The organism is Alkalihalobacterium sp. TH-98, assembly GCF_057473385.1.
This window is the reverse complement of the sequence record NZ_JBYCKM010000007.1, coordinates 1-57,671: the sequence shown is the minus strand read 5'-3', so window position 1 is coordinate 57,671 and position 57,671 is coordinate 1. Positions and strand designations below refer to the sequence as shown.

The 57,671-nt window shown below is 37.3% G+C and carries 57 protein-coding genes (1 of these 57 running past the window's edge); 6 read left to right on the top strand and 51 right to left on the bottom strand.

The window, feature by feature from the left end:
- Positions 1–522 carry the 5' end (the start) of a threonine ammonia-lyase IlvA gene (gene ilvA / locus AC2VNP_RS02815; RefSeq protein ID WP_486915894.1) on the bottom strand. 726 nt of this gene lie to the left of the window's left edge, so 522 of the gene's 1,248 nt are visible here — the first part of the coding sequence; its start codon is at positions 520–522; its stop codon lies off the left edge, out of view.
- Between the two features lie 303 nt (positions 523–825).
- Here ilvA and AC2VNP_RS02810 point away from each other — a divergent pair, with 303 nt between their 5' ends.
- On the top strand, positions 826–1,026 hold the full coding sequence (locus AC2VNP_RS02810) for a hypothetical protein (RefSeq protein WP_486915893.1): 201 nt from the start codon (positions 826–828) through the stop codon (positions 1,024–1,026).
- Positions 1,027–1,119: 93 nt separating this feature from the next.
- Complete coding sequence (locus AC2VNP_RS02805; protein ID WP_486915892.1) at positions 1,120–1,722, top strand: trimeric intracellular cation channel family protein; 603 nt, start codon at positions 1,120–1,122, stop codon at positions 1,720–1,722.
- A gap of 73 nt (positions 1,723–1,795) precedes the next feature.
- Here the strand turns inward: AC2VNP_RS02805 and AC2VNP_RS02800 are convergent, their stop codons facing one another.
- Genes AC2VNP_RS02800 through racA form a run of 3 tightly spaced genes read right to left on the bottom strand, consistent with a single transcriptional unit; the run spans position 1,796 to position 3,625 of the window.
- Positions 1,796–2,635 (bottom strand): sulfurtransferase, encoded by an 840-nt coding sequence (locus AC2VNP_RS02800; RefSeq protein WP_486915891.1) that lies wholly within the window; start codon positions 2,633–2,635, stop codon positions 1,796–1,798.
- 57 nt (positions 2,636–2,692) lie between these two features.
- Positions 2,693–3,073, bottom strand: coding sequence for a YppE family protein (locus AC2VNP_RS02795; protein WP_486915890.1), 381 nt, complete (start codon positions 3,071–3,073; stop codon positions 2,693–2,695).
- A gap of 36 nt (positions 3,074–3,109) precedes the next feature.
- Positions 3,110–3,625: a chromosome-anchoring protein RacA gene (gene racA / locus AC2VNP_RS02790; protein WP_486915889.1), complete on the bottom strand. Its 516-nt coding sequence runs from the start codon at positions 3,623–3,625 to the stop codon at positions 3,110–3,112.
- Between the two features lie 197 nt (positions 3,626–3,822).
- On the opposite strand from racA, the gene AC2VNP_RS02785 reads away from it, so the two are divergent.
- The gene (locus AC2VNP_RS02785) at positions 3,823–3,948 is read left to right on the top strand and encodes a hypothetical protein (RefSeq protein ID WP_486915888.1); all 126 of its coding nucleotides are present in this window, start codon (positions 3,823–3,825) and stop codon (positions 3,946–3,948) included.
- Positions 3,949–3,993: 45 nt separating this feature from the next.
- On the opposite strand, the gene AC2VNP_RS02780 is transcribed toward AC2VNP_RS02785, so the two are convergent.
- The gene (locus AC2VNP_RS02780) at positions 3,994–4,962 is read right to left on the bottom strand and encodes a DUF2515 family protein (protein ID WP_486915887.1); all 969 of its coding nucleotides are present in this window, start codon (positions 4,960–4,962) and stop codon (positions 3,994–3,996) included.
- Positions 4,963–5,101: 139 nt separating this feature from the next.
- On the opposite strand from AC2VNP_RS02780, the gene recU reads away from it, so the two are divergent.
- Positions 5,102–5,737 carry a Holliday junction resolvase RecU gene (gene recU, locus AC2VNP_RS02775; protein ID WP_486915886.1) on the top strand — a complete coding sequence of 212 codons (636 nt, stop codon included), beginning with the start codon at positions 5,102–5,104 and terminating at the stop codon, positions 5,735–5,737.
- A gap of 65 nt (positions 5,738–5,802) precedes the next feature.
- Positions 5,803–8,358 carry a PBP1A family penicillin-binding protein gene (locus AC2VNP_RS02770; protein WP_486915885.1) on the top strand — a complete coding sequence of 852 codons (2,556 nt, stop codon included), beginning with the start codon at positions 5,803–5,805 and terminating at the stop codon, positions 8,356–8,358.
- Between the two features lie 128 nt (positions 8,359–8,486).
- Here the strand turns inward: AC2VNP_RS02770 and AC2VNP_RS02765 are convergent, their stop codons facing one another.
- From AC2VNP_RS02765 to AC2VNP_RS02660, 22 genes are all read right to left on the bottom strand, one after another.
- Positions 8,487–9,473: a phosphotriesterase family protein gene (locus AC2VNP_RS02765; RefSeq protein ID WP_486915884.1), complete on the bottom strand. Its 987-nt coding sequence runs from the start codon at positions 9,471–9,473 to the stop codon at positions 8,487–8,489.
- Positions 9,474–9,998: 525 nt separating this feature from the next.
- Positions 9,999–13,580, bottom strand: coding sequence for a dynamin family protein (locus AC2VNP_RS02760; protein ID WP_486915883.1), 3,582 nt, complete (start codon positions 13,578–13,580; stop codon positions 9,999–10,001).
- Between the two features lie 161 nt (positions 13,581–13,741).
- Positions 13,742–14,245: a YpoC family protein gene (locus AC2VNP_RS02755; RefSeq protein ID WP_486915882.1), complete on the bottom strand. Its 504-nt coding sequence runs from the start codon at positions 14,243–14,245 to the stop codon at positions 13,742–13,744.
- A complete protein-coding gene (nth, locus tag AC2VNP_RS02750; RefSeq protein ID WP_486915881.1) occupies positions 14,245–14,904 on the bottom strand; it encodes an endonuclease III in 660 nt (219 codons plus the stop codon). Before nth ends, AC2VNP_RS02755 begins: the two co-directional genes overlap by 1 nt.
- Positions 14,905–14,923: 19 nt before the next feature.
- Positions 14,924–15,622, bottom strand: coding sequence for a DnaD domain-containing protein (locus tag AC2VNP_RS02745; RefSeq protein WP_486915880.1), 699 nt, complete (start codon positions 15,620–15,622; stop codon positions 14,924–14,926).
- A gap of 170 nt (positions 15,623–15,792) precedes the next feature.
- Positions 15,793–17,088, bottom strand: a complete 1,296-nt coding sequence (asnS, locus tag AC2VNP_RS02740; protein WP_486915879.1) for an asparagine--tRNA ligase — start codon at positions 17,086–17,088, stop codon at positions 15,793–15,795.
- A 159-nt stretch (positions 17,089–17,247) separates the two neighbouring features.
- The gene (locus tag AC2VNP_RS02735) at positions 17,248–18,432 is read right to left on the bottom strand and encodes a pyridoxal phosphate-dependent aminotransferase (protein WP_486915878.1); all 1,185 of its coding nucleotides are present in this window, start codon (positions 18,430–18,432) and stop codon (positions 17,248–17,250) included.
- A gap of 103 nt (positions 18,433–18,535) precedes the next feature.
- On the bottom strand, positions 18,536–19,024 hold the full coding sequence (locus AC2VNP_RS02730) for a cell wall elongation regulator TseB-like domain-containing protein (protein ID WP_486915877.1): 489 nt from the start codon (positions 19,022–19,024) through the stop codon (positions 18,536–18,538).
- A 7-nt stretch (positions 19,025–19,031) separates the two neighbouring features.
- The gene (locus AC2VNP_RS02725; RefSeq protein WP_486915876.1) at positions 19,032–19,214 is read right to left on the bottom strand and encodes a YpmA family protein; all 183 of its coding nucleotides are present in this window, start codon (positions 19,212–19,214) and stop codon (positions 19,032–19,034) included.
- Positions 19,215–19,567: 353 nt separating this feature from the next.
- Positions 19,568–20,872 (bottom strand): amidohydrolase, encoded by a 1,305-nt coding sequence (locus tag AC2VNP_RS02720; protein WP_486915875.1) that lies wholly within the window; start codon positions 20,870–20,872, stop codon positions 19,568–19,570.
- A gap of 50 nt (positions 20,873–20,922) precedes the next feature.
- Positions 20,923–21,807, bottom strand: a complete 885-nt coding sequence (locus AC2VNP_RS02715) for a ComEC/Rec2 family competence protein (RefSeq protein WP_486915874.1) — start codon at positions 21,805–21,807, stop codon at positions 20,923–20,925.
- A gap of 108 nt (positions 21,808–21,915) precedes the next feature.
- Positions 21,916–24,729 carry an ATP-dependent DNA helicase DinG gene (gene dinG / locus AC2VNP_RS02710; RefSeq protein ID WP_486915873.1) on the bottom strand — a complete coding sequence of 938 codons (2,814 nt, stop codon included), beginning with the start codon at positions 24,727–24,729 and terminating at the stop codon, positions 21,916–21,918.
- Positions 24,730–24,766: 37 nt separating this feature from the next.
- Positions 24,767–25,804 carry a tetratricopeptide repeat protein gene (locus AC2VNP_RS02705; RefSeq protein WP_486915872.1) on the bottom strand — a complete coding sequence of 346 codons (1,038 nt, stop codon included), beginning with the start codon at positions 25,802–25,804 and terminating at the stop codon, positions 24,767–24,769.
- A 77-nt stretch (positions 25,805–25,881) separates the two neighbouring features.
- The gene (gene panD, locus AC2VNP_RS02700) at positions 25,882–26,265 is read right to left on the bottom strand and encodes an aspartate 1-decarboxylase (protein WP_486915871.1); all 384 of its coding nucleotides are present in this window, start codon (positions 26,263–26,265) and stop codon (positions 25,882–25,884) included.
- Between the two features lie 46 nt (positions 26,266–26,311).
- Positions 26,312–27,160, bottom strand: a complete 849-nt coding sequence (gene panC / locus AC2VNP_RS02695; RefSeq protein ID WP_486915870.1) for a pantoate--beta-alanine ligase — start codon at positions 27,158–27,160, stop codon at positions 26,312–26,314.
- 3 nt (positions 27,161–27,163) lie between these two features.
- Positions 27,164–28,000: a 3-methyl-2-oxobutanoate hydroxymethyltransferase gene (gene panB, locus AC2VNP_RS02690; RefSeq protein ID WP_486915869.1), complete on the bottom strand. Its 837-nt coding sequence runs from the start codon at positions 27,998–28,000 to the stop codon at positions 27,164–27,166.
- A gap of 290 nt (positions 28,001–28,290) precedes the next feature.
- Entirely contained in the window at positions 28,291–29,259 is a 969-nt protein-coding gene (locus AC2VNP_RS02685) for a biotin--[acetyl-CoA-carboxylase] ligase (protein WP_486915959.1), read from the bottom strand.
- The gene (locus AC2VNP_RS02680; RefSeq protein ID WP_486915868.1) at positions 29,222–30,430 is read right to left on the bottom strand and encodes a CCA tRNA nucleotidyltransferase; all 1,209 of its coding nucleotides are present in this window, start codon (positions 30,428–30,430) and stop codon (positions 29,222–29,224) included. Before AC2VNP_RS02680 ends, AC2VNP_RS02685 begins: the two co-directional genes overlap by 38 nt.
- Positions 30,431–30,443: 13 nt before the next feature.
- Positions 30,444–31,571, bottom strand: coding sequence for an N-acetyl-alpha-D-glucosaminyl L-malate synthase BshA (gene bshA / locus AC2VNP_RS02675; RefSeq protein ID WP_486915867.1), 1,128 nt, complete (start codon positions 31,569–31,571; stop codon positions 30,444–30,446).
- 30 nt (positions 31,572–31,601) lie between these two features.
- Entirely contained in the window at positions 31,602–31,994 is a 393-nt protein-coding gene (gene mgsA / locus AC2VNP_RS02670) for a methylglyoxal synthase (RefSeq protein WP_486915866.1), read from the bottom strand.
- Between the two features lie 11 nt (positions 31,995–32,005).
- Complete coding sequence (dapB, locus tag AC2VNP_RS02665) at positions 32,006–32,812, bottom strand: 4-hydroxy-tetrahydrodipicolinate reductase (protein ID WP_486915865.1); 807 nt, start codon at positions 32,810–32,812, stop codon at positions 32,006–32,008.
- A gap of 3 nt (positions 32,813–32,815) precedes the next feature.
- Positions 32,816–33,148 carry a nucleotide pyrophosphohydrolase gene (locus AC2VNP_RS02660; protein ID WP_486915864.1) on the bottom strand — a complete coding sequence of 111 codons (333 nt, stop codon included), beginning with the start codon at positions 33,146–33,148 and terminating at the stop codon, positions 32,816–32,818.
- Positions 33,149–33,377: 229 nt separating this feature from the next.
- On the opposite strand from AC2VNP_RS02660, the gene AC2VNP_RS02655 reads away from it, so the two are divergent.
- Positions 33,378–34,250, top strand: coding sequence for a YitT family protein (locus AC2VNP_RS02655; RefSeq protein WP_275116535.1), 873 nt, complete (start codon positions 33,378–33,380; stop codon positions 34,248–34,250).
- Between the two features lie 84 nt (positions 34,251–34,334).
- Here the strand turns inward: AC2VNP_RS02655 and AC2VNP_RS02650 are convergent, their stop codons facing one another.
- From AC2VNP_RS02650 to ndk, 24 genes are all read right to left on the bottom strand, one after another.
- The gene (locus AC2VNP_RS02650; protein ID WP_486915863.1) at positions 34,335–35,021 is read right to left on the bottom strand and encodes a zinc metallopeptidase; all 687 of its coding nucleotides are present in this window, start codon (positions 35,019–35,021) and stop codon (positions 34,335–34,337) included.
- A gap of 126 nt (positions 35,022–35,147) precedes the next feature.
- The gene (ypjB, locus tag AC2VNP_RS02645) at positions 35,148–35,930 is read right to left on the bottom strand and encodes a sporulation protein YpjB (protein WP_486915862.1); all 783 of its coding nucleotides are present in this window, start codon (positions 35,928–35,930) and stop codon (positions 35,148–35,150) included.
- Positions 35,931–36,017: 87 nt separating this feature from the next.
- Positions 36,018–36,587 (bottom strand): lipoprotein heptaprenylglyceryl N-acetyltransferase LhaT, encoded by a 570-nt coding sequence (gene lhaT, locus AC2VNP_RS02640; protein WP_486915958.1) that lies wholly within the window; start codon positions 36,585–36,587, stop codon positions 36,018–36,020.
- A gap of 134 nt (positions 36,588–36,721) precedes the next feature.
- Positions 36,722–37,498: a c-type cytochrome gene (locus tag AC2VNP_RS02635; RefSeq protein ID WP_486915861.1), complete on the bottom strand. Its 777-nt coding sequence runs from the start codon at positions 37,496–37,498 to the stop codon at positions 36,722–36,724.
- A gap of 34 nt (positions 37,499–37,532) precedes the next feature.
- Positions 37,533–38,204 (bottom strand): menaquinol-cytochrome c reductase cytochrome b subunit, encoded by a 672-nt coding sequence (qcrB, locus tag AC2VNP_RS02630; protein ID WP_075384751.1) that lies wholly within the window; start codon positions 38,202–38,204, stop codon positions 37,533–37,535.
- Positions 38,205–38,218: 14 nt separating this feature from the next.
- Positions 38,219–38,722, bottom strand: coding sequence for a QcrA and Rieske domain-containing protein (locus AC2VNP_RS02625; protein ID WP_275116539.1), 504 nt, complete (start codon positions 38,720–38,722; stop codon positions 38,219–38,221).
- 140 nt (positions 38,723–38,862) lie between these two features.
- Complete coding sequence (locus AC2VNP_RS02620) at positions 38,863–39,318, bottom strand: YpiF family protein (protein ID WP_486915860.1); 456 nt, start codon at positions 39,316–39,318, stop codon at positions 38,863–38,865.
- Positions 39,319–39,443: 125 nt separating this feature from the next.
- Positions 39,444–39,971 (bottom strand): ReoY family proteolytic degradation factor, encoded by a 528-nt coding sequence (locus AC2VNP_RS02615; RefSeq protein ID WP_486915859.1) that lies wholly within the window; start codon positions 39,969–39,971, stop codon positions 39,444–39,446.
- Positions 39,972–40,114: 143 nt separating this feature from the next.
- Positions 40,115–41,380, bottom strand: coding sequence for a tetratricopeptide repeat protein (locus AC2VNP_RS02610; RefSeq protein WP_486915858.1), 1,266 nt, complete (start codon positions 41,378–41,380; stop codon positions 40,115–40,117).
- Between the two features lie 112 nt (positions 41,381–41,492).
- Positions 41,493–42,416 (bottom strand): hypothetical protein, encoded by a 924-nt coding sequence (locus AC2VNP_RS02605; RefSeq protein WP_486915857.1) that lies wholly within the window; start codon positions 42,414–42,416, stop codon positions 41,493–41,495.
- Positions 42,417–42,857: 441 nt separating this feature from the next.
- A complete protein-coding gene (gene aroA, locus AC2VNP_RS02600; RefSeq protein ID WP_486915856.1) occupies positions 42,858–44,138 on the bottom strand; it encodes a 3-phosphoshikimate 1-carboxyvinyltransferase in 1,281 nt (426 codons plus the stop codon).
- Positions 44,139–44,143: 5 nt separating this feature from the next.
- Positions 44,144–45,247 carry a prephenate dehydrogenase gene (locus AC2VNP_RS02595; RefSeq protein ID WP_486915855.1) on the bottom strand — a complete coding sequence of 368 codons (1,104 nt, stop codon included), beginning with the start codon at positions 45,245–45,247 and terminating at the stop codon, positions 44,144–44,146.
- 14 nt (positions 45,248–45,261) lie between these two features.
- Complete coding sequence (gene hisC, locus AC2VNP_RS02590; RefSeq protein WP_486915854.1) at positions 45,262–46,368, bottom strand: histidinol-phosphate transaminase; 1,107 nt, start codon at positions 46,366–46,368, stop codon at positions 45,262–45,264.
- A gap of 309 nt (positions 46,369–46,677) precedes the next feature.
- On the bottom strand, positions 46,678–47,478 hold the full coding sequence (gene trpA, locus AC2VNP_RS02585; protein ID WP_486915957.1) for a tryptophan synthase subunit alpha: 801 nt from the start codon (positions 47,476–47,478) through the stop codon (positions 46,678–46,680).
- On the bottom strand, positions 47,478–48,674 hold the full coding sequence (gene trpB, locus AC2VNP_RS02580) for a tryptophan synthase subunit beta (RefSeq protein WP_486915853.1): 1,197 nt from the start codon (positions 48,672–48,674) through the stop codon (positions 47,478–47,480). Before trpB ends, trpA begins: the two co-directional genes overlap by 1 nt.
- Complete coding sequence (locus tag AC2VNP_RS02575) at positions 48,652–49,311, bottom strand: phosphoribosylanthranilate isomerase (RefSeq protein WP_486915852.1); 660 nt, start codon at positions 49,309–49,311, stop codon at positions 48,652–48,654. The genes trpB and AC2VNP_RS02575 overlap by 23 nt, the downstream gene beginning before the upstream one ends.
- Positions 49,295–50,068: an indole-3-glycerol phosphate synthase TrpC gene (gene trpC / locus AC2VNP_RS02570; protein ID WP_486915851.1), complete on the bottom strand. Its 774-nt coding sequence runs from the start codon at positions 50,066–50,068 to the stop codon at positions 49,295–49,297. Before trpC ends, AC2VNP_RS02575 begins: the two co-directional genes overlap by 17 nt.
- The gene (gene trpD, locus AC2VNP_RS02565; RefSeq protein ID WP_486915850.1) at positions 50,061–51,086 is read right to left on the bottom strand and encodes an anthranilate phosphoribosyltransferase; all 1,026 of its coding nucleotides are present in this window, start codon (positions 51,084–51,086) and stop codon (positions 50,061–50,063) included. Before trpD ends, trpC begins: the two co-directional genes overlap by 8 nt.
- Positions 51,079–52,593: an anthranilate synthase component I gene (gene trpE, locus AC2VNP_RS02560; protein ID WP_486915849.1), complete on the bottom strand. Its 1,515-nt coding sequence runs from the start codon at positions 52,591–52,593 to the stop codon at positions 51,079–51,081. Before trpE ends, trpD begins: the two co-directional genes overlap by 8 nt.
- A 441-nt stretch (positions 52,594–53,034) precedes the next feature.
- Positions 53,035–53,418 carry a chorismate mutase gene (aroH, locus tag AC2VNP_RS02555; RefSeq protein ID WP_486915848.1) on the bottom strand — a complete coding sequence of 128 codons (384 nt, stop codon included), beginning with the start codon at positions 53,416–53,418 and terminating at the stop codon, positions 53,035–53,037.
- A gap of 2 nt (positions 53,419–53,420) precedes the next feature.
- A complete protein-coding gene (gene aroB, locus AC2VNP_RS02550) occupies positions 53,421–54,509 on the bottom strand; it encodes a 3-dehydroquinate synthase (RefSeq protein WP_486915847.1) in 1,089 nt (362 codons plus the stop codon).
- A complete protein-coding gene (gene aroC, locus AC2VNP_RS02545; protein ID WP_486915846.1) occupies positions 54,509–55,681 on the bottom strand; it encodes a chorismate synthase in 1,173 nt (390 codons plus the stop codon). Before aroC ends, aroB begins: the two co-directional genes overlap by 1 nt.
- 180 nt (positions 55,682–55,861) lie before the next feature.
- A complete protein-coding gene (locus AC2VNP_RS02540) occupies positions 55,862–56,641 on the bottom strand; it encodes a CheR family methyltransferase (RefSeq protein WP_486915844.1) in 780 nt (259 codons plus the stop codon).
- Between the two features lie 411 nt (positions 56,642–57,052).
- Positions 57,053–57,496 carry a nucleoside-diphosphate kinase gene (gene ndk / locus AC2VNP_RS02535; RefSeq protein WP_486915842.1) on the bottom strand — a complete coding sequence of 148 codons (444 nt, stop codon included), beginning with the start codon at positions 57,494–57,496 and terminating at the stop codon, positions 57,053–57,055.
- Positions 57,497–57,671: the final 175 nt, after the last annotated feature.

Genomic DNA, 57,671 nt, shown 5'->3' with positions numbered 1-57,671 from the left:
TTTTTCGTCGATATCATTCATGATCTCCATACCTACGGTTCCTTGACCCGCGATGATCTTTTCCTGATCAAAAGGATGGATAAATGCCATTTTGTGTTCCGTACTGTATTTCATTGCTTCATTAAAGGAGTCATCAAACGTATCCCCTGTTAACATTACTTCTACATATTCTTTTCCAAAAAACTTTACTTGATCTACTTTTTGACGTGGGGTCGTAGATGGCATAAAGATTTTCCCTTTAATTTTTAATGTACGACATGAATAGGCTACTCCTTGGGCATGATTTCCTGCACTTGCACAAACTACACCCTGCTCAAGCTCTTCTGTCGGATGACTTTGGATTTGATAATAAGCACCTCGTATTTTAAAAGAACGAACGACTTGTAAGTCTTCTCTTTTTAAGTACACGTTACATTGATATCTTTCTGATAAAACTTGATCCTTCTGTAAAGGTGTATGAAAGACTACATCCTTTAGCGTTTGATTTGCAATAATAATATCTTCTATATTAATTTTCCCCATCGTGTGTAATCCCTTTCTGAAGTAGAAATTAATTAGATTGTCTCTATAAATACCTAGATCGTCCTTCATGAAATCAATGAATAAAAACCATTTAAACATAAGGAACAAATACTTATAAGACAGCCTTTTGGCCGAACAAAATATCCTTTAACATCTTATCATAAGTTCACTGCTTTGAAAAATCTTTTCAAAGCAATTTATATTGCGATTCCGTTTGTAGAAAACTATAATGTAAATGTTGGTATCATTTGTAATGACAGAGTTGATCTGTCATAATTATGCGTAAAAAGGGGTGGATCGAAAATGATCAAAAAATTATCGATGCTTACAGCGTTTTTATTTACTTTACTTCTTCTTCCAGTTACTACTGTCTTAGCTGCTGGAGGCGGAGAAGCTGCTGAAGGTGCTGTTGAACCATCAGGTCTAATCATGACCTCATTAGCTGTTCTTTCTTTTGTTACTTTAGCTTATATGATTTTTCTAAGCCTAACAGATAACAACTAACTGCTTCCTTACATAAAAGGATATAAGACGAGCGCGATTTATCGCGTTCGTTTTTTATCGGAGTCATATACAACATACGAAGGAGGCAATCAGATGGCTTGGGATATTTTAAACATAATAGGAACGATTGCTTTTGCTTTAAGTGGAGTAATTGTTGCAATGGAAGAAGACTATGACTTGATGGGAGTTTATATTCTAGGCTTAGTTACTGCTTTTGGCGGCGGTGCTATAAGAAACTTACTAATAGGAGTACCTGTTTCTGCGTTATGGGAACAAGGCAATCTTTTTACAATTGCAATAATCGTTATGACAATCGCCTTCTTTATACCTTCTCTTTGGGTTAACCATTGGATAAAATGGGGGATTTTCTTTGATGCATTAGGGCTTGCTGCCTTCGCTATTCAAGGAGCTATGTACGCTGCAGCCATGGGACATCCTTTAAGTGCAGTCATCGTGGCAGCCGCATTAACTGGAACAGGCGGTGGAATGATCCGAGATGTTTTAGCTGGAAGAAAACCACTCTTTCTTCAAAAGGAAATATACATAGCATGGACAATGTTAGCAGGACTTGGCATAGGTCTTAATTTAGTAAGTGGTACTGCAGGTCTAATTATACTTTTTATACTGATTGTCACTTTGAGAATGTTATCTGTATCATTTCAATGGAAACTACCACACCGTAAGTTAAACGCCTAAAGAATAAGGTGACTTAAAAAGGTTAGAGCAGGAAAGCGCACCCTATTTAGTCACCTTTTTATATTTTGTTTATTTATCTTCCTGCTTCTATTAAATAATCCTCATATGTAATCCAATCACTCCAACTCCCTACGTAAAGACGGACATTAGTGAAGTCACCTTCTTTCAACGTCAATACATTAGGACAAGCTGTTACACCAGATCCGCAGTATACGATTATTTCCTTTTCTTTATCCAGCCCCCCTAAACGCATGCTTTGTTCTTCAACCGGTTTCCAATTATGACTTTTAGTCAGCGAATCCTTCCAGAAGAAGTGACGTGCAGTTGGAATATGTCCTGCAATTTTATCTACTGGTTCTTCTATTCCTAAATAACGCTTTTCTTCTCTAGAATCGAGTAATATATAGCCTTCGTTTGCAGTCTTAACTTTCTCCATTAATTCACTTCGCTCGATAAGTAATGCAGATTGGATGTTTAACTTAAAATTCCGGATAGATATTTGAGGAATTTCATCTGTTATATGATAACCTTTTTCTTTCCACTGACTATATGTCCCATTTAATACAAAAGCCTTTGAGTGGCCTAAGTAATTTAACAACCACCACATTCTGGACGCAAAAGGTCCCCCTTGATCATCATAAGCAACAACAGTGACATGTTCATCAATTCCAGCAGCAGATAATTTACCTGCCAACTCTTCTACGTCTGGAAGAGGGTGTCTTCCTCCATGCTCTTTTACCTCACTTGATAGATCTTTTTCTAAATCAAAGTAAAAAGCTCCTTGAATATGGTCTTTTAGATAAGCATTAAACCCTTCCTCTGGTGCTCCTAAATGAAATCTACAATCGACAATTCTTACATTTGGATCCTCTAAATGACGAGAAAGCCATTCCATCTCTACAACATGCTTCATCCAATCACTCCAGTTCAAAAAGATTTATTAGAATTTTCTTACATATTAACATAATATCTATTCGTCATGTTGTTTAATTTGGATGAGAACTGTGTCAAGGAGGTAATCAATCGATTTAATTGTATCTATAAAACGCTTTGATTTTGTATCTTTTTGAAAAGCTGCAACCGACGTTTCTAACAATTGGTCATATGCATTTGAAAGTTGCATCGGATAAACATATTTTGGTCTGTGCTCCTTCACCCACTGCTCGGCTAATTCTTTCCACTGGTTTGCAGTCATAAAAACACGATCAGCAAAAGGCTTTACGTCTGTATAAAAATCAGCAGTAAAGCCTTCCTTGATCGTATAGGTTGTATATTGGTTGCGTGAAACCTCATTATAATCGCGTAATTGTTTTGTCAGTTCGATTAGTTTGTTTAATTCTCCATGTGTCATGGTAATCACCTCACAACACATCATAACAAAAATAAGTTAGAATGAAAAAAGTTGCATTAACGAACGCCTTTTTGGTGGTAGTTCTTCTAACGGCACCGTCATATTTTGCTTTATCACCTCATCCATTTCTTCTAGCCTTTGTTCAATCGAAAGAAGGCTTTTACTCATCGCTTCAATTTCCTTACGATGATTAAGCAGTTGGTACGTAACGACATCATCTGCTTTTGCAGCAAGTTTTTGTTCTAAGTCTTCAATACGTTGCATCATTTGCTCTAATTTTTGCTCGTATTTAAATGTTGGCATGACTTCTTCAGGCTGTTCACTTTCACTAATGATGCTTTTATTTGAGACCGTAACATCCTTCATTTTTTTTCCTTCACTTAGTTGTCCTTGAATTTCCCTTAACGTTTCGACTTGTGGTGATTGAAATAAATAATGACCGTGTTCGTTCAATTGACAATGAATATTAAAATATTTTACCCATCTTTGGACCGTCGTTGGATTTACCCCCAATAGATCAGAAACTTCTTTCGTTTTCAAAACATTTTCCATTAGAAATCCCTCCATCACTTTTGTTAATGTAACTATTCTAAGTGAATTATTATTTTCCCTTCGTACTTGACAAAACTAGTTTTTATTCGTCAAAGAAAGTGATGATCTTCCAAAATCAGTCGTTCTAAAGAAATCTTATGTATGGTTTTGTTACTTCAACGAATACTATAAAAGACAAAATAAGTGGAGGGTTAAGAATGGCTAAAAACAATAAACGTTCAATGCGAAAACAACAAGAAGCACAGCCTGATAGTCAACAAAATCAAAATGCTCCAGGTTATGGTGATAAAAAATTAACAGGGCCTAATCGCCCAGCTGAATAAGGCTGACACGATGTCAGCCTTTTCTTTATTCCTAAGACTTATTTTTTATCGAAATGCTTTAATTAATGTAGTCTCAATCTTCATGGCTATAAATAACTCTGCCATTTTCTGTTGATACCAGCTAGTTAAAATATATTCCCTTCTTGGTTCTGTCCAGTCCTTAAAAAAACGTTTCACATTACGAGTCGACTCTGACCAATCTTCATAATCATGTCTTTGGTGAAGAACTGGTGAATAAGCGGTTCGAAGGATAGGTGTATGTTTTAAAATTTTCCACTTTACATATTTTTCATAATCTCTTCTGGAGCCTGTTGGTTCTACTTGAAGTGCAAATCGATGAATGGTCGAACTTTGCTCAGAATAAAAAAGTAACCATGCTAACTTCTTTCCTAATTCAATTCTTCTCTCCACTTTCTGGAACTTATCAACACTAAACCCATAGAGTTTGCCTTCAAAGGTTGGAAATAGAACCGTATTAAAATGCAAATGCTCCACTAAAAAATATGGCAACGACTTAAATACGTGGCTCGAGTAGAAAGGATGCTCAATCACAGGTCTTTGGATCAAGTGCTGTTCATTAACAATAAGGGCAGTACAAAGCCGCTCTAAATTTCCACTATTCCAGAATATGTTCCATTCCCTTACCATGAACTCACTTACATCAAAATGGGGTAGTAAATGAAAAAGTGCTTGTTTTTCTTTTTTGGAAGCTTCATATAACAGCAGTTGTGGATAAGCATCTGAAAAAATAAGCCAATTGGCGCGTTCAAAAGTTAAAAATAATGTGTAACTATATTGAGGAGTTATTAAGGTTTCATACCAGTTACTTTTTAAGTCCGTCATATTCCAACCTGCATTACGAGAAACCATACTAGCTAACAAGGCCCACCAAATCTCGTGATTATTTTTATAGTAATTCAAGTATGCTTTTGTACGACTTATATTATCTAGGTTTTCATTAATGGTTTTCTTTTTTATAGTACTGACGATTTCATTTTCCTTTTGCAACATCATCGTATCACCCTTTTTTAACTTCTCTCATTATCCATTTTATGATATGATTATTTGATGAGAATTTTTGTTCTCATTACTTTTCTTAGACTATTCTAATAAAAAGAGACATACTCTTTGAACGAAAGGTTGCTGATTTACATTGGCTATCCGTTATCCAAATGGTAAAAAGTACTCCGCACCCGTTAACCGTTCAAACCCTAACAAAAAAGAAACATTCGGTAATCGCGGGATGACACTAGAAGAGGATTTAAATGATACAAACGAATATTATTTGAGTCGTGGAATTGCTGTCATTCATAAAAAACCGACGCCTTTGCAAATTGTCCAAGTCGATTATCCAAAGCGAAGTGCAGCTGTTATTAAAGAGGCCTATTTCAAACAAGCTTCAACTACAGATTACAACGGTGTATATCGTGGGCGGCACATTGACTTTGAAGCGAAGGAAACTAGAAATAAAACATCATTTCCGTTGCAAAACTTTCATCTTCATCAAATTGAACACATGAAACAAGTTCTAGACCAACAAGGTATTTGTTTTATCATTATAAGATTTACTTTACTAGACGAAATATACTATTTAAATGCACATCACTTAATTGAGTATTACGAAAATCAAAAAAACGGACGAAAATCCATTCCAAAAGCAGAAATTGCTCAGCTTGGTTATATAATAGAACAAGAATATCATCCGAGAATTGATTATTTAAAAGTAGTCGATCAACTTTTTTTCAGAAATAAATGTAACGAAACGGACACAAAAAACGTTAATAGATAAAGATACAATAAAAATAGATCAAGATTATTTTTATTCTTTCGCTTAGATAGAAAGGAAGAACAAACATGAGTGAAAATATGAATACACGAACTGGGCGTCGCCGTGCTAAAGGGCAATCCAAGGCGAAACCTAAAAAGAAAAAAACTGGGATTTTCAAGAAGCTCTTAATAGCAATGGTGGTATTCTTTACCGTCCTTGCTGTTGCAGGTGGTATCACAGTCTTTTCAATGATTGCCACTGCGCCACCATTAGATGAGGATAGGTTAATGTTAGCTCAGTCAACTGAAATCCTTGACCAACATGATGCTTCAATTACACTACTTGAAGCAGTTGAAAATCGAATTTATGTAAATATTAATGATATTCCGGAACTGGTGGAAGATGCATTTATTGCAGTTGAAGATGTTCGTTTCCGGGAGCACTTTGGAGTAGATGTGCGACGTATGTTTGGCGCAGTTGCAGCCAATCTTACAGGTGGATTTGGTGCTGAAGGTGCGAGTACTATTACACAACAAGTCGTTAAAAACTTGTTCTTATCACCAGAAAAAACCATTTCTCGTAAAGTTCAAGAACAATATTTAGCGATTAAATTAGAGCAGCAGTATTCTAAAAACCAAATACTGGAAATGTATTTAAATGCAATTTACTTTGGGGGCGGTGCCTACGGCGTTCAACAAGCTGCCATTACGTATTTTAGTAAAGATAACTTAGAGGATTTAACGATAGAAGATGCGGCTCTACTTGCGGGGCTTCCGCAGCGTCCAAACCATTTTAATCCGCTAAGAAACCCTGAAGCTGCTGAAAAACGAAGAAATACAGTAATCGCACTAATGGAGCGACACGGTAAGATTACGAGTGAGGAAGCTCAAAAAGCGAGAGCCGTTTCAGTTCAGGATCAACTAAATCCAGCAAAGCGTGAAGCTAGCGCTTATCAAGCTTTTATTGATCAAGTCATCACTGAAGTAGAATCGCTTGAGGGAATTACAACAAGTGACATTTTTACAGCTGGATTAAAGATTTATACTACACTAGATCCAGATGCTCAAACTCACGTTGAGAAAGTATTACAAACCGATGAGTTCATCACAACGTATCCGAATAATGAGGATTTTCAAGCTGGTGTGACTCTTATTGACACAGCAACAGGGCAAATTAAAGCGATTGGTAACGGGCGTCACCAAACCGGGGTCCAACGAGGATTTAGCTTTGCCACAGCTAAGAAACAACCCGGTTCAACCATTAAACCTGTTTTAGATTACGGACCAGCTATTGAGCATTTAAAATGGTCAACAGGTAAGGTTATTGTGGACGAACCTCATACGTACTCAGATGGTACAGAGATCCGTAACCATAACCGTAATTATGCAGGACCAGTAACAATGAGAAAAGCATTAGCTGACTCTTTAAACATTCCAGCAATTAAAGCACTTCAAGAAGTCGGCCTAGAGAATGCGCGTGATTTTGCGTCCACTCTAGGAATTCCTTTTGAAGACAACCGGATTTACGAACCATATGGTATTGGTGGGTTTACAACAGGAATTTCGACTTTCGACTTAGCAGGTTCGTATGCAGCCTTTGGAAATGAAGGAGTGTACATTGAGCCTCATACTGTCCGAAAAATTGAATTTCCAGATGGAAAAGTAATTAATATGGCACCCGAACCAGTTGTTGCGATGAGTGACTATACTGCATTTATGATTAGTGACATGCTTAAATCGGTTGTTACCAATGGTACTGGTACACATGCGAATATTCCTAATCTCCCACTTGCAGGAAAAACAGGAACAACTAACTTTGATAGAGAAGATAGAGAAAAATACAAAGTTCCTGATGGAGGAGTTCCCGATGTTTGGTTTGCTGGGTACACAACACGCTATACCGCAGCAGTTTGGACTGGATATGACCGTAAAGGAGAAGGAAATTATCTCATAAATAATGATCGAAGACTTGCTCAACAAATTTTTAAAGTGATTATGGAGGAAGTTTCTCGAAATATAGAAACACCGGACTTCAATCAACCTGATTCGGTCGTTAAAGTTGGAATTGAACGAAGAACCGGTTTACTGCCTAGTCCATTCACACCACAAAGTGAAATTGTCTATGAATACTTTGTAAAAGGAACTGAGCCAACGAGAGTTTCAGAAGCATACCAAAGTATACCGAAGCCTTCTGATTTTAAAGTCGGTTACAACGAAGGCTCCGACCAAGTCATCCTCACTTGGGGTTATCCGAGTAACCAAAAAGATGCGGTTACATTTAATATCATGCAAAGTATCGACGATGGCGGCTTTGAACCAATTTACACAACAAAAGATATGCAGCATATTATAACGAGTCCAACACCAGGTGCGACATATCGTTTCCAAGTGATTGCGGTTGCTGATGAAGATCCTAGTATAAAAAGTGATCCTGCTCAAGGCGAAGTTAAAATTCCTGTCATTGAAATCGAGGAACCAGTAGAAGAGGAACCACAACCTATTGAAACTCCAATCGATGAAGATGAGGAATTGCCAATTGATCTTATTCCAGAACCTGAGCCAGATCCAGAAGACGATGAAGAAGAGACAGCAACAAGTGCATCTACAACCGTAAGAGAAGAAGATGAAGAGGAAGAAAACTAGAAACGTTAACAATAAACAATTATTTGGAGAGAAGAATACTTCTCTCCTTTTCTTATTAGAAAAACCGAGCAAAATTAATGCTCGGTTTATTATAATTTAACATCATTCTTCATGATGAAAACTAACCTTTATGCCTTATTTCCACCAAAAATATGCTTTGGATTTTTAACAAGGATTGTATTAATTTGATCTTCAGAAACTCCTCTGTCTTTAAGGACTGGAATGATATTCTCAAAAATATGCGTCATATGCCAATTAGCAACTAGACTCCCTAAATCCGCTGGAAATTCAGGAGGTTTACCTAACCAAACATTCACTTTATCATGGGACATCATTAGTTGTTCAGCATATCCTGCCCCTAATAAACCTAATAGTAAACCAATTCGGTCACTATCCATCGGTGCCCCACCAAATCCTTGTATACCAAAACGGTCAAACCCTACATAAACCCCTTGTTCAAGTGTACGTATATGATATCTTAAGTCCGTATTCCCATCCATATGACCAATTTGGATACGCTTAGGATCCGCACCTTCTGAAACGAGTAGTTCAGCTTGTTCAGGTCCCATTGTTCCTTCCTGTGTATGTGTAATAATCGTAACCCCTGTTTCCTTTTGGACTTTAGCTGCTACCTTGAAAAACATTCTCTCATAATCTGTTATTCTATCTCTTCCTGAGCCTAGTTTAATAACTCCAGCTTTTATACCGGTATCACCTATTCCTTCTGTAAGCTCTCTCATATACATCTCATAGATTTCTTCTTCTGCAGTCCCTAACGCTTGTTTAAATTTAAAATAAGCCGGAGCCCCTTCTCCTTCATAATAGTATCCCGTTGAACAAATAATATTAAGCCCTGTTTTTTCAGCAATGAGCTCTAATAATTCTGGGTCTCTTCCAGTATCATTAGGTGTAGCATCTACAACCGTTTTTACCCCATGTGCCTTTAGTTTTGAAGCCGTCTCAATACTAGCTCTTAAAATTTCATCTTTATCTACTGGATATAAAGAATTCCCGTAAAAGCCAGGATAACCAAAGAAGAAATGCTCATGCATCAACGTTTTACCAAGATCCTCCACTGGAACTGGCCCAAGCACTGTGTTTACTGTCTTACTCATTTTTACTTCCCCCTTTTTTGTAAACTTACGGAATGTATCTTAATTCTTGATCCCTTTCCCATTTAGGTTTCTTGGCAATGTTAGACCTGTAATATAAAACACAGGAACAGCAATGACTGTGTGATCATCAGATGATAGATTATGTCATAATAACTTCAACTGCTGGTCTGCCCATCTTCTCATGAATACCAAAAGGATATATTTGAATTGATAAGCTGCATTATTTACTTGCTCTTGTAATTGCCGATAAGTCAGTCGTTCATTTTGAGAACGACTACATTTATGTAAGCGCTTTCTAAAATCTGCTCCTTCTAGCAATTTTCCTTATATACCTATTCCTTCTTCCTAAAATTATTCATAATTTAAACAAGTTTAAGCGGACATTGAGGCGTATTTAGATTTCGTTCAACGTTTATATACAGTACCTCAATAAAAAGACGACTATAAATTCACGAAGTGGACTTATAGTCGTCTTTTTAACTTATAAAGAATTAATAGTATTTAGGTTGCATGCCTACATCCCTTTTAGTAGACAAACCTCTTCAAATCTTCATATTCGTTTATTAACGCTGATTTAACTTCTGCATCAAACAAAGCCTCGAAGCGGTTAAGCTCGTTTTCTATAGCCTCTTTTAAACGTTGTTTTAAGTCTTGTTCAATCGTTTGAAGCTTCTGTTCAAATTCATTAGACATCTTCTTCGAGCTTAAATTGATCATTTCTCTAGAACTTTCTACCCCGTCAGCGACAATTAATTCTTTAAATTGTTTTACTGCACCGTTTTCAAAGAAATCCTTTTTAGATTTCAACAATGGCAGGTACTTTTTCGTATCTATTGATAGCGCCATATCATTTAGTTCCACTGAAATGGCAGCTATATCGATTTCCGCTTCACAATAGAGGTACGGTAGCTCTTTTTGGAGCAAGGTAATTTGATCACTGAGCCAGCTTTTCGCACGCGCTTTCATTTTTTCTTCCATTCGAATAACGGTTGCTTCTAGTTCTTGTTTTAAGAAGTATTCCCCTAAGCCGCGCCATTCTTTAATCGCTCCAGTCAACTGTTCATGAAGTTCCTTTTTACTATTGCCCGTTAATACAGCTACGTTAATCGCACTCGCAAAGTAATCATTTAAGACGAAGCGCATTCGATCACGCAAATATAAAACCAATTGATCAAATTCCATTAATATATCTCTTAATGCAAAGGAGAACGAAGCCTTTTGAACATTATTTATTTCAACCTCAACTGTTTGCTTAAGTTTTTCATGCTTAAGTTTTTGCTCATTAGCCTCTTCGTTCATAAATGAGATACTATCTTTTATCTTATTCGTAAACTGCCTCAGCTCTTCAGTAATCATTTTGACACTTAGTTGTTTTAGTTCTAAGATCGTATATTCATAAAACGAACGTTCAAACGCAGCAAATGTAGTTTCATTTTGAAGTTGTTCTTTTTTAGCTTGCAGCCCTTCTTTACTAGAAAGATGATACAACCTTGGTTTTTCAATTCCGTTACGTCTCAATTGATCATACACGTGTTTTCGAACTCCATTTAACTCTCCTTCACTACTTGCTAAATCCGCAGCGTTGATAACGAAATAAAGCTTATCATGACCAAAGCTTTCATTAACTTTCCCCATCTGTTGAAGGAAATATTGGTCAGCTTTTGAGAAGGCATGGTTATAATACGTTAAATAGAAAATAGCATCAGATTGGCGCATTTGTTGGAAAGCCACATTTGTATGGCGCCCATGGATTGAGTTAACACCTGGTGTATCGACAAGAATAATTCCTTTTTTCGTAATTGCACTATCAAAGTATATATTCACTTTTTCAATTAAACACGCTTTACTTTCTTCAGCAACTAATAATTGCATTTCTTCGTGAGACACACTAAATTCACTGCCTAACTTCCATTCAGTAGAAGCCACACTTTGCTGAATGGTTAACAAATACTCGGCATATGTTTTTTGCCAACTGGAAACATAGTCTTTCATTATCGGCTTCCATTGTGAAAGTCGTTCAAGATCTAACGATACATCTAGTTGCTCACTGACAGATTTAATCTCATGATTTAATGCATCTACCGATTTTACCGTAACCTTCGCTGTTCCATGAGGGTGATTTGCAGTGGATTGTTCAACCGTATTCACCGTTGCCGTTGTTGGGTTCGGAGAAACTGGCAGAATATTTTCTCCTAATAAAGCATTCGCAAAGCTTGATTTACCTGCACTAAATGCACCAAACAAAGAAATTATGAACGTTTGATTTTCATAACGATTAATTCGTTCGATTAAGTGATTTCGTTCATGTGATACGATCACTTGATCTTTGTGGTCATGTAGAACATTCTTAATCGAGTTTAACCATGTCAACGTCTCTTCTTCGGAAAAATCAATTGCTGACTCTTCTTCTGTCACTTCCCAACTCGTATCAATAACCCCTTCTTCTGGTAAGATCACATTAGCAAAACCATTTTCTAGTTTTTCAGGGTACGATTGAATCGAAGCATTTTTAATCGCTTCATTGTATTCTCGTTCTGGTGGATACGTGGCTATTTGCTCTTTAACCATCTCGATATTTTTGTCAAAGTCAGCTTTAACTTGATTTACTTGATCCACATATTTCTCAATGTCTTTAAATTTAGCTAATTGGGCTTCTATCGCTTTTTCCTCTTCACGATAAGCTTCCTTTAAGCCTTCAATTTGTAAATCAACAATTTCTCTCGCCTTATTACGAATGTCTCTTACAATTATTGAAGTAATTTCCTTTGAAAACGCAAACACATAATCACGACTGGCATGATCAGATTTAACATTCTTTTTCAACAATTCATCTGTTACTTCGAATGCTAACTGATTAATCGCTGTTTCTAATTTTTCTACGTTTGTTAATTTCATGCGATCAATCTTTTGAAAATAAGCTTGAACATGGAACAACAATTGTGATTTTACTTTATCTTGCAAGTCTTGAACTAGTAATCTTAATCGTTCGTCTTGTTCTTCTTGTGTCTTTTTCTTTGTAAATAAAAGACCTACTTTAAAGCCAGGTTGAATACTTTCAATCCAATTTCTCGCAAGGTCTGTCGTTGTATAAGGGAATAAGATAACGTCTTTAAAGAGACCGCCTAATTCGTCATCGAACGATTTATAAATGGCCTTATCATATTGGCGAACTTCTACTAGTTTTGTTTTTAGATGTTGTTGCTCATCTAATTGGGATGCCTCATAACCTTTTTCTTTCATCTCATCTAGCAGTTGATCAACTGCATCCAGTTTGTCTTCTTGCAGGCGATTTTCAACTGCTTGGTAAAAACCTTGTTCTAGTCGTAACCTTGATCCATTTAACAACTTATCACTATGAAATAGTAATGATTTAATCGTCTTTTCAAACGCCTTAAATTGATTTAATGGATGGTCTGGTTTTTTCATCGTTGTAAAAAATAATCCTAAATGACGGATTTCCCAACGACTAAATACATCTTGGACCGATTGTCTAAATACGGACAACGGGATTTCTTGTTCATTATGCTTATCCACTTGGTTTATGATGATATAAATCGGCTTCTTTTCAAGTGAAAGCTGTTTTAAAAAATATAAATTCGTTTCTGATTGAACATGGTTGTAATCCATAACATAAACAATAGCATCCGTTGTATACAATTGATCAACTGTTACTGCTTCATGCGATTCATCTGTAGAATCGACACCTGGTGTGTCAAGAATACAGCTATGTTCCCCTAAAAAAGGTAACGGTGCCGTAATCACCATATTCGAAATTTCATTACCATTCATTCCCCATTCACGCACTTGTGTCCAAGGAATTTCACCTTTCCACTGCTTTTGCTCGCCGTCTTTCGTATGTAGTGTTAAGCCTAACTCTCCATTCTTAATGCCGATAATGTTAGCACTTGTAGGAATTGGGCTTGTCGGTAACACTTCTGCACCAAGTAATGTATTCAATATCGTTGATTTACCTGCAGAGAAATGTCCGCAAAAAGCCACCTCAAATGTTTTCTTTTCTTGTTTTTCTGCTAATTTCTCAAGGCGATATCGTTCTTCTTGAGAGTACGGAATTAATTCTGTTTTTAATTTCTCTTTTACAACTGTCATATGTCTCCACACCATCCTTATCCCTTTACTATAACGAATTTTCTAAAAAATGAGAAGAACGTAATTAAATTAAATTGACAGATGTTAAGCAACTTAGTTCTTTAAGAGCATGAACTATTTATATGGATATGTAAGGTGCAGTACGAAAGTGATTTATTTGCTCAATCCATTTTAGTTATAGAGCGATAATACATTTTCTCAGCTTCCTCAAATAAGGCCTTTAATTGGTTATAAGAATGAAAATGCCCCGGGTCTCTGAGTATAAAAGAAAGTCGTTCACTTATATTGATCGGTTTGTAATCGAGTTGATTGATGTGATGTTCCAATTGCTCAAGAGTTGTAACATGAATATGGTTCGTCCAGTAAATCGCTTGAACTAATTGCGCAACCATTTGGACCATTAATGGTTTGGTCGCTTTTCGATCACGTTTCGAATACAGTTCACTAAGTTTATCCCTTGTTTCCTTCCATTTTACAAACAGCTCGGGTACATAGGTGTTTGACTTAAACCACGGTTTTCTATTCGGTTCACCAAGTGCCTCGAGCATATCATCATAAAATAAAACAGTTGACTCCTCATGGGAACTAATCAAATTAAATTTAGTTTCTTCTACATAGAACGGGGATACACGAAAGGATAAAGGAACAGGGTAATTTTTTTGCATTACCCCTTTGCTCCTTTGGCTTTCATACGTTTTTTTCCTTCTCGACAAATATCTAATAAAGGACAAATCTCACATTGTGGAGATTGAGCTTTACAATGATAACGTCCAAAAAAAATGAGTCGATGATGAGTAACCGACCATTGTTCTTTCGGAATTTTTTTCATTAATGTTTCTTCCACTTCACGTACATTGTCTTTCCAACGGCAAATGCCTAATCTCTTGGATACCCGTTCAACATGCGTATCAACTGCAATTGCAGGTGTATTGAATGCGACGGATACGACAACATTTGCTGTCTTTCTACCAACTCCAGCTAATTTCATAAGCTCATCACGTTCAGTAGGTATTTCACCGTTATACTGTTCAATTAATGATTGTGCCAGTTTTTTAATATTTTTTGCTTTACTTCGAAATAAACCAATGCGACGTATATCATTTTCCAATTCTTCCAAAGGTACAGCTACATAGTCTTCAGGCGTTTTATACTTTGCAAACAAACCTGGAGTCACTTTGTTAACGAGCGCATCGGTTGCCTGAGCTGATAGAAGAACAGCAATTGTAAGTTCAAAAGGATTAGAATGAGTTAATTCACATTCTGCTTCGGGAAACATATCCCCCATCGTTTCTAGTACATACTGAATATCTTTTTTCGTAAGCATAATTCATTGACCTCCATAACTACTTCTCTAACCAGTTATAAGTAGGAAAAGGTTCTACTTTTCGTTTTTCTTGTGTCGGTTGCTTCGATTGTTGATATTTGCGGAATTTCTCACCGTAAGCGCGGGCTTGTTGTAATGTTTGAACACCGTTTTTCTTCCACTCAAATAATATTCGATCGATGTATCGAAAGTTCAATTTTCCTGAAACGACAGACTCACGTAGTGCAGCACGTATAATTTCTGGTGAATGATGGTCTTGGTCTAGCCACATCGCTAGAGTTTCACATTCAATCGGTGAAAGTGGACGACTGAATTCCTGTTCAAAAACGGAGTAAATATTAAACTCTTCTTGTTTTTTCACTTCATTTTCTTGCTCTATTTTTTCATTAGTCATTACGTGTATTAACTTTTCCCATAACGGATCAATACTATATGATTCAAAGAGTATTCCATCTTCATCTACATGTTCTTCAATCGATAGATAGCCTTTTTTCAATAATTGACCGAGGATCCTTGCACATTCTAATGAAGACGGACCTCTCTCTGATAAATCTTCTGGAGTTGGAAATGGATGTTGTTCTGATAAAAAATCATATACTTGAAGAAGCAGAACAAATTCTTCATCGTTTAATCCTATTTTCCGATAATTTTTTAGTAAAAGCTTTGGGACTGATAGTTGACCTTCAGTTATCCATTGCATTAAAAAACGTTTATTCATAAAAACACCTCATGATTATTATAACACGGAACTCCATCAACATCATTTGGCATAACTCGACAGTTTTCCCTTTTATGAACTGTATTGCTAGCAACAAAAAAGAGTCAGACCTTTTAGCTCGTCCATAGCTATGAAGGTCTGACCCTTTATTCTTTTTAGGAACTTATTGCTTACGGATATAGACGGTTGAGCAGGCGAGGGAACGGGATTGTCTCACGTACGTGTTCTGCTCCGCAAATCCATGCTACTGTTCGTTCAAGTCCTAATCCAAATCCAGAATGAGGTACAGAACCGTACTTACGCAGCTCGGCGTACCATTGATAAGCAGCTGGGTCTAGATCGTGTTCTTTCATTCGTTCAGCAAGTAGATCATAATCATGAATCCGTTCCGAGCCGCCAATGATTTCACCGTAGCCTTCTGGTGCAATCATATCAGCACAAAGAACGACTTTGTCATTGGTAGGATCTGGTTGCATATAGAATGGCTTTAGGCTAGTTGGGTAATGTGTAATGAAAACGGGCTTATCATACGTTTCAGCAATGGCTGTTTCGTGTGGTGCACCGAAGTCATCACCCCATTCAATATCATCAAAACCTTTCTCATGTAAAAGCTTAATTGCATCATCATACGTAATCCGCGGAAATGGTGCAGCAATATTTTCAAGCTTACTCGTATCTCTTCCTAATGCATTTAATTCGATCTTACAATTCTTTAATACAGATTGAACAACATACGCTACATATTCTTCTTGTACTTTTAGGCTATCTTCAAACTCATAGAACGCCATCTCTGGTTCAATCATCCAAAATTCAATGAGATGTCGACGAGTCTTTGATTTTTCAGCTCGGAAAGTTGGACCAAATGAGAATACTTTACCGAACGCCATCGCAGCTGCTTCCATATAAAGTTGTCCACTTTGAGAAAGGTATGCATCTTCATCAAAGTATTTTGTTGCAAATAATTCAGTTGTTCCTTCAGGAGCACTTCCTGTTAGGATTGGTGGATCCACTTTTACAAACCCTTCTTTATTAAAAAAGTCGTACGTTGCACGAATAATTTCATTTCGTACTTTCATATTGGCATGTTGCTTTTTAGAACGTAACCATAAATGACGGTGGTCCATTAAGAATTCTGTTCCGTGCTCTTTTGGTGTGATTGGGTAATCTACCGCTTCATGAATAACCTCAACATTTGTTACTGTTAATTCAAAACCAGATGGAGCTCTTTCATCTTCACGAACAATACCTGTTACATACAATGAAGACTCTTGAGTCATATTTTTAGCTTTTAAAAATATATCTTCTCCAACTTCCGCCTTTACAACGACACCTTGTATGAATCCAGTTCCGTCCCTTAATTGTAAGAATGCAATTTTTCCGCTTGATCGTTTGTTAGCTAACCAAGCACCTATTTTGACCTCTTGTCCGACATATTGCCCGACCGTTGAAATCGTCGTCTTATTCACTATTTTCCCTCCAGAAATATATGTATATTTTCTATGTATAGATGTATATATACCAACAACCATTATACAAGCTTTTACTAACCTTGGGCAAGTTTTCATATTGAGAAAAGGTTGACAGCACTGCTAGCGCGTCAACCTTCCAAAAGAATTTATAATTTATTACCTACTCTTTTTTTCGATGAAACGTTCAATTCTTGTCAATGCTTCTTGAATCGCTTCAAGTGATGTAGCATATGACAGACGAACATTTTCTGGTGCTCCAAAACCTGATCCAGGTACGAGTGCTACCTTTTCTTCGTCTAATAAAGCTGTTACCCAGTCATCAACATTGTCGTATCCGCAGTTTATGGCGGCTTCCTTAGCATTTGGGAACAAATAGAATGCTCCTTTTGGCTTCACGCATGAAAGTCCAGGAATTGCGACTAACTGATCATAGACCTTATGAAGGCGCTCTTCGAAAGCTTGACGCATATTTTCAACTGATCCATCGTCTTCTGTGTACGCTGCAATTGTACCAAATTGTGCATTCGCTGTTGGGTTGGACGTGCTATGACTTGCAAGGTTTGTCATCGCTTTAATGATTTCTACATTGCCAGCCGCATAACCGATTCTCCAACCTGTCATTGAATGAGATTTTGAAACCCCATTGATAATGATCGTTTGCTCTTTTAACTCCTTAGAAAGTTGAGCAATCGATGTGTGAACAGCTCCATCGTATACGAGCTTTTCATAGATCTCGTCTGAAACGATAAGTATGTCATGCTTTAAACAAACTTCTCCAAGTGCTCTCATTTCTTCTTCGCTGTACATCGATCCCGTTGGATTACTTGGTGAATTTAAAATAAATGCTTTCGTACGATCGGTTATTGCAGCTTCTAATTGTTCTTTCGTTACTTTAAACTCATTGCTTTCTTTTCCTTCAATGTAGACTGGATTACCGTCTGCAAGTTTAACTTGTTCAGGGTAACTAACCCAATAAGGAGTAGGAATAATGACCTCGTCCCCTTCATCTAATATCGCTTGGAAAAGTGTATAAAGAGCATGTTTTGCTCCAGAGCAAACGATAATTTCGTTTGCTGAATATGTAATGTTTTGATCCTCTTTAAATTTACCGATAACAGCATCTTTTAATTTTGGTAAACCGCCAGAAGGTGTATATTTGGTTTGACCTTCTTCCATTGATTTTACTGCTGCATCAATAATATACTGTGGAGTGTTAAAGTCAGGTTCACCCGCACCTAATCCGATCACATCATGGCCCTGTTCACGAAGTGCTTTTGCTTTTGCTGTAATCGCCAACGTCGATGATGGCGTTAATGTTGAAACTCTTTTCGCTAACTTCATTTTCTCTCCTCTTTTCTCTTCTGCATTTAGATACATACTACTACTATAATCATTGTAAAAACATGAATCAACCGTTATATCTGAAAAATTCAATCATTTCGAATTAATCATCTGCCTTTAGGCTATACCTTTTTACAAATGTACCATCTTCAAACGTAATATAATAAAACGAGTACCGGTCATTTTCGTCTATATATGTAATTTCGTATATAGGTAAACGATTTTCTAGTCCAAGACGGACACCCAGAAGCTTTTTAGGGGCTAATTCATTTATCGCAAATTGTCTAACTTGTTCTTTACTTAATCCAGCGTTTGCTGATTTGACAACAACACTCTCTTCCTCTTGTCCAACCCAAACGATAAATTCCTCTCCGCCCTCTTCTTGTTGACCTTTAATGACTACATATGGTTCAGTACCATGGTAAAATGAAACATTTTGAATAATACTTACTTCTGTTTCGTCCAATACCCTCTTTATTGCCAATTGTTCTTGCTCTGTAATCGGGGAACGCATGCTTTGGTAAAAGTATATTGAAATCCCGATAACTGCGAGTAAAAACACGCCTACAATTGTTATAACCCACTTTTTCATTAGCTAATCACCATTTCTTTATGTTCGAATAAATGGTAAATACCATCTTATTTGCTTCTTCATCATCTAAAGCCAATCCAAACATGAGATCTTCTTCTTTTAACGTACGATTTAGAGCATCAACTACTTTATATACATCCGGTGACTTTTCAATCTTTACCGTAGATAATACAACCATTTTTTGTTCCATAATTACTCCTCCAAAAATAATAACTTCTTCCTATTTGAGTAACCATTTCTAACATACACATTGGACAAAAGGCTATACTATAAGTAAGCTCCCATAAAGGAGGAGTTGCAATTGAAAAACAATCAAATACAATGGCCTTACGCTCAGCTCTCAACAGCTGAACAGTTCCAACTCGAAAAAGAATGGTTCTCTCTTTCATCTCCAGTACGTTCCAACCAAGCAAAAAAGATAAGATGTAGTATAAGACAGACTCAATTTCCATCGCTTCTAAATCGCGGGTAAAACAGTTACAAAAAAATAACTCCTACTCACACCTCATTAATCCTGTATCTAAATGATACAGGATTTATTACTTATTTGAGCATATTACCATAATGATCATTGCATTCAGTTATAATCTTTTCTTCATCAAGGTATAAACACTCTCTGTTTTTAACTAGTTGCTTACCTTTGACATACACATCTACTACATCTGCACCACTCGCTGAGTAAACGACATGAGACAAGGCATTCATTGCCGGTTGAAGATGTGGTTGCTGTTCCTGCATTATGATAAAGTCTGCGTCTAATCCTTTCTCAATTGCACCTATTGTATTTCGTAATCCTAACGCTTTTGCTCCATTATCGGTAATTAACTTAATTCCTTCCGCTGACTTTACCGCAGTCGGATCTTGGTTTATTCCTTTTTGCAGTAAAACAGCTGTTCTCATTTCCTGAATTAAGTCAAGGTTATTATTGGATGCAACACTATCTGTACCTATGGAAACCGTAATTCCTTTGGAAAGCATCTTTTGAATAGGTGCAATTCCTGAACCAAGCTTTAAATTACTCATTGGATTGTGAGAAACTGCAACTTTATGTCCAGCAAGGATCTCCATTTCTTCATCATTTACATGAACCGCGTGTGCCACTAATGATTTCCCATCAAAAAAACCCGCTTTTTGTAAAAGTTCAACTGGTCGTTTCCCATACTTTTTTACATTTTCTTCAACTTCTTGAGCCGTCTCTGACATGTGGGTATGAACAGCTACATCCAGTGTCCTTGCTTCACTTGCTATTTCTGCAATATAGTCAGGCGGGCATAAATAAGGTGAATGTGGAGACAGCATTGTTGTAATTCGTCCATTCCCTTTTCCCTGCCAATTTTTAGCTATTGTAATCGCTTCGTTGAGCTTATATTTTTGCTCTTCTCTACTACATAAGCCAATAATTCCACGAGTAATGACAGCTCTCATACCTACTTCATCAACGACATTAGCAATATCATCAAGAAACAAATGATACATATCAAGAAATGTTGTTGTCCCAGACTTTAGCATCTCAACCATAGCTAATTTTGAGCTTGCAATTACAGCTTCTCGAGTTAGCTTTTGCTCCATTGGCCACATTTTTTCTTGCAGCCACTGCTTAAGCGGTAAATCATCAGAATGACCTCGCAACAGCGTCATTGGTGTATGCCCGTGTGTATTTATTAATCCTGGAAGGAGCCACCTTCCATTCAAATTATAAAAGTTGGCTTCTTCTGTTCCTATATGATCAGGATAGCCTGAACCTACCTCAATAAATTTTCCAGCTTTCACATGTACATATCCTGATGAATAAACTTCGTCTTTTTGATTAGCTGTAATAATGACGCCGTTATAAAAAACTTTGTCCATACTTATGTGAATCCCTTCTATTCTAATTCATTCTCTTAGCGCTAACGTTTTCAATTCGATACGGCAATATGAAACTCCTGCCCACTTGCCCGTACTGTCCAGATTTCATAGTTTTCTAACGTACACTTAATTGATACTGCACCTATTTTTTTCGTTTGATACACATCAATCCATGTTTCCTGTAATCGCTCCAAAACATATTCGCTAGGCCGTTTTCCCTCAAGCGAAAAAAGAATGGCAACTTGTGGGTCAACTTCTTGAAGGAATCCTTGTGACGTGCCATTAGAACTTCCGAAATGACCAACTTTTAGGATGGTTGATTTCAGATCATACTGAGAAGCTAGCAGCTCCTCTATTTCAGCATCTGCAAGTCCCATATACAACGTCCGGTGTTCTCCATATGTAAAAGAAAGGACTAAACATGGATCAAGTGCTTGATTCTCTCCCGTAAATAACACTTCGGTTTTTAAATTAGGAAGAACTTCATGCTTGTCTCCTTCTTTCCAACCGACTATTTTACCTATGTTTTCCTTTAATTGAGGTTCTATCATTTCTTTACCAGCATTAGGAACTATAATTGAAGAGATTTGATAATGATCGACAAGCCAGTTAATATTCCCGCTATATTCCTCACCCATATTCGTTACAATTAGTGAATCAATTGTTTCAACATGATACATATGTAACTTTCTCGCCAATTCTATTTGTGAAGAGGAGTCACCGGTATTAATTAAAACTGTTCCTCCTTGTCCGGATTGAATTAATGTCGCTTCACCACTTGGAAGATCAAAGTAGGTAAAAGCCAGTTCGTCATCATTTAAAGAAAATTCAACCTCCAGTTCATTTGTTACATTCACTACTGATACTACCTGACAACCAGCTAAAAAAAGCATGCAAAAAAAGAAGCATGCCAGCCGTTTAATAAGCATCTGCATACGCGAAACCTCCGAGTTTTCCATTAACCGTATTAGTTTGTAACAAATATTCAAAACTTATGTTACTAAAACTAATGTATGCTTGTTGTTCGCGTATAATGAATTTACTTACGACTGATACCACTCTTTTAAATCAGTTAGTAAATCGTTTGTGTTCATCTTTAAGACAGGAACATCTGCTATCGATTGTAAAAACATTTTTCCATAGCGTGTTGAAGTTACTCTTTGATCCATTACTACGATCACACCTCGATCACTCTCCGAACGAATGAGTCTTCCTACTCCTTGTTTAAACCTTATAATCGCTTGAGGCAAAGCTAAATTCATAAACGGGTTTTTGCCTTCTAATTTCATATGTTCCGATCGTGCCTGTAAAACCGGATCATCAGGTGGTGAAAAAGGCAAGCGAACGATGACTAAACAACTTAAGTCCTCGCCTGGAATATCAATTCCTTCCCAAAAACTACTTGTACCAAAAAGAATGGCTTGATCACTCTGCTTAAACGTTTTGATTAACTTTGTTCGGCTACCACTATTAATGCCTTGTCCAATCAAATAAAATTCGTCTTCTTCCATTCGATCTTTTATAATCCTGTACGTTTCTTTTAACATCTTAAAGGATGTAAACAAGATAAGCATTCGACCTTTAGTTACATGAGCAAGTCTTATAATCTTTTCTGCAGTATCTGAAATAAACAAATCGGGTTCCTCATTAATGCTGAATGTATCTATGGGGATATATAATTTGGACTGACTGCTGTAATCAAAAGGAGAAGGAATGATAATAGACTTTGGTCCAAAGTCTTCTAATCCCAACCGTTCAATAAAATAAGAAAACGACTCTTTTACAGAAAGTGTAGCAGATGTGAGAACAACTGAGTCTTTTTTCGCGAAAAATTCATCTGCTAATGTTTCTTTTAATTGCACTTGCTTTTTAAACAAGTATGTTGCATTTTTCGCTCCCTTTTCCTCAATTTCAATCCAATACACTGCATTAGGATCATATTCGAGAAGGAGTTGCTCGATGTTCTTTTTCGTTTCTTCAAAATCATTAGTTACACCTTGAAAATCAGTAACCGTTCCTCTGTCTTCCCAAGAAAGGTTATCGATTTTGTCATTTAAATTTTGAACGTATTGTTCCAATTGCTCGTTTAAATCTTTTAAGAACGTGTGAACTCGGAGACCACACTCTAAAATGCTCTGCCAAAACGAACCTTGCTCATTCGGTGCAGAGTATCGATAGGATAACCGACCTACCTCCGTCGACAATTTTTTCATTTTTAGGGCGTAACTATGAAGCATACGGAAAAGTTCATCAATTTCAAACTTACACGTTTCAATCTTCATTTCTAAGGATTTCTTCGCGAGCTTCGGAACTAGTCCACATTTTTCATATACAGATGAAATAGCTTGTTTTGAATTAGCTAATCGATTAAATAAAAATGCCATTTGATGAAAGTCAATCGTTACCCCTAAGTGATTACTTGCTACGTCCTCAAAATGATGTGCTTCATCAATTACGACTTGCGAATAACTTGGAATAATTGAATGATTTTGAGCCACATCTGTAAATAGCAGTGCATGATTTGTAATAATAACATCTGCTTTTTGAGCCATTTTTTTCGCATGGTGATAAAAACATCTTGAAAACCAAGGACAGTGTGGTCCGGAGCAAGAATTAGGCTCACTTTGAATTTCAAGCCAGAAACTTCGTCCACCAGAAGGTAAATTTAATTCTTCTACATCACCTGTAGTCGTTTCTGTAAGCCATATTAATATTTGTCCTTTTGATAATAAAGTATCGTAATTATCATCTAAATGGCTTTGTAATTTCTGTTCGAACTTTCTTAGACATAAATAATGACTTCTTCCTTTTAGTAGTGCCACCTTAAATGTGAATGGTAACATTTTTTTTAGTGCTGGGATATCTCTATCTAATAATTGTTGCTGTAACAGAATAGTATGAGTACTAACTACCACCCTGCGTCCAAAAGTTTTAGCATAGAATACCGATGGAATTAAGTAGCCTAGCGATTTGCCTGTACCTGTTCCTGCTTCCACTAAAAGGTGACTTCTGTTTTCATAGGCTTCAGAAACGGCTTTAATCATTTCTAACTGCCCTGTACGCACTGTATATTTAGGGAATATTTTTTTCATTTCACTCAAATTTGTGAATGTATCTTCAATAAAGGACTTGAGCTGCGGTTGTGTAATTAAAACTTCTTCTTCCCCATTAGCTTCCACCGTTTTTTTCCTAATCGCTAATTGGCGGTAAATATCAAAATTCTGCTCATCCTCTTCGTTATAGCTTGTCAGCTTATTACTAATTAGAGGATCTAACAATGTATCAAAATCACTTTTTAGACGTGCGGTTATCTCTTGTAATTTTTGTAGCGTAATTAGCGGTAACCCTTCTAACTTATGTATCATTTTCAATAATAACAAGGCAGTAACTTCTGCATCACTATCTGCTTGATGAGGGCGATCATGTTGAAAATTAAAGCTTTCAGCTAATTGCTGCAGCTTATAACTCTCCTCATTTGGCAATAGCAATCGAGATAGTTCAACTGTATCTAAAATGGGGCCTTGGAAAGGGAGATAACCCACCTCATCGAGCTGGGCTTGTAAAAATGATAAATCAAATTGAACATTATGAGCAACAAAGTAGGAACCCTCTAACATTTGCAGTAACTCAGGTATCACTTGTTCAAATGTAGGTGCCAATGCCACCATCTCATCAGATATCCCCGTTAATGACTCAATGAATGGCGGGATATTCATTTGCGGATTAACAAATGAAGTAAAGCGCTCAACAATCTCGCCGTCTTGAACTAACACTGCACCTATTTGAATAATTCGGTCTTGTTGAGGGGAATGACCGGTTGTTTCTATATCTACAACGACAAAGCGTGTTTCTTTCACGAGTTTTTCACCTCTCGATTGACTAATCTTCTTTTACTTAAAATATTCGCTCTAATAATGGGTGAGAAAAATTCATCCTATTACAATACGAGCGTACTTTTTCAAACTTTGCTTTCTCGCCCCAGGCTTGTAATAACCATAAATACGATATCCAACAATTGACTTGGTACGGATTTTCTTGAATTAAAAACATAAAAAGCTTGTCTGCACTTTGACGCATATCCATTAATCCGTAATTCCAGGCTAACCCATGATAAACTTCAGTATCGTCAAAACCTAGAGCCAGTAACCGTTTATAACAATGAATGGCTCCAGTATAATAGCCCATCCATTCCATCTCGTATGCTAATGTTTGCAACATTCCCTTAGTCTCTACGAGTTGTAACCCTGTAATCCACGTTTGACAAGCTTGATCATACTTATCTAATTCTACGTAACAGCGACCTAGAAAGTAGTATGCTTCACCATCCTCAGGAAGTAACTCAATCGCTTCTTTAAAATAAGGTAAGGCCAATCCTGGTTGGTGTTGTAAAAAGTGACACATTCCTAAATTATACACTACATCGGAATTGTTGGTAAGTGATAAGGACTTTTCAAAATAGGTAATCGCCTCTTCATATTTTTCTTGTTGTGCCATTAAACAACCAAGACCGACATAAGCAAAATGTTGACTCCAAATCGACTCTTTACTATGAATTAAGAATAGAAACCACTCTTTTGCCTTGTCATAGTTCTGTACGTATAAGTATGAGTAAGCGAGATATAATTTGACAATGGGTTGTCGATAGTCCTGTATTTCTTTTAAAAATTCTTCAATTGCGTGTTCAAATAAATCCAATTCAAAGTAGGAAGTGCCTTTTGAAGAAAAACGCGTACACTCATAAGTAAAGTTTTTAATTTCAGTTTTTAATTCATGCAATTCTTCGTCCATTTCAACCCATTTATCTAAGACCGCTTCGTTTAATTTGGCCAGTTCATTAATGTAATCATTACGTTCATCTTCCCCGATTTTTTTCCAATTATTTTTCAATTGTTTCATCATCATTTCCCATTGTTTAATTTCTATTTTTTGCACAAAAAATCCCCCCTCATAGATACTGTTATCCAACAGTTTTCATCTAACGAGAGGGGATTATGTTAGTAATAGTTGCCTTACAATACAGTCGCAGCAGGCTCTGTACCAATCATTTCAACAATTTCATTTTTTTCATTCATTATAGCTACTTTTGGTTCATGTTCTAATACTTGCTCTTCTGCCACAAGTGCATAAGCAATAACGATGATCACATCATCTTCTTGTACAAGTCGTGCTGCAGCGCCATTTACACAGAAAACTTTACTTCCTCTTGGCCCAGCAATTACATAGGTCTCAAAACGTTGTCCATTGTTGTTATTTACTATTTGAACTTTTTCATTTTCAAGGATATTAACTTGGTCCATAATGTCTTCATCAATTGTGATACTACCTACATAATTTAAGTTGGCCTCAGTAACACGGGCACGGTGGATTTTTGATTTCATCATTGTACGAAACATTGTTCTGTTCTCCTCCTTGGTCTCCTCAATTAATAAATCTCTGCGCTTATTCTATTTCTAATACGATATTATCAATTAATCGGGCTTTTGAATATTGTTGAGCAATGGCAATAATCACTTTTCCTTCCAATTGCTCTAGATGATTTAGTTCTGGATACGTTAACAGTTCAATGTAATCGATACTACCTGAACTATTTGTTTTTAAAAATGTTGTCATTTCTTCCTTAATACGCTCTGTCTTACGTTCCCCTTGCGCAATCAGCTTTTTTGCCAATTGTAAACTGTTATAAATAGATACAGATTCTTTTCTTTCCACGTCTGTTAAGTTAACATTTCGTGAGCTTTTGGCAAGCCCATCTTCTTCACGAAGGGTTGGACAGCCGATTAGACTTACTTGTAAATTAAAATCACGTATCATTTTTTCTATTACAGCGACTTGTTGAGCATCTTTCATACCAAAGTAAGCTCGGTCGGGTGTTACAATATTAAATAACTTTAAGACAACTGTTGCGACACCATCAAAATGTCCTGGTCGACTTTTTCCACAAAGTACACTTACTCCTTCGTGAACGATAACCTTCATTGCAGTCTCTGTCGGGTACATTTCTTTAACATTTGGGTAAAATAAAATATCAACATCAGCATTTCTAGCTAGTCGGGTATCCCGTTCAAAGTTCCTTGGATATCGGTCAAAGTCTTCATTAGGTCCAAATTGAAGAGGGTTGACAAAAATACTCATGACAACAAGATCACATTCTTTTTGGGCTTGTTCCACAAGGCTCATATGACCTTCATGCAGAAAGCCCATCGTTGGAACAAAACCGACAACGCTTTCATTTCTTCTTGCTTCTTTAATTAAGTTTTGTAACTCTTGTACTGTTTCAACAATTTTCATTCTCTATTTTACGCCTCCATAAAGATGCGAAAGATTCTCTTCATTCATCGTAAACGTATGTTTTTCTTCTGGAAAATGTTTATTCTTAACTTCCGAAACGTAATTAGCAACAGCTTCCTGAATAACAGGTGAAATCTCCGCATATTTCTTTACAAACTTTGGAACAAACTCTCCACCGTAACCGATGACATCATGGTAGACTAATACTTGCCCGTCTGTGTCTGCACCGGCACCAATACCTATAACAGGAATAGTTAGCAGTTTGCTAATATATTCACCTAATTGTTTAGGAACACATTCCAAAACTAGTGCAATTGCTCCAGCTTTTTCCACTTTCTTGGCATCTTCAATGAGTTCATTTGCACTTTCTTTATCTTTAGCTTGAACCTTATATCCACCCAGCACACCTACAGACTGTGGAGTTAAGCCCAAATGAGCTACAACAGGCACCCCTGCTTTGGTTAACATTTCAATCGTTTGAATTACTTCCCCATTACCTTCAACTTTGACTGCATGTGCTCCACCTTCTTGCATAAGACGTCTCGCATGATGCATCGTCTCACTAATGGAGCTATGGTACGTTAGAAATGGCATATCTGTAACGATAAACGTTTGCTTTGCACCCCGTTTTACTGCTCTTGTATGCAATATCATATCCTCTAAGGTAACAGGAACTGTTGAGTCATATCCTAGTACGACCATTCCAAGTGAGTCACCAACTAATATCATGTCCACTCCAGCCTGTTCAACTAACTTCGCTGATGGTGAATCATAAGCGGTTATCATTGCAATCTTTTCATTTGCTTCTTTCATCTTCTTAAAATCTGTTGATGTTTTCATCGTTTCTCCCCCTTATTAATATAGAGGAAACTGAATAAACCGACAGGCTAAGATGTAAAAAATCCTTCTTTCCACGCTGGAAGAAGGATTCAAAGGAATTATAATTCAAAACTGTTAAACAGTTTGATCGGTTTAATTCATCCCTCTGTCCCAGTCCTAAATGGATCAAGGCAGACTACATAGGTTTAAAATTGTGAGTAAAAGTAGTTTTATCCAAAAGGTGCAGTTCTAATGGATACTGCCCATATCATGAGTATAACAAAATGTAGCAGATTTGTGACAACTTTTCATTATTTTATTTCAATATCTGCAGAATAAATTTGATGGACAACTTGGTCATCATCTTCTAGTAAAAGTACACCATCATTTGTAATACCTTTAGCTACTCCCTCAATAGTCCCTTGTATAGTTCGAGCAACAATTCGTTTCCCAAGACTTATCGCATAACTTTCCCACTGTGGTTTTATAACATCAAACCCTTCGAGGAGATATTGCTCATACAATGTTTCTAATTCATAGAAAACATTACTCATTAACTTCGCTCGACTAACTTCTTCACCTTTAGCAATTGCTAAAGAAGTAGCTATTTCTCTAAGTTCAGATGAGAACTGTTCTCGTCTATGATTGACATTAATTCCTATTCCGATAATTACAGAATGCACATAATCTGGCTCAGATTGCATTTCCGTTAAAATGCCCACAATCTTCTTGCCGTTCAGTAAAATATCATTGGGCCACTTAATACTACATTGTAAACCCGTTGTTTTCTCAATGCCTCTTACAACTGCAACTGCAGCAAGCAGTGTTAGTTGGGGTGCTTTCTGTGGCGATACTTTGGGACGTAAAATAATACTCATTGAGATACTTGTCCCAATCGGTGAATGCCAAACACGGCCTAGCCTTCCTTTTCCTGATGTTTGCTCATCAGCAATGACTACATGTCCTTCAACTGCTCCTTCTTGTGCTAAACGATGGGCAACCTCTTGTGTAGACGGTAGTGATTCATAATAAGTAAGCTCTTGTCCGATTTTTTCAGTTTGTAAGTAAACCTTTATTTCATGTGGTGAAATGGTATTTGGTCTTGTTTTAATCCTATATCCTTTTCTTGGAACTGCCTCTACTTCATACCCGCTCTTACGAAGTTCCTCAATATGTTTCCATATCGCCGTCCTCGAGCACCCTAAATGTTTACTGATTTTTTCTCCAGAAACAAAACCAGCTTCATTTTCTGACAGCATCTCCAAAAGCTTCTCCTTCATCATTTGAATCCCTCTCTTTCATTAGCCAAGCTATTAATTCATTTGGGTCATTTGCAACCTCTTGTGCTAATACTACCTTTTCTGCTTTGACTAGCAGGTTTTCAATCCAGGCCCCTTGTTCTTTTTGAAAGGCCCGTACGAGTAATTGTCCATTTAGATTTAAATCACGTCGACTTTTTATAGGCAATTCATTATGCCATTTAATTATGGCCTGTTCATTATGTATATGGTTTTCTCCCGGTTGTAAAGTGAAGAGTAACCGCCCTAATTTTAAGCTGTTTTCCAGACCGATTTCGTAAATTAGCTCGTTTGACCAGCCATTGTCTTCATAAGAATGTAATGCTTCTAGTAACAGAATAACTCGGTGAACAAACTGTTTTGATTTTTTTAAAGCCTTCAAATATTTCAATAGCTCTTGTTCAGTTTGGTCAACATATAAAAAGGCTGCCCAAACTTCTTCAAGTGAGAAAAGATTTTGAAGCTGCATGGCAGCTAAGTCATTTAAAGCTTGTTCTTTGCCTTTTAAAAATGACAGGTGATGTGTCAAACCTAAAGATAAGATGTAATTCAGGCCACGTGAATACGATCTTGCCTTTACTAGTTTATCGAATTCAGTTACCACCCTTTCAATTGCCACTCTTTCAATTAAACCGCGACACTTAATAATTGCGTCTAATGTCTCCTTCTCTATTTCAAAGTTCAATTGACTACTAAAGCGACACGCACGAAGCATTCGTAACGGGTCCTCCACAAAGCGTTCCGTACCCTTTTCAACAGCACGAATTAACTGATTTTCGAGGTCACAACAAAAGTTGTATGGGTCAATTAGCTCCATATTTTCGTTCATTGCCATAGCATTAATGGTAAAATCTCGTTTTTGCAAATCTTCAAGTAAAGTATTTCTACCGTTAGAAACAGAACGAAAAGTCGTTACTTCAAAAGACCGTTCTTCCATACGAACAATAATCGTTCCATGCTCTTTACCTAAAGGAACCGTTACTTTAAAAAGTTGTTCAATACGCTCTACGGGTGCAGAGGTCGTAATATCGATATCATGAACCGGTCGTTTTAAGAGAAAGTCCCTAACTGCCCCACCGACAAAATAAGCTTCATAGCCTTGTTGCTTTAACGTTTGAATAACTTTTGATCCAATTAAAAATAACGATTCCATAAGTTGCCCCTCTTTACCTGTTGAGAGTTAAATGATAAATAGACTCATATTGATCAACAATATCTTTTGAACTAAAATGGTCAAACACACGCTCCTGTGCATTTTCGCTCATTTGTTTATGCAAACTTTCGTCTGTTAATAAACTAATTGCCTTATCACTTATCATTGATATATCGCCGACTTCACATATGTATCCTGTTTTTCCATCTTCGATTACTTCTGGAATTCCACCAATATTCGTCCCGATGACAGGAACTCCACAAGCCATTGCTTCTAGCGCAACTAAACCGAAGCTTTCTTTTTCAGACAATAAAAGTAATAAATCAGAAATGGATAAAATCTCAGCAACTTCTTTTTGACTACCTAAAAATAATACTTGCTCTTCAATCCCTAACTGTTTGACAAGTTGGCAAGCAACTGTTAGCTCGGGTCCATCACCTATTAATAGTAACTTTGAAGAAAGATGCTCATTAATTTTTGCAAAACTTAAAATTACATCCTTTACTCGTTTAACAGGACGAAAATTAGAAATATGAACAATGACCTTTTCCTCTTCAGCAATTTGATATCGCCTTTTAAGATCAGTATTATCTCGCTTATAATACACACGTTCATCTATAAAGTTGTAAATTGTCTTTAGATCTTTATTTACGTCCAGCAGTTCCCGAGTTTGTCTTACAAGGTCATTTGAGACTGCCGTTACAGTATCAGACTGTTCGATTCCAAATCGAATAATTTCACTTAAGGATGGATCATAACCTAAAACAGTTATATCCGTTCCATGCAATGTTGTCACAATCTTCAAATGGTCACCAACCATTTGTTTTGCTAAAAAAGCACATATTGCATGAGGAACGGCATAGTGCACATGAAGTATATCTAACTTTTGCCTTCTGGCAACCTCAGCAATTTTACTAGCTAGAGATAAGTCATATGGAGGATGTTTAAATACCGAGTATTGATTTACCTCTACTTCATGAAAGAAAATATTCGGATCAATTTTATCAAGACGAAAAGGAACACTAGAAGTAATGAAATGAACTTCATGCCCGCGTTCTGCTAGCAGCTTTCCTAATTCCGTTGCAATGACTCCGGAACCTCCGACCGAAGGATAACAACTAATTCCTACCTTTAATTTCATAATTCTCCTCACTTCTCTTGGCCTTCGGCGTTAATTTTTCTTTCTCCATTCTAGCTCTCCGCGTTCAATTCCTTTAATTAAAATTTCTGCTGTAGCCATATTGGTTGCTAACGGTATTGAGTGAACATCACAAAGTCTCAATAGAGCAGTTACATCAGGTTCATGCGGTTGTGCTGTTAATGGGTCTCTAAAGAAAATAATTAAATCCATTCGATTTTCAGCTATCAGTGCTCCGATCTGTTGATCTCCCCCATATGGACCTGATAAAAATCGCGTAATTTTTAAAGAAGTTGCTTCCATTATACGTTGTCCAGTTGTACCTGTAGAAAATAATTCATACTCTTTGAATATGTGTTCATATGCAGTAACAAAATTGACCATATCTAATTTTTTTTGATCATGTGCGATAAATGCAATTCTCACTCTCATTTCCCCTATTCAATAATATTTTCCAGGCCATAAATTAACGTATCCATTTTCATAACAGTTTCCACAGATAACTGAATACCAGGCATAAAGGATGTACGATTGATTGAATCGTGTCTTAACGTTAATGTTTGACCTTGTCCGCCAAAGATGACTTCTTGATGCGCTACTAATCCCGGTAATCGAACACTGTGTATATGCATCCCATCGATATTTGCACCTCGAGCCCCAGCTAATTCTTCTACTTCTTCTGGGTGCCCTTGAACTTTTGAAGCGCGCACCTCTTGAATAAGTTGTGCGGTTTTAATCGCTGTTCCTGATGGGGCATCTAGTTTTCGATCGTGGTGTTTTTCAATTATTTCAACATCAGGTAAGTATTTAGCAGCAGCCTGTGCAAACTTCATCATTAGAATTGCACCGATTGCAAAATTTGGCGCAATAATGGCACCTAACTTTTTATCCTCAGCTATCTGCCTTAACTCATTTATATCTTGTTCAGTAAAGCCTGTCGTCCCTACTACAGGTCGTACCCCATGATCAAAAGCAATTTCCATATGTTTACGTCCAAACTTTGGTGCTGTTAAATCTATAAGAACATGCGGCTCATGCTCAGCTAAACAAACGGATAAATCCTCATATATAGGAACATCTATTGCTGGCTGTCCTTCAATATCTTTTAATAACTTCCCGTTATTTTTCGAATCAACTACTGCAGTAAGTTGAAAATGCTCAGTTGCTGTCACCATTTTTACTGCTTCATTACCCATATTCCCTCTTGGTCCTGCAATAACAACCTTGATCGTATTCACTGCCATTTATTATTCCTCCTCTATTTTTGTCCAACGATTGGCATCTCTTGTTTTAAACTTTTCCATAACAAGTTCTAATGCCTCATCTAAATTAATATTTAACGAATTGGCAAAACAAATAAGGACGAAAAAAAGATCGCCCATTTCTTGTTCCATCGAGCGCTCGTCTTCCGAATCTTTTTTCGGCTTTTCTCCATAATAATGATTCACCTCACGTGCTAGTTCACCTAATTCTTCTGTCATTCGTGCTAGCATCGCTAATGGACTAAAATAACCTTCCTTGAATTGACTTATGTATGCATCTACTTCCCTTTGCATATCCTTCAAACTTCGTTCTTCCATGCTCAACACCCCTTATGTTCATGTTAGCTAATTCAGGAGCATTTGACAAATATTTATCCAATAAAACATATATTTCTCTTAATCGTGTGATTGTTGTTTGAAATAACTTACTACTTTAACCTTAAGGTACTAAAATCTCATTACCAATTTGCCCAAATAATGCATATCCAGTATAATATTCGTGCGACATCCATTTGTATCCGCAATAATTGAAAAAAGGACGTAAAACATGACATATCGTATTAAATTTAAAAATGTATTTTTTATTCTTCTTGGCTCTGCCATTCTTTCTTTTGGGCTTGTATATTTTAATATGGAGAATAATTTAGCGGATGGTGGATTTACTGGAATTACACTGATCCTATTCTTTATCTTCAATTTTGATCCTGCTATAACAAATCTCCTATTAAACATACCTCTATTTTTCGTTGGTTGGTATATTCTAGGAAGGCATACTTTTATCTACACGATCATCGGAACTTTAGGTGTCTCGCTCTTTTTATATATTTTTCAACGTTATCCTGTTATTTCATTACCGCTTCATGATGACATGACACTTGCTGCTCTTTTTGCCGGAGTATTCATCGGTGTAGGTCTCGGAATTGTGTTCCGTTATGGTGGGACAACTGGCGGGGTAGATATTATTGCAAAGTTAGGTTATAAGTACATCGGTTGGAGTATGGGAAAAACGATGTTTATCTTTGATGCAATGGTAATTGGCTCATCTTTGCTTTATTTAAACTATCGGGAAGCCATGTATACGTTATTAGCTGTATTTATTGCAGCAAAAGTCATTGACTTTATCCAGCAAGGGGCTTACTCAGCAAAAGCTTCGTTCATCATTTCAGATCGCGTACCTGAGATTGCAAGTGCCATCTTAAAAGAAATGGACCGTGGGGCTACTGTACTTAAAGGAAAAGGAAGTTTTACTGGTTCTGATAAGGAAGTACTATACTGCGTAGTTGGTAGAAATGAACTTATTCGTCTAAAGGGATTAGTTGAAAGAATTGATCCGCATGCTTTCGTTACTGTCAATGACGTTCAAGATGTAATTGGTGAAGGCTTTACACTAGATGAAAATAAGAAGCCTTTAGAGACATAAGGAAAAATTAAGCTTTTCTAAAACCGAAAAACGACTGAAGGAATGAGTTCCTGCAGTCGTTTTTCTTTTTCTTTTTCTTTTCAATTAATCGTCACTGTTCATACCGATGTACATGAGTACAAAACGAACTAGTTCCATAACAGCAACTAATGCAGCCGCTACATATGTTAATGCTGCAGCATCTAAAACTTTTCTTGTTTCACGCTCTTCGTCGTTACGGATAATTCCAGAAGATACCATTTGACCCATGGCCCGACTACTTGCATTAAACTCAACTGGTAACGTAACCACTTGGAAAAGAACTGCAGCAGCCATGAAGATAATACCTAAAAGGACTAATCCAGACATTCCCATAAGGAACCCTGCAATTAAAATAATAAATGACGTATTAGAACCGAAGTTAGCGACAGGAACTAACGCATGACGGAAGCGTAAAAATGCATACTCTTCAGCATCCTGCATTGCATGCCCGACTTCATGGGCAGCTACTGCAGCACCTGCAACAGAATTCCCATAGTAGTTCTTTTCTGAAAGACGGACAGCCTTTGCACGCGGGTCATAATGATCCGTTAATTCTCCTCGAATCGGCTCAACTGTAACATCATATAATCCGTTATCATCTAAAATCTTTCTAGCAACTTGCGCACCAGTCATGCCCGATGAAGCCGCAACCTGAGAATATTTCTTATACGCCGACTTCACTTTTCTTTGCGCCCAAATTGGGATGATCAAAATAATCGCAAAGTAGACTAAAAATGCTCCTAAACCCATTTGTAAACTCACCTCTCGATGTACACTTTTATAATTATTCTATTTTAAACATCAAAAAAAGTCAATTTAGATACTTGCTATTTTGTGGCGAGTTATTGACATTTACACACCGTTAATGATGGTTAATTAATCCCGAACTTTTACACGTCTTTTTTCGGCACGGTATTTCTTCCACCCTACATAGGATAAGGAAATAATGATCATTCCTCCGATAGTTAGCATAACCCAAACAAGCGATGGATCTGCACTATCTTCTTTAACTTGCTCATACAATTTTTGGAATTCTTTTTCCATTACAAACAATTGTTTTTGCATACTAGTGTCATGTATCATATCGTTCCCATAACGGTCGATAAATTGTACGAGTGACTCAATTTTTTGAACTTGTACACCCTCGACACTTACTAGTAATGCTGGCCGTATCATTTGGTATAGACGTAAAAATTCATTTATCTTATGACGAAAAGCTTGAGCATCTTTTTGTTGCATGGTTCCTTTTAATTCATTAATCGACTTCATTACCGATTGTTCAGAGCTTAACCACAAAGGATGGTGCGGACTGGTCAAAGCATCAACGACGAGCCTAAATTCAGTAGCCAGTCTAACTCTTTCAACATGATTCATGGAAACTGCTGTAACTGACTCCATTGCTCGCTCATATGATTTTGTAATAATTTGAAGATCACTCATTGATAGAGAAGATTGCTTATGATCTAAAGATAAAAATTGCTTCGAAAAATAATCTAACAATTGTTTTGCCTCGTCAAGCTTTTCCTGCTTTACTAGTTGTAAAACTTTATCCGAAGTGTCATTTAACTTCCCCCAATACTCCTTATCCTCAGCGGCGTTACTATATGTTGGCATACTCAAGACTAAAATAGTAAGTAATATAAGTAAAAACGAGCGCATTTCGGTCCCTCCTTCATCTACTCTAATCTATGAATGAGTGGACAAGAGTAGACCAATTTCAGGACAAGTTTTTGCGCTTTTTCAAAGTTACATTTGGGTTCGAATAGAAAGCTTCAATCTATTCTCACGAACTCCGTACAAATAAACTACGAGTACCGAAAAAATACTTAGCCAAAATGTAAAATAGCCAATGTGATGAATGTATGGATGAAGACTCCACGAAACATATGGATGCATATTATAAACGTAATCAATTATGTCATTATGTAATGTCCAAACAGCGACGAGCATCAAATGCCACCCTTTGATCCGGTAATAAGGTAAGTATAAGACCGCTTGCAACGCCATCCCTAAATGAGATGCGATCAGCATATAATTTTGCCACCCTAATTGAGAACCGGTCACTCCCGCGCCAATATTCATAGCTACAGCCCACAATCCATATTTAATTAAAGTAACAGCCGCAAGCGCTTCAAGAAGCGGAACATTTCTACCTAAAATAAAAGCGATTAATACAAACAAGAAAAATAAGCTTGCTGTTGGACTGTCAGGAACAAAAATTAAAAAGTGTGTTGGTGTTGCAGCCAGTTGATCCTTATACCAGTAGTACCCATAGATCGTACCGAAAAAATTGATGATCAATAACATATATAACATGAGGGGTTGCCTGAAAATCTTTAATAATGAAATCACACGAAACACACTCCTTCGTATTCTTGAGAACCTGAAGCTACTAATAATAATTTAAGGTGTAAAAAAAGCTGACTATATAGTCAGCTTTTCATTAAAAACTATTCGTCGCCTTGACCGTCATTGGCGATAAACTGTGCAAGAATTTCAAGCTCTTCATCAGTACCGTCGAATAAGCCAGCAGGCATTGTTCCACGTCCGTTAATTACGATATCTTTAATTTCATCAACAGTTAAGCCTGTTTCAACTAAAGCGTAACCAGCAGATCCACCTTCCAGTTGGTTACCGTGACATCCGATACATGATTGCGTGGCATAAATTTCATACCCTTGGGCTGTATCATCGATTTCGTGTTCAATGATTGCACCTTGCTTTGCAGCTGCTTCCCAGTCATGTTGGTCAACAGACTCCCAAGTTAAATAGATAGTAGCGATTACTGCTAAAAGCATTAAACCTGTAGCTACAGGACGCTTTGATGGTCTTCTTTCTTTTCCAGTATCTAACCATGGAGCTAAAAGTAAAGCACCAAATGCTAAACCTGGTATTACAATTGCACCGATAACTGTGTATACACCAGCAGCATATTCATATTTTAATAATTGATATAAGAATAAGAAATACCAGTCAGGAAGCGGAATATAACCTGCGTCAGTCGGATCAGCCATACGCTCTAATGGCGATGGATGGGCAACAGTTAAACATAAGTAACCGATTAAAAATACCGCACCAACCATCCATTCCTTTAATAGGAAGTTTGGCCAAAACGCTTCCGTTTTACCTGGATATTCAGAATAGTCTTTTGGAATGTTAGGTTTTCTGTGTTCTAAGTCTTTAACACGAGAGTCACCAACAAACTTCATCCCTTTACCACGATGCATCGATTTCCCTCCTTTATAAATTGTCTTTTATTTTTTACAACGGTCCAGAAATACCTTGCTTACGAATCATGAAGAAGTGAGCTCCTAGTAAACCTAAAAGAGCACCTGGTAAGAAGAATACATGGATTGCAAAGAAACGAGTTAACGTCGCTGCCCCAATAATTTCTCCACCAGCAAGTAATGTTTTCGCAAATCCACCGATAATCGGCGTTGCTTCAGCGATCTGTAAACCTACTACAGTTGCAAAATACGCTTTCATATCCCAAGGTAAAAGATAACCTGTGAAACCAAGGCCTAACATTACGAAGAAAATAAGTACTCCGACTACCCAGTTTAACTCACGAGGTTTCTTATATGATCCTGTGAAAAATACACGTAACGTATGTAGGAACATCATTACGATAACTAAACTAGCTCCCCAGTGATGCATACCGCGAACGATAACACCAAAAGCTACTTCATTTTGTAAGTATGCAACGGAATGATAAGCATTAATAATATCTGGTACATAGTACATCGTTAAGAACATACCAGATAGGATCTGGATGACTGTGACGAAGAATGTTAACCCACCAAAGCAATAAACAAATGCTGAAAAGTGATGGGCAGGGTTAACATGCTCAGGCACTTCATGATCCGCGATATCACGCCACATAGGAGTAATATCGAGACGCTCATCAACCCAGTCATAAATTTTCTGTAACATGAGCTACGCCCCTCCTATCCTCTTCGAATTGGTCTACCTAAGTAAATATATCCGTCTCTAACTTCTAATTCATATACATCAAGTGGTCGTGTTGGTGGCGTACCAGCAACGTTTGTACCGTCTAATTCAAAACGACCGAAGTGACATGGACAGAAGAATTGGTTCTCAAAGTCTGGATTTGTGTTCCAGTCTACTGTACAGCCTAAATGAGTACATACAGGAGATAATGCAATAATCTCATCACCTTGTCTAAATACCCAAGCTGCCCCAGTTACTTCTGAAGTATACCATGCATCGACCTGCTCAAATTGGAAGTTTTTACGGATTGGCTCTGAAGTAACTTCATCTACATGAAGATTAATCGGAACCATATCGCTTTCAGCACCAACTTTTAAAGCTGGATCTAACGCAAAACGAGCCATAGGCATGATCATACCTGCAGCCATGAAACCGCCAACCCCTGTTAGCGTATACGTTAAAAATTGACGTCTTGATACTTTATGATCTTTCTCACTCACTCTATTTCCCCCCCTACGTTGTAAGTTAAGTCCAACCGGACATAATTTAACACATATAATACTAGGACATACTCATGATAGCTAACTACTCTTTCAATGTCAATCTTTTCAGAAGTCAAAATGCCACGGAAATTTCATAATTAACGATTTTGCCACTTGTTTGTCAAAAAGGGGATAAGCTGTTTAATTTGCCCCTCAATAACCTCGACCTTATGCTTTTGGTCCATATGTTCTAATGGAATAGAAGGAAGCCAAATAAGCGTTTCTGTCAAGTCTTGTTTTGCCTGTTCCCATTCAAAATCTGAAGTAATATAAATCATATGTTTAATTTCATTTTCTTTTAATTCTTTTTCCCAACTCTTAAGGCGCACTACCTTTTCAACATCACTCTTCAAATATGTAAATGCAGGAAATTCAATCACTCTACCTTGGAATTGCCGTTCTAATTCACTAGAGATAATTGAAATAAATTCTCCCATCGCTACGGTTGACTTAATTTCCTTCTCCCAACTTACAGGAATTAATGGAATTAACGCGGTATCGACATACTCTTTTGCCTGCAAATACGTATCCATTTCTTTGGCTAACCATTTCATCTCTACTCTCTCCTTATAGCAACTAAATTATTAATACTCTCTTATCTTATCGAAAAATGCTCAAAAATAAAACAAGCTGACTTATCCATGAGCTCTTAGAGCACTCCGATAAATCAGCTTCTATATCATTTCTTCTTTTTTGTTAATTTAAAAAATGCATCTTTATCTCTTTTGTCTAACGCTTCATTCACTTTTTCATACCATTGTTTTTCACTAAACGAAGCTAAAACTTTATCAAGAAAAATTTCAGAAATAATCGCATCAGCCGTCGCCATTTCATTTGCAGGTAAATACGGATTTTCTTCAAGGACAGCAACATAATGAGGATTTGTTTTTGCTTTTGAGAAATTCAACTGAATATAAACATCTTCATCATTATTCAGACGAATGTCATGAAAGGCCTTTTCTGCGTCCATCGTTACATGCTTTTGCTTATGGAAGCAAAATGGAACATGATCGACGTCAGTTGTAGAAATAATTAACGCTTTTGGACAATATTCAGCTCTTTCCACAAAATGAACTTTTTCCATTAAGTTTTCATCACTAATTAAGTAATTTAAAAGCCAAGCACACTCTCTTCGTTTCAACTGATACTCATTAAGAAACCAACGTAAAAACTCTTTTTTCTCATATACTGAAATAGTGCTGCTCATCCTGATTCCCTCCCCGAAAGGCTAATACCTTAGTTCACATTTAACACGACAACAGAAAGAATCTTATGTATATAATTATTCTCCAACTTACAATTCAAATCCTCTAATTAGCACAAAATTATTGTTACATGATTATGAACAATTTATTGCATATCTTCTTCTAAATAGACAATTAATTCTTTAATATTTAACCTTGTTTCATCTAAAGCAATGGCCTGCCTAAATAAATGGAGACTTTCAACACGCTCTCCATTTTCCATTAAAAACTTTCCATACTCTTCAAGAAAGTCAACATCATCTCCAAAATCTACTTTAACCGCTTCAAAACATTCTTTTGCTTTATCGATATCATCATTTTCATACCTTGCTACTGCTTCATACCATGTCAAGACTGGATCTCCTTCACCGATATCCTTCAAATATTCGACCAAGTCAATTAAATCATCAAAACGATTTTCATGCTTTAAGAAGGCTACTAATGTTCGTACAGCTTCAAAATGACTTGGATTAATTGCGATAACTTCTCGTAAATATTCTTCCCCTTTTTCACGGTTTTTCATCTTAAAACTTAACTTTCCACCATGAACGTACAGTTCTTCGTTATATTGATCGACTGACAGCCCCTCATTGATAATTTTAATAGCTTCTTCATATCGGTGTAACGCTTCATAACACTTCGCTAAGTATGGATACACACTACTGAATTCCGGATCAAGTTCCTTTAAGGTATTGAATTGATCAATTGCAAGCTCGTATTGTTCAATTTGATATGCTGTATACCCATAATTAAATAGTGCATGGATGTCTAATTGTTGATCCAGGCCCTCTTGATATAATTTTAAAGCCTCCTCATACTCTCCTGTACCACTATATGCTTCCGCTAAACGTAATGCGATATTTAACCCTTCCATTTCTACATTGGCGTAATAGGCCTTTTTTAAATGCGGGAGACTCTTTTGAAAATCACCTCTAGCTAAATAAAAATCCCCGAGGCCAAAAGAAACGATCGGTTCATTTGGAGCCTTCTCAATAGCCTTTAATAATTTTTGTTCGGCGACTTCATCTAATCCTTGCATTTGATACAGATCTGCCAATAATAAAAGTGATCTTAAATATGCAGGATCATCCTCCTTTATCTCTAGGAGCATTTCAATCGCTTCGTCCTCTTGATCTTGATCAATTAGTAACTCGGCAGAAAACGTATATAATTCACCTTCATCCGGGTACAGCATGAGTAATTCATCCACCAGTTTTTTCGCCTTATCAATATGACCTAACGAGTAATATGTCTCCGCTAACTGAAATTTTGTTTCATGATTAGTCGTATTCTCAAGTTCTTCGAGTTGTGCAAGTCCTTGATCGACTTCACCATTCTCTATTTTATGTACTGCATCTGCTATCTTTTTCATAAAAGCCTCCTACGCGGTTCCTTTTTCTCATAAAAAAACACCATCATAATTATATTATGATGGTAGCATGAATATTTGATTTTCACTATCTTTTCGCATTATAGACAATACACTATAGATCTATAACATCCTTAAAAGCTTCAGTAATTGGTAAGAAATGCCTCGGAACGGTAATACGGACTTCTCGGCCGTACCCCGGCTTATAATAAACCAGATCTCCCGCTTTAAGTACTTTTCCTCGTAGAACAACGACAGCTGGCTCATCTAGGGTAACGGAATCTTCATCTATTCCTTCAGCTGCACCTCTTTGAAACATGATATAATCAACATCGCTTCCAACAATTAATTCACTTTTCTTTGGATATAGTCCGATTTTTTTGGAAAGAACCTTCGGGAAAGGCTCATGTTCACACGGAAACAGTTGGTGGGTTGGAATTCGATGCAGGTTTGAAATTACATCCCACGTATCTGAGAGCTTTTGTTCTACTCTTGGCGTTAGTGGAGTTACTGTCCAGTTAGGAATAATCAAAAGTTGGTAAGTTAGCATCGCTTCTTTAATGCGCTCCCAAGAAACCTTATAAAAATCTTCAGTTGATGTAATATTAACGAGGATGATTGGAACTTTTTCATTTCTACATTTTCGAACAAGCCCAGGAGTCAGTCCATCAATAGTCGTTTGAATGCCAATTACGTAATCAATTGGACTATTAATCAGTTGGTGACGTGCATGCCTCAACTTCTTTTTAAATTCATCAACTCCTTCTACAAATGGATACGTAACGATCGTTGTACACCCTTTTTCAATTAGTCGCTTAAACCTCATTTTATAAGCTTCTTTATGCTTGAAGTTAATTAAGTTGAAATCATTCATAATATGCCCAGCCGCTAAAGTAAATCCGCTCATATTTATTCGTGTAAATTTAAGTTTGTCCATCTTATCGTTGACATAAGAAATAGAATCATTTTCAATATAGTAAGACTTCTGCTTAAATTCACAACCTTCTTCTCTTTTAGCGTCTGCAAGAATGTATTTCATTAATATCCCACCTTTCTTCTATAGACAAGCTATGAAAAAGGTGGCAAAAACATTCCCTATTTTTGTACCATAAAAGTTTTAAGGAGGAAGCAACACTCAATACATTTTTTATCTTAAATCTCTATATTTCCTAACAAAAAAAAGACCTGTTCGAAAACGTAAACGCTTTCAAACAGGTTTAGCAAGATGCTAAAAAGTCTATTAGTATGGATAGGAGTGGAGAGAAACCATACGCTAATTTTTATTATATAGAAAATACTGACAAAGTCAATAACTACTTTCAGAAAAATAAAAAAATATTTTTAAGGCTTTTATTCTATAAATTTACTTCTTTCATTGTATTCTCGAAACTTTATAGCAATGCAAACAGAATAGACGAAAATCTAACTGATTTCCGTCTAACTGGTCTATTACTAGAAAAATGGTAAAGACTACTCTTCTTTATGTCAACTTCTTAATATGGTCAAAGAAATTAGGATATGAAACAGCAATAGCTTCACTATTTTCAACCGTAACGATACCATTAGCAACACAACCTGCTATTGCCATTGCCATACCAATACGATGGTCTCCATGACTATCGACTGTATTTCCTTTAAGCTGGACAGGACCATTTATGACCATTCCGTCATCTGTTGCTTCGATCTCAGCCCCTAACTTCCTTAACTCACTTACTACCGTATCAATACGGTTCGTCTCTTTTACTTTAAGCTCTTCTGCATCGCGGATTACTGTTTTTCCTTGTGCTTGTGAAGCTAGCACCGCGATTACCGGTATCTCATCGATTAATCGTGGAATAATATCACCGCCGATTTCAGTGCCTTTTAGATTCGATGTGGAAATAATGAGATCTGCAACAGGTTCTCCATTTGATTCTCTTTCATTGAACAGTTCGAGTTTAGCACCCATTTGTTGAAGAACATCAATAATTCCTGTACGAGATGGATTAACTCCTACATTTTCTAAAACGATTCGACTATTAGGAACAATTGCACCTGCTACTAGGAAAAAGGCTGCCGAAGAAATATCTCCTGGCACGACAACATGCTGTGCTTTTAAGTCTTGTCCACCTCTAACAGATACCGTCAGACCATCTACTCCTACATCAACACCAAAAGCTCGCAGCATCCGCTCCGTATGATCACGTGACAAATGAGGCTCAGTAACAGTCGTTACACCTTCACTTTGTAAGCCGGCAAGTAATAACGATGATTTCACTTGAGCACTTGCGACCTTAGAAATATAATCAATGCCTCTCGTTTGACCGCCACGAATCGATAAAGGTGTTAAATTACCGTTATTACGTCCGTCAATCATTGCACCCATTTGACGTAAAGGATCGGTTACTCGTGACATCGGCCGTTTGGCAATTGATGCATCACCAATCACAACAGAGTGAAATGGGCGTGTAGATAAGATGCCGAGCATTAAACGGGTTGTTGTCCCAGAATTTCCTACATCTAAAATTTGACTAGGCTCCGTTAACCCTTCCCAACCTTTACCTTCAACTTTTACTTTATCACCTTGCGCCTCGATATGAATCCCGAGTTTGCGAAAACAATCAATCGTACTTAAACAATCCTCACCTGGTAAAAATCCTTCAATTGTAGTTGTCCCCTCAGCGATCGCACCAAACATAACAGCACGATGAGAGATTGATTTATCGCCTGGTACTTTAATTGCTCCATTTAAGCCACCAGTGATTTGTTCCACTTTGGTCATTTCTCTCACTCCATTAAATTAGTCTCATACAGATGTGATCTTAAGCTCGTTTCTGCTTTTTCTCTATCTTCATTCGTACGAAAAGTTAATCTTAGAACTCCCATAATATCTTCACGAGTCTCAATAATGCGGATATTTGTAATACTTATATTTTCCTTCGCTAAAATTCCTGTGATATCAGAAATAACCCCTGGGTGATCAGGAACGTCTACATATAAATCATAGAACGCAGGAATAGCACCTTTTTTATGAATAGGGAGACCGTCACGGAATTTCTTAGCATGGTCGAAATAGTGGTGGATCTTATCATCTTCCTCTTGCTCAATAAGCATCCTTACATAGTTCATCTCTTCTTGCCATTTATCTAACAATTCAATTAAGCTATCTTTATTATGAATGAGAATATCCCGCCACATCACAGGACTCCCAGAAGCAATTCGCGTGATATCACGAAACCCTCCAGCGGCTAATCTTGAAACTAGCGGGTCTTTTTCTTCAATTTTAGCCACTTGATGGACAAGACTGGCTGCAACAATATGAGGAAAATGACTAATAGCACCTGCTAACCGATCATGTTGTTCAGGAGACATCTCAATAAAACGCGCTCTCGTTCCTTTTAACCAGTTTTGTAATTGAATGATTTTGTTCATATTTTGTTGATCCACCGGCGTTAATATATAAAAGGCATTCTCAAATAAATGTGCCCTAGCCGCCTCGACCCCGCTTTTATGAGAACCAGCCATTGGATGGCCCCCTATAAAAGTTACGTCTTTTTCCTTTAGACAGGTTGCACTTTGAAATATTCGTTGTTTAGTACTACCTACATCCGTAATAATTGCACCTTGCTTTAATTCGTAATTAGAAAGATCCTCCAGTAACTGTTCCGTTTTAGTAACTGGTGTGGCTAATACAATTAGATCTGCATTTCTTACCCCAGCTCGAATTGAATCAGCAGCGTCATCAATAACTTTTAGAGACAAGCCCATTTTTACTTGTTGTTCGTTAATATCGTAGCCAACGATATGGACATTGTGCTCTCTCTTAATAGCTAATGCAATTGAGCCTCCAATTAAACCTAGACCGATAACAAATACTTTGCGTTTCTCCACGTTAAAATCTCCTTCTAGCCTACAGAGTTCGCTTTTCTTTCTTCAAGCCAAGTTGAAAGCTCTTGAATAATACCTGCATTTTCTTCTTGGCTTCCTACTGTGATCCGTGCACATGTCGGGAAACCGAGTGCATTTCCAGAGCGAATGATGTAGCCCTTTTTCAAAAGAAAATCAAAAATTTCATCACCTTGAATACCAAAGTCAATTAAAAGAAAGTTCGTTTGTGTTGGATAATATTTTAAATTGTATTTCTCACAAAATTGCACGTATTGCTCAATTCCTTCAACATTTTTCTCATAACACTCTTTAATAAATTGTTGGTCATCTAAAGCAGCGATTGCAGCAGCATGTGCAAAAGTTGTCGTGTTAAACGGCGGTCTGACCGGCTCTACTAATGAAATAATCTCACTGTTAGCAATACCGTATCCAATTCGCAACGCTGCCATTCCATATGCTTTTGAGAACGTGCGTAGAATAATTAAATTATTATATTGTTCAAGTAAAGGAACCGTTTGTGGAAAATCAGAAGCCGTTACATATTCATAATAAGCTTCGTCCGATACGACGAGAACATCGTTTGGAACTTTAGCCAAAAATGTTTTAAATGCTTCTTCATTTACATATGTACCTGATGGATTATTCGGGTTACAAACCCAAACAATTCTCGTATTTTCATCAATCGCCTCAAGCATTGCCTCTAGATCATGAATTCCGTCTTTTGAAGGTACTTCACGAACTTCAGCTCCTTCAATTACTGCATTTAATCTATATTGTGAAAATGTAGGATCCGCAGTAACTGTATTTGTATCTGGGGTTAAAAATGTTCGACAAAGTAACTGAATGACTTCATCCGATCCATTTCCAAACACTAGTTGATCTGGATTGACATTGACAAACTGCGCTACTTTATTTCGTAATTCTGCCGCATAACCGTCTGGGTAAACAGCAGTTTGGTTCGCCAGTTGTGAAATCGCCTCAGCGACTTTCTTCGAAGCTCCAAACGGATTTTCATTGGAAGCAAGCTTCACAACTCTCTCTAATCCTAATTCACGTTTAACTTCCTCAATTGGTTTTCCTGGTTTATAGGCTGGCAGCCCGATGACTTGTGGTTTTGCTTTCATCGTAAGCACCTCTTTCTATGTATTCATTAGTAATGCTTGTTTTTTCAGTAAGTAAACTTTACCCCTTAGCTTTTCTTATACTATCCAAGGTTAAACTACCCCTAAAAGATAGTATATAAAAAAGGTTCGAGGCCGACCCTGACATGCAAACACCCTCCATGTCTACATTCATTGCTAATCTTAAGGTGCAATGAAAAAGCATACAGCGGTGTCTGACACTTCGCTTTCGAGTCAGCCTCTATTCAAAAAGTTTGACATACTGATCAAAAAGTCTTTAATGGTTTACAGCGAGAAAACTATAATACTATGTTACGATGAAATGAGCGAAAGGACAAACCTTTTTATGTGAGAAAGTCCATCTTTTCTTAATTTTTCATCTTCAAGAAGTTCCTTTACCTTCTCAACCTCGCGAATAATCGCACTTCCAACTATTACACCATCACAATGGGACTGTAACTGCTGTACCTGCTCATTGTTGGAAATTCCAAAACCAACGACAACTGGCACTTTACTATATGAGCGGACATCTTCTAAAAATTCATAAACTTTAGGATGAAACTCGTTCCGAACTCCTGTCACCCCTAATGAGGACACACAATAGATAAATCCTCTTGCTGTTTTTGCTATCTTTTCGATTCTTTGTTTAGATGTTGGGGCAACAAGTGAAATAAATTGCAGTTCGTTTTCTTCGCATAACTGAGCGAGTTCTTCACTTTCTTCAAATGGTATATCTGGAACAAGCAGTCCATCTACTCCACACTCTTTGGCTTTATTCATAAATTCCCGTTCACCAAATTGAAGTACTGGGTTATAATACGTGAACGCTATGACTGGGATTACCAAACCCCTTTCGCGCATGACCGGAACGAGGTCTAATGCTTTCTCAAGTGACATTTTATGTGCTAGTGCTCGTTTCGCTGCTCGTTGAATAACTGGCCCATCTGCAAGTGGATCTGAATACGGGATACCAAGTTCAAGCGCATGCGCTCCCGCATCTTGTAACGTTAACGCTAACTCAATTGTTGCCTCTGGTGTTGGGTCACCCGCCATAATAAATGGGATAAAAAGCGGTTGATCTTGAGATTTAACGTATTGTTGAAATCGCAGCATCATCCTTTTTCACCTCGCTCTGCTTTCATTAACGTATGAACATCCTTATCGCCTCGACCTGATAAACATACGAGGATTATATCATCAGTCGTTAACTGTCTTGCTCGCTCAAATGCTTTTGCTAATGCATGTGCACTTTCAATGGCTGGAATAATCCCTTCAGATACCGATAATTTTTTTAATGCATCAAGTGCTTCGTCGTCCGTTACCGCTTCATAGGACGCTCTCTCGATGCTAGCTAAGAACGCATGTTCAGGACCTACCCCTGGATAATCCAAGCCAGCAGAAATGGAATACGGCTCAATAATTTGTCCATTTTCATCCTGAAGTAAATACGTTAGCGAGCCGTGAATTACACCTTTTGTTCCTTTTGTAATTGTTGCAGCATGCTGATTTGTTGTTACGCCTTTACCAGCTGCTTCAACTCCAACTAATTTCACGTCATCGTTTAGAAATGGATAAAACATTCCAATTGCATTACTTCCTCCTCCTACACAAGCAACAATTTCATCTGGCAAACGCCCTTCTACTTTTAGCATCTGCTTTTTTGCTTCATCTCCTATAATTCTTTGAAACTCACGCACCATTTTAGGATACGGGTGTGGCCCTACTACTGACCCTATTAAATAAAACGTGTCTTCAGCGTTTCCAACCCAATAACGGATGGCTTCGTTTGTTGCATCTTTTAAGGTTTTGCTACCAGACGTAGCTGGAATTACCTCCGCCCCTAAAAGCTCCATTCTGAAAACATTCAGCTTCTGTCGTTCGATATCTTCTTCTCCCATAAACACTTTACATTCTAAACCAAAGCGCGCTGCTATGGTGGCAGTCGCAACCCCGTGTTGACCTGCTCCTGTTTCAGCAACGATTTTCTTTTTCCCCATTCGTTTAGCAAGAAGCGCTTGCCCCATCGCATTATTTAATTTATGTGCACCGGTATGAAGCAAGTCCTCACGTTTTAAATAAATCTTAGCGCCACCTAATTCTTTAGAAATATTTTCGGCAAAGGTTAAAGGAGTTTCTCGTCCTGCATACTCTTGTAAATGATGGTGGTATTCTTCAAAAAAAGCAGGGTCTTGCAACGCTTCATCAAGTGCCTTTTCTAAATCTTCAATCGCATTCATTAACGTTTCAGGTACAAACTTGCCACCAAACGGTCCGAATCTGCCTCGTTTATCTGGATAATTGGTTATCATGATTGGTAATCCTTTCTTCGACCTGTTTGATCAATGTTTTATCTTTTATTCCATCATTTTCTATTCCACTAGAAATATCAATTCCATCGGGGTGATAGGTTAATAACTCACTCACATTACTAGGATTGATCCCACCGGCTATAAAGACGGGCCTTTGCAAAATTTTACCTTGCTCAATATAATACGGAATATGTCCCCAATCAAAGGTAATACCTGTTCCACCCCATTGTCCTTTGACTTTACTATCAATAATAAACGCATCAACATAAGGAGCGTAATCATTCATGTCTTGCCATGCTTTTTCTTGATGGTGAATGACTTTCCATATTGTTTTTTTCATCCGTTGCTTGATTTCTTGAACAAGTTCGGCTGTTTCATTCCCATGACATTGAATAATATCAACGGGTACTTTCGACACTATCTCTTCGATTTCTGATATAGTTGCATTCACGAATAAAGCTACGATTCGTTTTGTGTGGTTGGTTGGAACACTTCTTAACCAATTGTTCACATCATCCGCTGTGACCTTTCGCTTACTCTCAGCAAAAACGAAACCGATATATTCAGCCCGAGAGTTTATAACGTTAATAACATCTTGTAATGAGTGATTCCCACAATATTTAAGCTTCGTTTGCAACTGTTTCTCCCCCAAATAATGTTTGAATTCCTTCTGCAGGAGTATTCGCTCTCATTAACGATTCTCCGACTAAAATTCCGTTTGCTCCTGCTCTATATACACGATCAACGTCAGCATGAGTATGAATTCCACTTTCACTAATAAATAAACTGTTTTTTGGAATTAGGGAACTTAGTCTCTCGGTTTGCTCTAATGACGTTTCAAACGTTTTTAAATTACGATTATTAACACCGATAATTTCTGGAGTAAACACGGACAACACTTCTTCTAACTCTTCTTTTGAGTGTACTTCGACTAAACACTCAAGACCTTTTTCGTACGCAATTGTATATAATTCTTTTAATCTCTCTACTTCGAAAATACCAGCAATCAAAAGGATCGCGTCTGCACCAATTCGCACACTTTCCTCAATTTGAAGTGGACTAATAATAAAGTCTTTACGCAAAATTGGCAGATTTACTTCTTCTTTAATCGCCGTTAAATAACTACGATGCCCTTGAAAGTAAGTCCGGTCCGTTAAGACTGAAATAGCATCAGCCCCACTCTTATCATAAGCTTTACCAATTTCCACAGGGTGGAAGTTTTCTTTAATCACTCCTTTTGAAGGAGATGCTTTTTTCACTTCCGCAATTAAACCTACTTTACGATTCGGATGAGAAAGGTGCTGAAAAAGAGATTTACGTTGAACTGATATCCCTGGCGGTAAGACTAATTGATCAAGTTCTTCCATCTTTGTTTCTATAATTTTTTTAAGCATCGATTCTCTCCACCTTTTTCGCTTGTAAATTAGTAAATTGATTATACACCGTTCCATTCATTAGTGCTTTTTGGGCTTCTTGAACACCATCTTTAATAGATGAGACTTTTCCTGCTATATATAAACCTGCTCCAGCATTAAAGGCAACAATGTTCCTAGCTGATTCATTCTTTCCGTTTTGAAAAACGTTTAAGATCATGTTTGCACTTTCGAGAGGTGTCTTGACTTGAATATCACTCAACGGTCCTCGTGGCAAGGAAACCTCCTCTGGTGTAAGAACATACTTGGTAATTTCTCCATCTTTCAATTCCGTTACAAAGGTATTCGTACCGATTGAAATTTCATCTAAGCCTTCCGCACCTGTTACGAGCATAGCTCTTTTAACCCCTAACTCCCTAAGTGTTTGAGCCATCAATTCACCGTACTTTTCATCAAACACTCCAATTAATTGAGCTTCTGCATTAGCTGGATTCGTTAATGGCCCTAATAAGTTAAAGATTGACCTGAACCCTAATTCCTTTCTAGGCGTTGCAACATTTTTCATTGCAACATGATAAAGAGGAGCAAATAAGAAACTCATTTTCTTTTCTTCAAGTACAAGAGCCGCTTCTTCAGGTGTAGTTTGAATATCTATATTTAAATGTTCTAAAACATCTGCACTGCCGCTATTTGATGACACGGATCGATTACCATGCTTTGCAACTGTCACACCGAGCGAAGACAATACAATAGCAGCTGCTGTTGAAATATTAAATGTTTTCGCATGGTCCCCGCCAGTTCCGCATGTGTCAATTACACCATGTTCATTATGAGGAATTGATATAGCATGCTCTTTCATTGACTTTGCAAAACCGACCATTTCCTCCAGTGTCTCGCCGCGAAATCTTAATAATGTCAGCAAACTAGCAATTTGACTATGTGTTGCTGTACCAGTCATAATTTCATCCATTACTGATTTTGCTTCTTTTTCTGATAAGTGTTCTCCACTAATACATTTTTGCAAGATGTCTTTAAACATTGCCAATTGCCTCCTCCGCATTTTTCTTAACCATCGCCTCTGCTAATTGAACAGCATGTAAAAGTGCTTTTGCTTTATTTCTTGTTTCTTCATATTCGTTTTCTGGTATTGAATCGGCTACGATTCCTGCACCAGCTTGAACGTAAGCCTTTTTGTTTTTTATCACTAATGTGCGAATTGCGATACACGAGTCAATATTGCCATCAAAACCAAAGTACCCAATCGCCCCTGCATAAATTCCTCGTTCTGTCGGTTCAATTTCCTTTAAAATTTCCATTGCTCTAATCTTCGGTGCCCCCGAAACCGTTCCAGCAGGAAATGAAGAAGAAAAAGCTTGGAGTGGATGAATGCCTTCTTGCAATCTCCCAGTCACTTTAGAGATGATGTGCATGACATGTGAGAAATTCCCCACTTCTAGTAAAACCGGCGTCTCAACTGAACCATATTCAGCTACTCGGCCGATATCATTACGAGCAAGATCTACGAGCATAAAGTGCTCGGCACGTTCTTTTTCATCCGATAATAAGTCTTGAGCTAACGCTTGATCTTCATCGACTGTCTTTCCACGCGGCCTCGTTCCAGCAATCGGATGAATTTCCATATGTCCATCTTGTATCTGGACAAGTCGTTCAGGAGAGCTGCCGATAATTTCGTTATCCCCAATTTTTATATAGAACAAGTAAGGCGAAGGGTTTACCATACTTAACACTCGGTAGATATCTAGACCACTAACGTTAATATCCACTTCAAATCGTTGGGATAACACCGCTTGAAATACATCTCCAGCGCGAATATATTCTTTAATCTTTTCAACATCAGATAGGAATTTTTCTTTTTTATAGTTCGAACGAACCTGCTCAAACGATACATCGACTTTGTACGTCGGTGGTGGCAATACTCGCTTGTCTTTGGATCCCTCCATCATTTGTGCAACAACGTTTTTCATCATTTGAACAGTATGCTTATAAATGTTTTTGTTTTCTTCATCACTATGACCCGAACTAGGAAGAGAAATTAGATACATTTCTTTTTTGTGATGGTCGTAGGCAATAACTAATTCACAGAATACAAAGTGAACCGTTTCCTTGTCTGTATCCTTCTGAGCTAGCACACGTTCGAATTGTTCTACCGCATCATATGATACATATCCGACCATTCCGCTATGGAAGGGAATTGGAAGTTTAATTGGTTTCACATCCACATATTCCGTTGCATAATCGAAGGCTGATTGAAAAGTAGAAGTAGTATGGATAGTCTCGTTTTTTTCTTTAATAAAAAATTCATTGCCTACATTACTCAAAAACAACTTTGGATAAAGACCAATAAATGAAAATCTAGACCACGGCGAGTGCTCATCCTTACTTTCGAGTAAGTAAACCGCATCTTGCTCTAACTGACGAAAGATTTGAATGGGTGTTAACGTATCAGCAAATAAATGACTAATAACGGGAACTGTTTTGAATTGATTGGCATCTTCTAAATAGGAAGATAATGAGGTATCTAACATGATTTTCACTCCTTCATATAAGTGAGTGAAAATGAACGTGAGAAATATGGCGGAGAAAACAGAGGCTAGATCATCCGTGTTGCCATGAATTTAGCGTCCATTACTTAGAAACTAAATATAAAAAGCTGACCCCAAAGTGCCTGGCTCCACAAAATCATACGAAAATAGAGATGCTGATGAAAAATCAGCACTAATATTTCGTTTTGCGGCGCCTGACACCCTTAATTAGAGTCAGCCGAATCATTAATACATATATTCGCTCTGCTCAGCTCTACTCAACTATTCATTCTCATCTCTGCTCTACTCTTAAATAAACTATTCTAAAAACTCATCTTAAGCTACTAAGTTTCATTTCATGTAATCTAAACTAATACTTTAAACAACTAAGCTAAACTAAATTAAATTAAATTAAATTAAATTCTCATCTCATCTACTGTAATTTTACCTTGAGTCTTCTTTATTTGTCAATTGTAAATCTGGTCGAAGTGAAATAGCGTTCTCTAAATAAATATGCTCAACTTCACTTTGAGGTACATCGGTTTCTGCAGTAATCATCACTCGAATACACATTGGCAGACTATTTGGCACTGGGATTTCAAGTGCACACATAATCGGTACAAACTTCCACCCTTCGAAGCGACGCAGTGCTTTTGCTGGGAATGTTGCATTTAAATCATGAGTGACTGTCACAACAATTTGGGCAACATCTTCTGGTTTAATTCCATTTTTAGTGATCATCATTTCTAATAGTTTTTCAGTTGCATCCAAGATAACCTCTTCTTCATTTACCTCAACAGTTGTTGCGCCTCGAATTCCTCTAATCATTTCTACTCCCCCTTAATAGACTTTAAGAGCAGCTCTTTGATTGGCTCTTCATCAACACTAACAACCTCTACTCTCCCAAGTTCTTTCATTAGGACCATTCGGATGACTCCTTTTTGGGCCTTTTTATCTTTTTTCATTGTATGTACTAATTGATTAGGATCTAATTCAACAGGAACATCTGTCTCATAACCTAATTTAGTTAACCAACCTTTTACTTCATCTACCGGTAAAGAAATACCATAGTAGTGTTCACTTAAACGCATTGAAAAAATCATGCCGACTGCTACGGCTTCACCGTGAGTCATTTTACCATAGCCTAGTTCTTTTTCGATCGCATGACCTAAAGTGTGTCCGAAATTTAAAATAGCACGGATGCCGTTTTCTTTTTCGTCTTCACTAACGACCGCAGCTTTGACAGCAATTGAACGTAACAGTAACTGTTCTGCTAATTCACCTTTAATGTTTGAAAAACCATCTATATGATCTTGAAGCCATGAATATAACTGAGCGTCCCAAATTAAAGAGTGCTTAATCGCTTCAGCAAAACCAGATCGCCATTCATGAAGTGGCAGACTTTGAAATACTCTTGGGTCATACACTACTGCTTCTGGCTGGTGGAACGCACCAATCATATTTTTACCTAACGGATGATTAATTCCCACTTTCCCACCTACACTACTATCGTGTGCAAGTAATGTTGTCGGAACTTGAATAAATGGTATACCACGCATATAAGTCGCTGCTACAAAACCAGCAAGATCACCGATCACACCGCCGCCTAGTGCAATAATTAGTGAATGTCGGTCTAATCCTTGTTCTAACGCATACGTCTGGATATCGTAGTATTGCTGGAACGATTTCGACTGTTCTCCAGCAGGTATGATATATTCAAAGGTTTCGAAACGATTAATTAAGCCGTTCCTTATGTCTTGCAAATACAGTGGAGCAACTTTGTCGTCTGTAATAATTAAAACAGACGACACTTTTTGTTGCAGCTGACTGGGAATATATTCAAACAATTTAAAGCGAATGTCTTCACCAATCCATACAGAATATTGTTTAGAGGATGTATTTATGAGTAATTGCTCCATTAGAACAACCTCGCTCGCTCTTCGTGGCGTTCAATATTCTCCTTCACTTCATCTACACGATCACTGCCGAATTTCTCAAGTAATGCATTAGCAATTTCCCATGCGATAACAGCTTCCGCAACTACAGATGCCGCTGGAACCGCACAGCTATCTGAACGCTCTATGCTTGCAGCAAAAGGTTCTTTCGTATCAATATCGACACTTTGAAGAGGCTTATATAAAGTTGGAATAGGCTTCATTACTCCACGTACGACAATAGGCATTCCATTTGTCATTCCACCCTCTAACCCGCCAAGGTTGTTTGTGTTACGAGTATAACCATTTACTTCATCCCATAGAATTTCATCATGGACTTGGCTTCCTGGTTTTCTAGCAGCTTCAAAGCCAACTCCAATTTCAACACCTTTGAATGCATTAATACTCATAATAGCTGCGGCTAACTTTCCATCGAGTTTTCTATCGTAATGCACATGACTTCCTAGGCCAATTGGAACTCCTTCTACGACGACTTCAACAACTCCACCTATTGAATCACCATCTTTTTTTGCCTGATCGATAGCATTCATCATTTTCTGTCCTGCTTCTTCATCTAAACAGCGCACAGGCGAAGCTTCAGAACGCTCTTGTAAATCATTTATAGAGGTGTAAGAAGTCTGTTCAGCTTTCACACCGCCAATTTCAAGAACGTGCCCACCCACTTCTATACCAAATGTTCTAAGAATTTTCTTCGCTACAGCTCCAGCTGCAACACGAACTGTAGTTTCTCGTGCCGAGGAACGTTCTAAAATATTTCTCATATCACGATGGCCGTATTTAATTGCACCATTGAGATCGGCATGACCTGGTCTTGGACGTGTCACTTTACGCTTCATTTCTTTTTCTTCTTCTTCTGTTAATGGTTCTGCACCCATTATTTTTGTCCAATTTTTCCAGTCATTGTTTTCCACGACAAGAGTTATCGGCGCACCTGTCGTTTTCCCATGGCGAACTCCACTTAATATTTCAACAACGTCTTTTTCAATTTGCATACGACGTCCTCGCCCATGTCCACCTTGTCTACGAGCCAAATCGACGTTAATATCTTCAGGTAATAAATCTAGATGAGCGGGAACACCTTCGATAATCGTAGTCAACTGCGGTCCATGTGACTCTCCTGCTGTAAGGTATCTCATATCTTACTCCTCCTCCAACCTATTCTCTCTTTAGCGCTTTTATGCACTAAATTATAGCACAACTTTATTTCTTTGTCTTATGAATTTTTCAGTTTGCTACAACTTAGCTTTTATATGTTAGAAGCTTCAGTTTATCAGAAAATTTTTTAAATATAAAGATGGACTAGTACTTAAATGAAGTTATATTAACTTTTTCCGATAAAAAAATGTATCCTCCGTTTTAAAACCATACGTCTGAGGATTGAATATTTGTTCTGTACTTCCTACAAAAAGTATTCCGCCAGGTCTTAAGGCATTACTAAACTTCTGATAAAGTTCATGCTTTGCCTCTTCAGTAAAATAAATCATGACGTTTCGACAAACGATCAAATCAAAGTTCGATTCAAAACGGTCTGCAAGTAAATTACCTTGCCTGAATTTAATGGTCTTTTTAATTTCTTCCTTAATGGTATAACCGATAGCATCTTTATTAAATGCATTCTGCAGTACATCTTGTGGAACATCTTTAATTGAACGCTCTGCGTAAAAACCAACCTTTGCCCTTTCTAAAATCTCTCGGTCAATATCGGTCGCTAAAATAGAAACTTTAGATAGAGGCATAAAATGACTCATAATAATAGCAAGGGTATACGGCTCCTCACCTGTTGAACATGCTGCACTCCAAATTTTCGGACGGGAATTTTGGTTTAGCAGCCGAGGCAGTATTTTATTTTCTAACACTTCCCATCGTTTTGGGTTTCGATAAAATTCGGATACATTGATCGTCATCCGCTCAAGAAATTCATCAAATAGTTTTTCATCCTTTAACATCGCTTGAAAAAAACTAGTAAAGTCGTTATAGCCCTTTTTTTCACGAAGAGATGTTAATCTGCGCTTCATCTGGGCCTCTTTATACAAATTTAAATCGATCCCCGTTTTTCTTTTGACACTATCAACAAACTCACTATAATCACAATTCATGTCTTGCTGTCTCCTCTAATAACAAACTTATTTATTACTTTTTATCACAGTTTTCCCGATAAAACTACAAAAAAATATAAGATATGTTCGGTTTCATAAAATAGTAATAGAACAAATAGAACTTGTCTTGTTTTATAGAAGAGTACTTTTACCCTTATAGAGAATTAGAATAGTACAAGGATCCGGGAGCTAGACTCGAAAAGCGCAAGCGCCCGTTTAGGGACTTACAGACTGGAGGCCACCGTATGAGATAAAGGAAACACGGTGATCACTAGGGAGCCGATGTTGACTTATCGCAAGGAGGTGAGCGATGTCTCGCTAGGTGCTGGAGCTAGACATCTTCGAAATAAACTTTCTTACCTTAAAAAAAGAAAAAGGCATCTACTATAGATGCCTTTTCCCGATTTTTTATTAAACCCACTTGCTGATTGTTTTATCGTAAGTGTTTAACTCTTCTTCTTTAAAGAAAATACCGATTTCACGAACTGCGCTCTCAGGAGAGTCAGAACCATGAATAACATTCATCGCAACTTGTGCAGCGAAGTCACCACGGATTGTTCCAGGTGCAGCATCTGCAGGGTTAGTAGCACCCATCATCGTACGAGCTGTTGAGATAACTTTTTCACCTTCCCAAACCATTGCAAATACTGGTCCAGAAGTAATGAAATCAACTAATTCGCCAAAGAAAGGACGCTCTTTGTGCTCAGCGTAATGAGTTTCAGCAAGATCTTTTGAAACCGTCATCAATTTTGCACCTACTAAATTAAAACCTTTCTTTTCAAAGCGAGAAACGATTTCTCCCACTAAGTTACGTTGAACTCCGTCTGGTTTAACCATTAAAAACGTTCTTTCCATTATAAAACCCTACCTCTCATTTTTCGTGTTATGTACAAGCCTTTTCGATTATATCAAATTTGGGCGAATTATACAATAAATGAAACATTATATAAGTATTATAAAATCTGAACTTTTCCCCCTTTAGTACGTTAAATGAGAGGTGGTGCCAGGTACCTTAAAAAGGTACCTGGCA

Excerpts from the sequence above, each read along its gene's own strand:
- AC2VNP_RS02810 (WP_486915893.1), top strand. The coding sequence starts at position 826 with ATGATCAAAAAATTATCGATGCTTACAGCGTTTTTATTTACTTTACTT.
- AC2VNP_RS02805 (WP_486915892.1), top strand. The coding sequence starts at position 1,120 with ATGGCTTGGGATATTTTAAACATAATAGGAACGATTGCTTTTGCTTTA.
- AC2VNP_RS02800 (WP_486915891.1), bottom strand. The coding sequence starts at position 2,635 with ATGAAGCATGTTGTAGAGATGGAATGGCTTTCTCGTCATTTAGAGGAT.
- AC2VNP_RS02795 (WP_486915890.1), bottom strand. The coding sequence starts at position 3,073 with ATGACACATGGAGAATTAAACAAACTAATCGAACTGACAAAACAATTA.
- racA (WP_486915889.1), bottom strand. The coding sequence starts at position 3,625 with ATGGAAAATGTTTTGAAAACGAAAGAAGTTTCTGATCTATTGGGGGTA.
- AC2VNP_RS02785 (WP_486915888.1), top strand. The coding sequence starts at position 3,823 with ATGGCTAAAAACAATAAACGTTCAATGCGAAAACAACAAGAAGCACAG.
- AC2VNP_RS02780 (WP_486915887.1), bottom strand. The coding sequence starts at position 4,962 with ATGATGTTGCAAAAGGAAAATGAAATCGTCAGTACTATAAAAAAGAAA.
- AC2VNP_RS02770 (WP_486915885.1), top strand. The coding sequence starts at position 5,803 with ATGAGTGAAAATATGAATACACGAACTGGGCGTCGCCGTGCTAAAGGG.
- AC2VNP_RS02765 (WP_486915884.1), bottom strand. The coding sequence starts at position 9,473 with ATGAGTAAGACAGTAAACACAGTGCTTGGGCCAGTTCCAGTGGAGGAT.
- AC2VNP_RS02760 (WP_486915883.1), bottom strand. The coding sequence starts at position 13,580 with ATGACAGTTGTAAAAGAGAAATTAAAAACAGAATTAATTCCGTACTCT.
- AC2VNP_RS02755 (WP_486915882.1), bottom strand. The coding sequence starts at position 14,245 with ATGCAAAAAAATTACCCTGTTCCTTTATCCTTTCGTGTATCCCCGTTC.
- nth (WP_486915881.1), bottom strand. The coding sequence starts at position 14,904 with ATGCTTACGAAAAAAGATATTCAGTATGTACTAGAAACGATGGGGGAT.
- AC2VNP_RS02745 (WP_486915880.1), bottom strand. The coding sequence starts at position 15,622 with ATGAATAAACGTTTTTTAATGCAATGGATAACTGAAGGTCAACTATCA.
- AC2VNP_RS02735 (WP_486915878.1), bottom strand. The coding sequence starts at position 18,432 with ATGAAGTTAGCGAAAAGAGTTTCAACATTAACGCCATCATCGACGTTG.
- AC2VNP_RS02730 (WP_486915877.1), bottom strand. The coding sequence starts at position 19,024 with ATGAAAAAGTGGGTTATAACAATTGTAGGCGTGTTTTTACTCGCAGTT.
- AC2VNP_RS02725 (WP_486915876.1), bottom strand. The coding sequence starts at position 19,214 with ATGGAACAAAAAATGGTTGTATTATCTACGGTAAAGATTGAAAAGTCA.
- AC2VNP_RS02720 (WP_486915875.1), bottom strand. The coding sequence starts at position 20,872 with ATGGACAAAGTTTTTTATAACGGCGTCATTATTACAGCTAATCAAAAA.
- AC2VNP_RS02715 (WP_486915874.1), bottom strand. The coding sequence starts at position 21,807 with ATGCAGATGCTTATTAAACGGCTGGCATGCTTCTTTTTTTGCATGCTT.
- panD (WP_486915871.1), bottom strand. The coding sequence starts at position 26,265 with ATGTTTCGTACAATGATGAAATCAAAAATCCACCGTGCCCGTGTTACT.
- panC (WP_486915870.1), bottom strand. The coding sequence starts at position 27,160 with ATGAAAATTGTTGAAACAGTACAAGAGTTACAAAACTTAATTAAAGAA.
- panB (WP_486915869.1), bottom strand. The coding sequence starts at position 28,000 with ATGAAAACATCAACAGATTTTAAGAAGATGAAAGAAGCAAATGAAAAG.
- AC2VNP_RS02685 (WP_486915959.1), bottom strand. The coding sequence starts at position 29,259 with ATGAAGGAGAAGCTTTTGGAGATGCTGTCAGAAAATGAAGCTGGTTTT.
- AC2VNP_RS02680 (WP_486915868.1), bottom strand. The coding sequence starts at position 30,430 with ATGGAATCGTTATTTTTAATTGGATCAAAAGTTATTCAAACGTTAAAG.
- bshA (WP_486915867.1), bottom strand. The coding sequence starts at position 31,571 with ATGAAATTAAAGGTAGGAATTAGTTGTTATCCTTCGGTCGGAGGTTCC.
- dapB (WP_486915865.1), bottom strand. The coding sequence starts at position 32,812 with ATGGCAGTGAATACGATCAAGGTTGTTATTGCAGGACCAAGAGGGAAT.
- AC2VNP_RS02660 (WP_486915864.1), bottom strand. The coding sequence starts at position 33,148 with ATGGAAGAACGAAGTTTGAAGGATATGCAAAGGGAAGTAGATGCATAC.
- AC2VNP_RS02655 (WP_275116535.1), top strand. The coding sequence starts at position 33,378 with ATGACATATCGTATTAAATTTAAAAATGTATTTTTTATTCTTCTTGGC.
- AC2VNP_RS02650 (WP_486915863.1), bottom strand. The coding sequence starts at position 35,021 with ATGGGTTTAGGAGCATTTTTAGTCTACTTTGCGATTATTTTGATCATC.
- ypjB (WP_486915862.1), bottom strand. The coding sequence starts at position 35,930 with ATGCGCTCGTTTTTACTTATATTACTTACTATTTTAGTCTTGAGTATG.
- lhaT (WP_486915958.1), bottom strand. The coding sequence starts at position 36,587 with ATGTTATATATGTTATTGATCATCAATTTTTTCGGTACGATCTATGGG.
- AC2VNP_RS02635 (WP_486915861.1), bottom strand. The coding sequence starts at position 37,498 with ATGCATCGTGGTAAAGGGATGAAGTTTGTTGGTGACTCTCGTGTTAAA.
- qcrB (WP_075384751.1), bottom strand. The coding sequence starts at position 38,204 with ATGTTACAGAAAATTTATGACTGGGTTGATGAGCGTCTCGATATTACT.
- AC2VNP_RS02620 (WP_486915860.1), bottom strand. The coding sequence starts at position 39,318 with ATGAAATGGTTAGCCAAAGAAATGGATACGTATTTGCAGGCAAAAGAG.
- AC2VNP_RS02615 (WP_486915859.1), bottom strand. The coding sequence starts at position 39,971 with ATGAGCAGCACTATTTCAGTATATGAGAAAAAAGAGTTTTTACGTTGG.
- AC2VNP_RS02610 (WP_486915858.1), bottom strand. The coding sequence starts at position 41,380 with ATGAAAAAGATAGCAGATGCAGTACATAAAATAGAGAATGGTGAAGTC.
- AC2VNP_RS02605 (WP_486915857.1), bottom strand. The coding sequence starts at position 42,416 with ATGAAATACATTCTTGCAGACGCTAAAAGAGAAGAAGGTTGTGAATTT.
- aroA (WP_486915856.1), bottom strand. The coding sequence starts at position 44,138 with ATGACCAAAGTGGAACAAATCACTGGTGGCTTAAATGGAGCAATTAAA.
- hisC (WP_486915854.1), bottom strand. The coding sequence starts at position 46,368 with ATGAAAGCAAAACCACAAGTCATCGGGCTGCCAGCCTATAAACCAGGA.
- trpA (WP_486915957.1), bottom strand. The coding sequence starts at position 47,478 with ATGCTGCGATTTCAACAATACGTTAAATCTCAAGATCAACCGCTTTTT.
- trpB (WP_486915853.1), bottom strand. The coding sequence starts at position 48,674 with ATGATAACCAATTATCCAGATAAACGAGGCAGATTCGGACCGTTTGGT.
- trpC (WP_486915851.1), bottom strand. The coding sequence starts at position 50,068 with ATGCTTAAAAAAATTATAGAAACAAAGATGGAAGAACTTGATCAATTA.
- trpD (WP_486915850.1), bottom strand. The coding sequence starts at position 51,086 with ATGTTTAAAGACATCTTGCAAAAATGTATTAGTGGAGAACACTTATCA.
- trpE (WP_486915849.1), bottom strand. The coding sequence starts at position 52,593 with ATGTTAGATACCTCATTATCTTCCTATTTAGAAGATGCCAATCAATTC.
- aroH (WP_486915848.1), bottom strand. The coding sequence starts at position 53,418 with ATGATTAGAGGAATTCGAGGCGCAACAACTGTTGAGGTAAATGAAGAA.
- aroB (WP_486915847.1), bottom strand. The coding sequence starts at position 54,509 with ATGGAGCAATTACTCATAAATACATCCTCTAAACAATATTCTGTATGG.
- aroC (WP_486915846.1), bottom strand. The coding sequence starts at position 55,681 with ATGAGATACCTTACAGCAGGAGAGTCACATGGACCGCAGTTGACTACG.
- AC2VNP_RS02540 (WP_486915844.1), bottom strand. The coding sequence starts at position 56,641 with ATGAATTGTGATTATAGTGAGTTTGTTGATAGTGTCAAAAGAAAAACG.
- ndk (WP_486915842.1), bottom strand. The coding sequence starts at position 57,496 with ATGGAAAGAACGTTTTTAATGGTTAAACCAGACGGAGTTCAACGTAAC.